The organism is Pseudomonas sp. (genome assembly GCF_050739775.1).
GTDB lineage: Bacteria > Pseudomonadota > Gammaproteobacteria > Pseudomonadales > Pseudomonadaceae > Aquipseudomonas.
The window spans coordinates 1-56,081 of record NZ_JBOICA010000034.1 but is presented as its reverse complement, the minus strand read 5'-3'; the positions used below and the strand labels follow the sequence as shown (position 1 = coordinate 56,081).

The window sequence follows — 56,081 nt, the reverse complement described above, 5'->3', positions numbered from 1 at the left end:
GCCCGGGGTGACGGTCCAGTTGCCGACGTCGATTTTATCGTCAATGTAGTAGGCACTGGCTTCGGTGCCACCGGTACGGTCCTGGAACACGTGGCCGTCAGAGGTCGGCGTCTGGGTCGGTACGTTGTTGATCAGTGCCAGGCGAGTCGACTGCTCATGCATCGCTTCCTTGAGATAGCGATAACCGATGCTGACTTCCTGAGTGGTCGGACCTGCGAAGAAGATCCTCGACAGGCGTGGCTCAATAGCAAAGACATGGTAACTACGCGGGAACGAAGACAAGGTCTTCTGGTCGCGGGCGGCAATAGTGCTGCCACGGAAACTGTCGGTGTAATAGGTCTGCACTTCGAACTGAGTGACGTCGTCGATCTGACGCAGGTACTTGAATGACACATCCTTGCGCCGACCACTGAAGTTGTCATAGTCACGGTCGGACTGGTACGGGTCATCGTCAAACTGCGCCTGGGTCAGGCCTCCGGGCATATCGGCCTTGCCATCGTAGTAATGGAAGTTCAACCAGAACTCGTCGCGGTCAGTGACCGCCCAGTGAGTCTTGAGCAACACGTCATCGATGTCGTTGCCGTTGTTGCTGCTGCGATAGCCGTTACCATTGACCCCGGAATACAGCAGCGCCGCGCCCAGACCGTTGTCGGCAGTACCGCCGAGAAAGGCCGACTCGATATGCTTCCAGCCACCATGGCGGGAGGTTTCCAGGGTGGTGGACAGCTCGCCGGTGGTCTTTTCGGGAATCGCCCGGGTCACGAAGTTGATCACCCCACCGACGTTCTGCGGGCCATAACGCACCGAGCCAGCACCGCGGACCACATCGATACTGTCAAGGTTGCCTGAGGAGATCGGCGCCATCGACAACTGCGGCTGACCATAAGGCGCGAAGGCCGCCGGGATGCCATCAATCAGCACAGTGGAGCGCGGCGACAAGCGCGAAGTCAAACCGCGTACACCAACGTTCAGGGCGATATCACTGCCGCCGGTACCGTTGGAATCCTGCACCTGCACACCCGGAATGCCACGCAGCACATCTCGCACGTTCATCGCGCCCTGCTCGATCATCGCCTCGCGACGTACCACGGTGCGGGCGCCAGGATGGTTCTGGACCACGGTTTCTTCAGCGTTGCCGAGCCAGTCACCGACGACCTTGACGTCGGTCGGTGCTAGTTCAAGGCTGCCAGTGGTCAGGCTGCCAGCACTCTGCGCGGGCTTGATCACCACGGTGCCCTGGGAAATCTCGTAGGTCAGCCCGCTACCTTGCAGCAGTGTCTGCAGGGCCTGTTCCGGCGCCAGGCTGCCGGACACTGCCGGAGCCTGCTTGCCAGCCACCAGTTCCGGACTGAAGAACAGTTGCAGCGAAGTCTGCTGTCCCAGTTGGCTCAAAGCCGAAGCCAGCGGTTGGGCCTGGATCTGAACAGTGGTCGCAGCCTGATCGGCATAGCTGCTGGCGATACCACCACTGACAGCAATGGCCAGCGCCAGTGGCAGTAAACGGGAGCGGGTGGCAGAACGCTGGGAAAACTTGTTGTTGTTCACGTCGTCGAGGAATCCTGAGGGCCGGATAAAAGTGCCATCTGCATGCAAATGGAAATGCTTGGCAGTTGCAGTTGGCCAGGAAGACGAACAACTGAAAAAAAACCTGAATTTATTTTGAAATTATTTCGCTGGAGCCATCGGCATGAGTCTTGATGGCCACCGGCAGAATGCTCGGCAGGGCCCGCAACAAGGCATCGGTATCATCGCTGCTAAAGGTGCTGCTCAGGCGTAACGCCGCGACGTTGCCCGCCGCCACACGCAAAGGTTGGGCACGATAACGCGAGACTTCCTCGACCACTTCGCTCAACGGCGCATCATTGAACACCAGCTTGCCCTTGCGCCAGGCAGTCAGCGCCGCGGCGTCCACCACATAAGGCGTGGCGACTTTGCCCTGGGCATCGATCTGCGAGCCAAGCCCAGCACTGAGTAACGCTTGGCTGTCGCCACTGCCTTGAACCCTGACCGAGCCTTGCTCCACCACCACCCGGGTCCGGGCCGGATCCAGGCGCACGTCAAAACGGGTGCCGGTGACCGTGACCGTACCGTTGTCGGTACTCACGACAAAAGGTCGTGCCGTGTCATGGGCGACACTGAACATGACCTCCCCCGCCGACAATTCGATTCGCCGTTGCCCGGCGCTGAAATCGACTTTTACCTGTGTACGGCCATTGAGCTCCAACTGCGAACCGTCCGGTAGCTCGAGTTGACGTCGTTCCCCCAGGTCCGTCTGCAACTGGTCCTGATAGTTGAGCTGATGCTGTTGCCAGCCGAACCAGCCGAGCCCCACTGCCGCGGCCGCAACACCAGCGGCCAGCGCCTGCCGGATGAAGCGCCGACGCGGCAACTGGCGTACTGGATCTGCCTGGCACAAGGCCTCAAGACGCCCACGCGGCAACGCATCGGCTGCGCCCCAGAGCTGGTCGAGCAGCTCGTACTCGTACTGATGCTGTGCGTGCTGCGCCAGCCAGGCTTCGAACTGCGCCTGCAGGTTTGCGGCCAACGCCCCGTCACGGGTGCAGGCAAACCACTGGGCCGCCTGCTCGCGCACGGTCTCGTTGCCACAAAGGCACGCGTGCTGATTCATGAAAACATTCGCCTGACTCATCTCGTCGACACATCCAGGTGCTCACGCAGATGCCGGAGCGTGCGGATCATATACTTTTCGACCATGTTCTTGGTCAAGCCCATCCGTTCGGCGATTTCCGCCTGGGTCAGTCCCTCGAGCTTCTGCCAGATGAACACCCGCCGACAGTTGAGCGGCAACTGCGCCAAGGCGCGCTCGACACTGTCAGCCAGCTCGATGGCATGCATGTAAGCCTCCGGGTCGTCACTGGTGTCGCTTACCGGATCAAAGACGTCCTGCTCGACTGCCTGGCGGCGGTCTTCGCGGCGGTAACCATCCACCGCAATATTGCGCGCTGTCTGGTGCAGGTAAGCGCGCGGCTGCTCGACCCCGGCCTGGTCATTTTCCAGAACCCGAACAAAAGCATCATGCGCCAGATCCTCGGCCTGCTGGCGATTGCGCAACTTGCGCGTCCAGGTGCCGATCAGCTCTTGGTAGTGGTCGAGAAAGCCTTTGTGTCGCGACACGATGCGGGGATCTTCGCCAAGCGGTGAGGAATGACGCGAATAGTAATGTTTCTTATTAAGTGCGGCAATCGAAGATCACGACAGGCGACGAAGCGTGATCCGGGTAAAAAAAGTGCATGGCTGACAGCGCCCACCAAGGCCCCTGAATGCGAAAAAAAAATTGAACGGCAGTGACGCTTTCCCCTGAAACTCCAGCGCCTTCTACAGGAGGACAATTGCGTATTATCAGGCGCTTTCGTCGCTAACTTCGCCGATCAAACAGCGCGCGGCCAAACTAGTCGAATAGCTGAAAGATCCCTGGGCATTTCGGTATTTTTAACGCTTTTGTCATCAAATTGAACATCTACTGTTTACCTGGGTCGGTTAAAAAGTGGCTGTGCAAGACGGGGCGACAGACGTGTGCGAAATCGCGACATTTTTTGTTGATCTTGAGCCCCCCAAGTCCTAAAGTTCGCGCCGAACGTCCATGCTGGAAACGATCCATCCGGCTCAAGTACTGACGACGAGACAGCAAGGTCACCCGTAGCTCGCTTTGATCACGCACGGTTGACCTTTTTGCTTTCGGCGACATGCCTTGGGAAGTAGGCGAACCAAAGTGGGGATACGGAGGGCGTTCAGTTGCAGCCACTTTTTCATTCAGTTTGCCCATGGAGTCCCTAAGCATGTCGATTCAGGTCGAAGACTACTTCGCGCGCGATACCTTTCAGAAAATGAAGGCCTTCGCCGACAAGCAAGAAACCCCGTTCGTACTCATCGATACCCAGATGATCAGCCAGGCCTACGATGACCTGCGCGCCGGTTTCGAATTCGCCAAGGTCTACTACGCGGTCAAGGCCAACCCGGCCGTGGAAATCATCGACCTGCTCAAGGAAAAAGGCTCGAGCTTCGATATCGCCTCGATCTATGAGCTGGACAAGGTGATGAGCCGTGGCGTCAGCGCCGATCGCATCAGCTATGGCAACACCATCAAGAAATCCAAGGACATCCGCTACTTCTATGAGAAGGGCGTGCGTCTGTATGCCACCGACTCCGAAGCCGACCTGCGCAACATTGCCAAGGCCGCTCCGGGCTCGAAGGTTTACGTACGAATCCTCACCGAAGGCTCGACCACCGCTGACTGGCCGCTGTCGCGCAAGTTCGGCTGCCAGACCGACATGGCCATGGACCTGCTGATCCTCGCCCGCGACCTGGGCCTGGTGCCCTACGGCGTATCCTTCCACGTCGGTTCGCAACAGCGTGACATCAGTGTCTGGGACGCAGCGATCGCCAAGGTCAAAGTGATCTTCGAGCGCCTGAAAGAAGAAGACGGCATCGAGCTCAAGCTGATCAACATGGGTGGCGGCTTCCCGGCCAACTACATCACCCGCACCAACAGCCTGGAAACCTACGCCGAAGAAATCATCCGTTTCCTCAAGGAAGACTTCGGTGACGACCTGCCGGAAATCATCCTCGAACCCGGCCGCTCGCTGATCGCCAACGCCGGCATCCTGGTCAGTGAAGTGGTGCTGGTGGCGCGCAAGTCGCGTACTGCTGTCGAGCGGTGGGTCTACACCGACGTCGGCAAGTTCTCCGGTCTGATCGAAACCATGGACGAGTCGATCAAATTCCCGATCTGGACCGAGAAGAAAGGCGAGATGGAAGAAGTGGTGATTGCAGGCCCGACCTGCGACAGCGCCGACATCATGTACGAGCACTACAAGTACGGCCTGCCGCTGAACCTGGCCATCGGTGACCGCCTGTACTGGCTGTCGACCGGCGCTTACACCACCAGCTACAGCGCGGTGGAATTCAACGGCTTCCCGCCGCTGAAAGCCTACTACCTGTAAGTGCTGTATCGGGCTGCTGAGCAGCCCATTGCGGGGCCAGTCTGTTGCTCAAGGAGCACAATGGCCCCGCACTGCATTCAGCGTCCCACTTCGAGCCTGAGCAGCCTTGGCCGGACTGTGTTCAAGCATCTGGGCAAACTGTTCGCTGTCTACTTCCTGCCGATTGCGCAACGCGAAGGCCATGGCTCAGACCTCGACCCAACGGCGCAGCAGATTGTGATAGGTACCGGTCAGCTGGATCAGCGCCGGGTGCTCGGGCATGTCTGCGGTCAGTTGCTGGATGGCGTTGTCCATCTCGAACAGCAAAGCGCGCTGGCTATCTTCGCGCACCAGGCTCTGGGTCCAGAAGAACGCTGCATAACGTGCGCCGCGGGTAACCGGGTTGACCTTGTGCAGGCTAGTGCCCGGGTAGAGCACCAGGTCCCCTGCCGCCAGCTTCACCTGTTGCACGCCGTAGGTGTCCTGAATCACCAGCTCACCGCCGTCGTAGTCCTCGGGGTTGCTCAGGAACAGGGTCGAGGACAGATCGGTACGCACCCGCTCATGGCTGCCACGAGGCTGGCGCAGGGCGTTATCAATGTGAAAGCCGAAATTGCCACCTTCGCGATAGCAGTTGATCAGAGGTGGAAAGACCTTGTGCGGCAGCGCCGCCGACATGAACTGCGGGTGCTGCCACAGCCGCTCGATCAGCGCTGTGCCGATCTCCTTGGTCAACGGATGGCCTTCGGGCAGTTGCAGGTTGTGCTTGGCCTTGGCCGACTGGTAGCCGGCGGTGATCTTGCCATCGGCCCAATCAGTCTGCTCCAGTGCCTCACGGATACGCATGACTTCCTCTGAGGAGAACAATCCGGAGATGTGTAGCAGCATGGCGCAGGTACCTGAGAACAGAAAGAGTGCCAATGATATTGATTCCCATTGACTCACTACAAGCCCTTTCGGGTGGAGCGATGTCCCAGCACGAAAATCGCTAGTTATAGCCTGTGAAGATTGTAATATTCGTGTAAATAGCAATTCATCTCAATTGCTACTCGTATTTGTTTACATTACATTTCGCTATCTGGAAACCAACCACCAGCTTCCACCTCTGAGTGCGCTGACTGGCAGGCCCCGCTCATTTCGGTGAACGGGGCTTTTGTGTATCAAGGCATAATGCACGACGCATTCGCATTTGCGGTAAGACAAGGTGATCGATGTGGTGAAGAAATCGCTGTTTCAGTTGCACTGGTTCTTTGGCATCACGGCCGGCCTGGTGCTGGCCTTGATGGGCATTACCGGGGCGATCTGGTCGTTCCAGGATGAACTGTTGCAGCTGTTCAACCCCGACGTGCTTGAAGTCGAAGTGCGCCAGGAGGGTGTGTTGCCAATGCCCGAACTGGTAAAACGGATCGAGGCCGAGCAGGGTGACAAGGTTGCCATGCTCTGGGTCCAGGCCCAAAGCGACAAGGCGGCGCGAGTCTTCTTCACCCCTCCTCCCGGCGAACGCCGGGGCCTGATGCGCTATGCCGATCCCTACACCGGCAAGCTGCAGGGCGACGTCGCCGGTCAGGGCTTTTTTGACCTGATGCTGCAATTGCACCGCTTTCTGGCCATGGGCGACAGCGGTCGACAGATCACTGGCGCCTGCACACTGATGCTGATTTTCTTCTGCCTCTCCGGCCTGTACTTACGCTGGCCGCGCCAGGCACTGAACTGGCGTGTCTGGCTAACCCTGGACTGGGCCAAGAAGGGTCGTGCTTTCAACTGGGACCTGCATGCGGTAGCCGGCACCTGGTGCCTGCTGTTCTATCTGTTGTTCGCCCTGACCGGCCTGTTCTGGTCCTATGAGTGGTACCGCGAAGGCCTGAACACACTGCTGGCTGATGGCCCGGCCGCTGGCGAGCAACACAAACGTAACGAAGGCCGCGGGCGCCCAGGTGGTGCTGTGGACAAGGAGGCCAAGCCGCTGGTGGTCGACTACGACGCCATCTGGACCAACCTGCAAGCCGCCGCCGGCCCGCGCATGACCAGCTACAACCTGCGGCTGCCGCCTGCCGGTGGGCAACCGGCGACCCTCTTCTACCTGCTCGAAGGCGCCGAGCACGAACGTGCCCTCAACACCCTCACCATCGATCCGGCCAACGGCCAGGTGAAGAAGCATGATCGCTACGCCGACAAGTCGTTCAAGGCGCAGCTGCTGGCCAGCGTCTATGCCCTGCACGTGGGCAGCTACTTTGGCCTGACCGGGCGCATCCTGGTAACCATCGCCAGTCTGAGCATGCCGCTGTTCTTCATCACCGGTTGGCTGCTCTACCTCGATCGCCGGCGCAAGAAGCGCCAGGTGCGGGCAGCACGTAGCACCCTGGCACCCTCGAACGCGCAGGGCAACAGCTGGCTCGTGGGCTTTGCCAGCCAGAGCGGTTTCGCCGAACAGCTGGCCTGGCAGAGTGCCGGACAACTGCAGGCAGCCGGCTTGCCGGTACAGGTACGGCCACTGGCCGAATTGACCGAAAACGATCTGAACCAGGCTGAGCGCGCACTGTTCGTGGTCAGTACCTTTGGCGATGGCGAGGCTCCGGACAGTGCCCGTGGCTTCGAACGCAAAGTGCTCGGCCAACCCTGGGCCCTGGGCAACCTGAACTACGCCCTGCTCGCTCTGGGTGACCGGCAATATCCACATTTCTGTGGCTTTGCCAGACGCCTGCAGGCCTGGCTTGGCGAGCGCGGCGCCACCAGCGCGTTCACCCCAGTGGAAGTCGACAGCGCTGACCCGGCAGCGTTGCAACACTGGCAGCAGCAACTGGCACAGTTGACCGGCAGCAAGCCACCGGTCGCCTGGCAAGCGCCTGCATTCACCAACTGGACCTTGGCTCAGCGTCAATTGCTGAACCCTGGCAGCCAGGGCTCAGCCGTCTATCTGCTCGGGCTCAAGCCGCAGCAGCCGACGCAGTGGCAAGCGGGTGATCTGGTGGAGATCCTGCCGCGCAACAATCCCCGGAACCTTGAACAGTTCCTGCGCGGGCTGGGCCTTGATGGCGAATCACAGGTGCAGGTCGACGGTCTGCAAGAGAGCCTGCTCCAGGCCCTGGCCAGCCGTCAGTTGCCCAACAGCCGCGAACACCTGGTTGGCCTGCACGCCCAGGCCTTGGTCGATGCGCTGATTCCCCTGGCTGCACGAGAATACTCGATAGCCTCGATTGCCAGCGATGGCCTGCTGGAGCTGATCGTACGCCAGGAGCGACACCCCGATGGTAGCCTTGGGCTTGGCTCCGGCTGGCTGACCGAATATCTGCCTGTGGATAACAATGTCAGCCTGCGCTTGCGCAACAACAGCAGCTTCCATTTGCCAGCGCCAGCAACCCCGATGATCCTGATCGGCAACGGCACCGGGCTTGCCGGGCTGCGCAGTCTGCTCAAGGCCAGGATCACAGCAGGCGAACAGCGCAACTGGTTGCTGTTCGGCGAGCGCAACCAGGCTCACGACTTCCTCTGTGCACAAGAGCTGCAAGGCTGGCTGCGCAACGGCGAACTGGCACGCGTTGACCTGGCGTTCTCACGCGATCAGGCGCACAAGGTCTACGTGCAGGATCGCTTGCGTGAACAAGCGGCTGAGCTACGTCGCTGGCTGGATGAGGGGGCCTCGATCTACATCTGTGGCAGCCTGCAAGGCATGGCCAGCGGTGTGGATGAGGTATTGAACGAGGTGCTCGGGGCCACCGAGGTTGAACGACTGATCGAGCTTGGGCGCTATCGGAGGGATGTGTACTGATTATCGCGGGGCAAGCCCGCGATTGCGGTCAATGCAGATCGAAAGTGTCAGCATCCAGATTAGCCGGGAAGCGCGTGCGGTAGGCCGCCAGGTCCGCCGCACTCAAGACCACCGTGAATACACCATCGGCCTCTCCCGCACTGAGCAGGCTCTCACCCTGAAAATCCAGCACCTGGCTGTCGCCGGAGTACGCAAAGCCCTTGCCGTCAGTGCCGACCCGATTCACCGCCGCCACGTAACACAGGTTCTCGATACCGCGTGCAGGCAACAAACGGTTCCAGTGCTGACGACGCGCCGCAGGCCAGTTGGCGGTATATAGCAACAGGTCGGTGTCCTGGGCATCGCGACTCCACACGGGGAAGCGCAGGTCGTAGCAAATCAGCGTGCGCACCCGCCAGCCCTTGACCTCGAACTGCACCTGGCGCTCGCCGGGGGTGTAGTGCTTGTGCTCGCCGGCCATGCGGAACAAGTGGCGCTTGTCATAGAACAGGATCTCACCGTCCGGGCGCGCCCACAGCAGGCGGTTGCGGTGACTGCCATCGGCGGCCTGGATAATCACACTGCCAGTGACCACAGCATCGAGCTTCTTCGCTTGGCTCTTGAGCCACTTGTAAGTCGGGCCATTCTCCGGCTCGGCCAAGCTCTCCGAATCCATTGAGAAGCCGGTGGTGAACATCTCCGGCAGGATTATCAGGTCGGCGCCACGGGCCTGCTCCAACAAGCTTTCAAAATGCTCATAGTTGGCCAGGCGGTCCTGCCAGGCCAGCGTTGTCTGTATCAGGGCGACTTTCAGGTTAGGCAGGGCACTCAGATCGCGCATAACTTCTCCGCTGCCTGACGCAGCGTCTCCTCGCGTTTGGCAAAACACAGGCGCACCAGGCGCTGCTCGGGAATGGGTTGCTGGTAGAACACCGAAACCGGGATGGTCGCTACACCGTGTTCACGGGTGAGCCAAAGGGACATCTCGACGTCGTTCAGGTCCGGGCGAATGGCTGAATAGTCGACCAGCTGGAAATAGGTACCGGGGCTGCGGGTGAACTGGAAACGTGAAGGTGCAAGCAGGTCGCAGAACAGGTCGCGCTTGGCCTGGTAGAACGCCGGGAGCTCTTCGACGTGTTCAGGGTGCTCAGCCATGAAATCGGCCAGGGCCCATTGCAGTGGGGTCACACCACAGAAGTTGACGTACTGATGGACCTTGCGCAATTCGCTGCTCAGGGCCGGCGGCGCGACCACATAACCGGTCTTCCAGCCCGTGACGTGATAGGTCTTGCCGAACGAGCTGATGACAAAGGCACGCTGGTACAGCGCTTCAACCGCCAGCACACTGGCGTGCTGCACACCGTCGAACACCAGATGTTCATAGACCTCGTCACTGATCAGGTAGATATCACGATCGGCGATCAACAGTGCCAGCTTGTCCAGATCATCACGGCTGAACAGCGCACCACTGGGGTTGTGCGGCGAGTTGAGGATGATCATCCGCGTACGCGGGCTCAGAGCATCGGTGAGCTTCTGCCAGTCGATGGCAAATTGACCGTCGGTGAGCTGGACATGCACGCAGCGTCCACCGGCCAGTTCAACCGAAGGCTCGTAACTGTCGTAGCACGGGTCGAAGACAATGACTTCATCACCACCACGAATAACCGCATGGATAGCACAGAAGATCGCTTCGGTGGCACCTGGGGTAATGGTGATCTCAGTATCAGCATCGACACTGACGCCATAGCTACGGGCGATTTTGCTCGCTACTTGCTGGCGCAACGCGGGTAAACCGGTCATCGGGCAATACTGGTTGTGTCCGGCACTGACATGCCGGCCTACCGCATCAAGCAGGGCCTGTGGGCCATTGAAATCGGGAAAACCCTGGGACAGGTTCAAGGCGCCGGTTTGCACGGCGAGCTGGGACATGGTGGTAAAGATGGTCGTGCCGACGTTCGGCAACTTGCTACTGATCATGAAGCCCTCTTTCCTGCTGAACAATCCGGCGGTCAGAGACCGAGCATAGCGGATTGAGTGGTCAGGAAAAAGGTGATGTAGGAGCCGGCGTTGCCGGCGATGCAAGGCATAGCCTTGCCAATAGCCCATCGCCGGCAAGGCCGGCTCCTACAGTTTCACAGGCCAGCAGAGTTAGCGCTTGTCCTTGCGCTTCTTCTCGGCTTTCTTGTGGTGCGACATCAAGCGGCGCTTCTTGTTGACCTGGCGGTCGGTCAAGGCGTTCTTGTTGCCTTCGTACGGGTTTTCGCCACCCTTGTACTCGATGCGAATCGGTGTACCGACCAGCTTGAGCACGCGGCGATAGGTGTTTTCCAGGTAGCGCGAGTAGGACTTGGGTACCTTCTCGACCTGGTTACCGTGGATCACGATGATCGGTGGGTTGGCGCCACCCAGGTGGGCGTAGCGCAGCTTGATCCGGCGACCGTTGACCATCGGCGGCTGGTGATCGCTGATCGCGTCTTCGAGGATCTGGGTCAGGCGGCTGGTCGGCCAGCGAGTGACCGCCGACTTGAAGGAGTTCTGCACCGACTGGTACAGGTTGCCCACGCCAGTGCCGTGCAACGCCGAAATGAAGTGGATGTCAGCGAAGTCGACGAAGAACAGCCGGCGTTCCAGCTCGGTCTTCACATAGTCACGCTCACCCGGCTGCATGCCATCCCACTTGTTCAGGGCGATGACGATGGCGCGACCGGCTTCCAGGGCAAAACCCAGCAGGTTCAGGTCATGGTCGACCACGCCTTCGCGGGCATCCATGACGAAGATGACCACGTTGGCGTCCTTGATCGCCTGCAGGGTCTTGACCACCGAGAACTTTTCAACTTCCTCGTGGATCTTGCCGCGCTTGCGCACGCCCGCCGTGTCGATCAGGGTGTACTTCTCTTCGTTACGCTCGAAGGGAATGTAGATACTGTCGCGGGTGGTACCTGGCTGGTCATAGACGATGACCCGGTCTTCACCCAGCATACGGTTGACCAGCGTCGACTTACCAACGTTTGGCCGGCCGATGATGGCGATCTTGATCCCGTCTTTTTCGCTAGGACCCGGAATGCGAACCGCTTCTTCGCCTTCGGCGACGTCGGTATCGATCTCTTCTACATTGTCCCGCGGGAAGTCGCTGAGCACGGCCTCCAGCAGGTTGTTGACGCCACGGCCCTGGGCGCCGGCCACACCAATGGCGTTACCCATGCCCAACGGCGAGAACTCGGCGATGGCGATCTGCGGATCGATGTTGTCGATCTTGTTCGCGACCAGGAAGGAACGCTTGTTGCGCTTGCGCAGGTGCTCGGAAATCATCTGGTCGGCGGCGGTCAGGCCCGCACGGGCGTCAACCAGGAACAGCACCACATCGGCTTCTTCGATGGCCAGCAGCGACTGCTCGGCCATTTTTTCGTCCATGCCGTGCTCGTCACCGGAAATACCACCGGTGTCGACCAGGATGTACGAACGGCCTTGCCAGCTCGCTTCACCGTACTGGCGGTCTCGGGTCAGCCCGGACAGGTCGCCGACGATAGCGTCGCGGGTCCTGGTCAGGCGGTTGAACATGGTGGATTTACCGACGTTCGGTCGGCCCACCAGGGCAATTACGGGAACCATGCGGCTCTCCACTTCATAAATTCGGAAAATACAAAGGCCGCTGCACTGCAGCGGCCGGAGTTCGAGCGGCACCCGAAGTGCCGCAGCCCGAGGCCTGCATGGCCTCAAGCATAGCCTCAGCGGATGGTCAGCGCCTCGAGCTTGCCGCTGTTGCCGTACACATAGATGGTGTCACCCACCACCAGCGGACGGGCGCGCAGGCCATCGCTGTCAATACGCTCACGACCGACGAAGCGGCCATCGACCTGGCTGAGCAGGTGCAGGTAGCCTTCCAGGTCACCTACCGCCACATAGCTGGAAAACACTTCCGGCGCCGACAGTTGGCGGCGCGCCAGCGAATCGTTGCTCCACAGGGCACTCGATGAGCGCTCGTCGATACCTTCCACGGTGCCCGAAGCCAGGCTCACATAGACGTTACCGAAGCCTTGGGCCACACCGGTGTAGCTGGAAGCATCGCGCTGCCACATCACCCGGCCGCTCTCCAGGTCCAGGCCGGCAACCCGACCCTGGTAGCTGGTCACGTAAAGGGTACCGCCAGACAACAGCAGACCACCGTCGATATCGACAACACGGTCAAGCTCCGAGCGACCTTGCGGGATAGCCACACGCTGCTCCCACACCGGCACACCGTTACGGGTATCCAGAGCGACGACCTTACCAGTCGACAGACCCGCAATGGCCAGATGGTTGGTCACGATCGGCGCACCGGTACCACGCAGGGTCAGTACCGCCGGGGTGCTTTCGTAGATCCAGCGGCGATCACCGGTGCTGGCATCCAGGCCGATCACACGGTCGTCCTGGGTCTGTACCACCACCACGTCACCGTTGCTGGAAGGCGGCGCCAGTACTTCACTGGTGACGCGCGAACGCCAGCGTTCTTCACCGCTGCTGGCATCCAGGGCGATCACTTCGCCTTTGAGCGTACCGAGCATGACCATGCCATACCCCACGCCGACAGCGCCGGAAACAGGCAATTCAAGATCCTTTTTCCAGGCCACGTCGCCGTTGTTGCGATCCATGGCCATCACCACGCCGGTGACATCGGCGGCGTAGATGCGATCATTCTCGATCGCCGGGACCAGCATGTTGAAGGATTCGCCCTGACCGTCACCGATCGAACGGCTCCATTGCTTCTTCAGGACCACCTCTTCGGTGAACTTGGTCAGCTCGGCCGGCGGCAATTCCTTTTTGCTGTTGCTGCTGCAACCCGCGGCCAGAATGGCCAGGGTCAGCACTGCTGCATGTTTCCAACCGATCACGTCACGCATCCCCTTTGGCCAGGTCGTCGAGCTTGAGTTGCAAGCCACCGATCGCGGCGTCATCAGACAGCGCGGCCTTGGCCTTTTCGTAAGCGCTATGAGCATCAGCCGCACGACCCAGCTGTACCAGCAGGTCGCCCTTGAGCTCTTCTCGGCTGGCCAGGAACGCTTTGTCGGCATCGCCGTCCAGCAGTTTCAGCGCCTCTTCCACCTTGCTCTGGGCGGCCAGGACACGGGCCAGACGCTGGCGGGCGATCTCGCCCAAGGTCGCGTCAGCCGGTTTGTCCACAACCGACTTGAGCTCGGCGGCGGCGTCATCCAGCTTGCCGGCCTCGACCGCGACCTTGGCCACGAACAGGCTGCCGTACTGGGCGTAGGCGGAACCGCCAAACTCGTTCTTGAGTTTGCCGGACAGCTCGGCGACCTTGGCCGCATCCGGCTCGCCGCTTGGCGTCAGGGTGGTTTCCAGCAGGGCCTGATAAAGGTTCGAGGCGCCTTGCGACTGGTTGCCCTGGTACTTCTGGAAGGCTTGCCAGCCAAACACTATCACCAGTGCCAGCAGACCGCCGGTTACCAGTGGCTTGCCATTACGCTGCCACCAGTCCTTGAATGCCGCCAGCTGTTCATCATCGGTACTCGACACCCCAATACTCCTTTTCACCAAATCGGCTGTTGACCCGCTTCACGCCTGCGCGAGGGAAGCTTCCAGGTGCTCTGCCAGAGCATCCCAGGCAATGTTTTGTTGTTCGCCCTGGCCACGCAGGGGTTTGAAACCTACCACTTGTTGCGCCAGTTCGTCGTCCCCCAGGATCAAGGCATACAGCGCAGCGCTCTTGTCGGCCTTCTTGAACTGACTCTTGAAGCTGCCAGCACCGGCATTGACCTGCAGACGCAGGTTCGGCAGGCGATCACGCAGACGCTCGGTCAGCGCCAGGCCTGCCAGCTCTGCCTGCTCACCGAAGGCGCACAGATAGACATCGACCTGACGGTTGATCGACTCCGGCACCTGCTCCAGGGTTTCCAGCAGCAGGATCAAACGTTCGATACCCATGGCAAAACCGACGCCCGGGGTTGGCTTGCCGCCCATCTGCTCGACCAGGCCGTCGTAACGACCACCGGCGCAGACAGTACCCTGGGAACCGAGCTTGTCGGTCACCCACTCGAACACGGTCTTGCTGTAGTAATCCAGGCCACGCACCAGCTTGGTATTGATCACGAACGGGATGCCGGCGGCATCCAGGCGAGCCTTGAGGCCATCGAAATGTACCCGCGACTCTTCGTCCAGGTAATCCTCAAGCTTCGGCGCGCCGACCAGCACCGCCTGGGTGTTGGCGTCCTTGCTGTCGAGGATGCGCAGCGGGTTGGTCTGCAAGCGACGCTGGCTGTCTTCGTCCAGCTGTTCCAGACGTGCCGAGAGAAACTCGACCAGCGCATCACGGTAGCGGGCACGGGCTTCGCTGGTGCCCAGGCTGTTGAGTTCAAGCTTGACCGCGTCACGGATGCCCAGCAGGCCCCACAGGCGCCAGGTGAGCACGATCAGCTCGGCGTCGATGTCCGGACCGTCGAGGTTGAAGACTTCAACACCGATCTGGTTGAACTGACGATAACGACCTTTCTGCGGGCGCTCGTGGCGGAACATCTGGCCGATGTACCAGAGTTTCTGCACTTGGCCACCGCCGCTGATGCCGTGTTCAAGCACGGCACGCACGCAGGCGGCGGTGCCTTCCGGACGCAGGGTCAGGGAGTCGCCGTTGCGGTCGGCGAAGGTGTACATCTCTTTTTCGACGATATCGGTCACTTCACCGATCGAGCGCTTGAACAGCTCGGTGAACTCGACGATCGGCGTGCGGATCTGACGATAGCCGTAGGTGTCCAGCAGGCCGGCCACGGTGCTCTCGAAATAGCGCCACAGCGGTGTCTGCTCGGGCAGGATGTCGTTCATGCCACGGATGGCTTGCAGCGATTTACTCACGAAAAATCCTTACGAATCTGGGTGTCAGCCACGGGCAATCAAAGCCGCGTCGGCTTCGGCCTTTTCGGCCGCTTTCTGGCGGATGAGTCTTTCCAGCTCATCGACCAGGTTGTCATTGGTCAGCTTCTGCGCAGGCTTGCCATCGATGTAGATCAGGTTCGGCGTACCGCCGGTCAGCCCTACATGGGCTTCCTTGGCTTCGCCCGGACCATTGACCACACAGCCGATTACGGCCACGTCCATTGGCACCAGCAAGTCTTCCAGGCGCCCTTCCAGTTCGTTCATGGTTTTGACCACATCGAAGTTCTGCCGCGAGCAGCTCGGGCAGGCAATGAAGTTGATACCACGCGAACGCAGGTGCAGGGACTTGAGGATGTCGTAACCGACCTTCACTTCCTCGACCGGATCTGCCGCCAGGGAGATGCGAATAGTATCGCCAATCCCTTCGGCAAGCAGCATACCGAGGCCGACCGCGGATTTCACTGTGCCCGAGCGCAGGCCACCGGCTTCGGTGATGCCCAGGTGCAGGGGCTGGATGATCTGCTTGGCCAGCAGGCGATAGGCTTCAACGGCCATGAACACGTCGGAGGCCTTGACGCTGACCTTGAAGTCCTGGAAATCCAGGCGATCGAGGTGCTCGACGTGACGCATGGCCGATTCGACCAACGCCGCCGGAGTCGGCTCGCCGTACTTTTTCTGCAGGTCCTTTTCCAGAGAACCGGCGTTAACGCCGATGCGGATCGGGATTCCGCGGTCACGGGCAGCATCGACGACCGCACGCACACGGTCTTCCCGACCGATATTGCCCGGGTTGATCCGCAGGCAGTCGACACCCAGCTCGGCCACACGCAACGCGATGCGGTAGTCGAAGTGGATATCAGCGACCAGCGGCACGCTGACCCGTTGCTTGATCCGCCCGAAGGCTTCGGCCGCATCCATGTCCGGTACCGAAACACGGACGATATCAACACCGGCATCAACCAGGCGATTGATCTGCGCTACGGTGGCGGCAACATCATTGGTGTCGGTGTTGGTCATGCTCTGGACGGCGATAGGGGCATCGCCGCCGACAGGTACATTACCCACCCAGATTTTTCGCGACTCGCGACGTTTGATCGGTGATTCGCCGTGCATGACTTATTGTCCCAACTTCAGGCGAGCAGTCTCGCCACTGGTGAACGGCGCAACGTCAACAGGCTGGCCGTTGTAGCTGACCTGCACGCCCCGGGCAAAGCCCAGGCGTACCGCAAACGGCGGTTTGCCGGTCAGGTCCAGGCTGTCGCCCTTGCGCTTGATGGCGCTGAACAGCACCTTGCCATTGCCGTCGGTGACCGAGGTCCAGCAATCGGCGGTGAATTGCATGTGCAACTGGCCACTGCCGACAGGCGCCGGGGTCGGGGCCACTGGCGCCGGTGTGGCGGCAGGTGCGGTCGCGACCACCACAGGGGTGGCAGGGGCTACAGGAACGGGCGCTGGCGCGGCAGCTACCGGGGCGACTGGCGCAACGGCGGGTGCGGCAGGGACAGCCGGGCTGCTGGCTGGCGCAGTCGCAGTCGCGGCCTCGGTCTGCTCGCTGGTTGCCGGGGCCTGCTCCAGATTCAGCGGGGTGCTTTGCGGTTGCTCGGCAGCGCTGACCGCTTGGTCTTCCGGCTCGTCCAGCGGATGAATCTGGGTGGTGCCGTCGGCGCTTTCGACCTCGACATGCTCCAGGGCCATGTTGACCAGGTCTTTGCTGCTCTGGCTGCCCTGGTCCTGCCACCAGAAGAAGCCGCCACCAATCACCACCACCAACAACAACAGGCTGACGACGCGCAAGATATTGTGCGACAGACGCACCGGTTCCTCGATGCGACCCAGCGCGTGCACGTCGCTGCCCTGGGCGTCGGTGCCGGTACACTGGTCGAAGGCTTGCACCAGGGCAGCCTGATCCATGTCCAGCAGCTTGGCATAGGCACGGATGTAGCCGCGGGCAAAGGTGTGCCCAGGCAGCTTGTCGAAGGCGCCGGCTTCAAGGTTGTTCAGGGAACTCACGGTCAGGTTGAGCTTGCGAGCCACTTCGGCCTGCGACCAGTCCCTGCTCTCACGGGCCTGACGCAGAGTTTCACCTGGATTCACGCGAGTCGCTGCTGCTACTTCGGGATGCGCCGCTTTCATCATTGCTCCGACAGGTATTGCTGATATTCCGGCGTACCGGGATAAAGTCGTTGTAATTGCAGGCCCAGATCGGCGGCCTTGTTCCGTTCTTCGAAGACATTGGCCAGGCGACTACCCAGCAATAAGCTGCGGGCACTGTGGTCGCTCAGCTGGCTGAAACGATCGTAGTAGTCGCGGGCCGGCACATAATGCCTGTCTTCGTAAGACAACTCAGCCATTTCCAACAACGCGCGTGGTTGCTGCTGGTTGAGTCGCAAAGCTTTTATCAGGTAATCCTGGGCCTGGTCGCGCTGGCCAAGCCGCAAGGCGGTCAGGCCTAGGCTCTCGAACACCCGTGAACGCTCAGGATACAGGGTATCGGCCGCAGCTTGGGCAAACATCTGCTGCGCCTGTGTGTATTGCCCCTGAGCATAAAGGAAACTGCCGTAATTGTTACGCGTGCGCGTATCGTCCGGGCGACTGGCCAGGGCCTTGCGGTAGTGCCTCTGGGCCAGTTCCGGCTCGTCTTCGGCCTGATACACCAAAGCCAGGGCAGCGTTTGCAGCGCCATCCTGGCTATTGAGATCAAGCGCCTTTTTCAGTGGCCCTTTGGCCTGTTCGGTCAAACCTTGTTGCAAATAACCCAACCCCAACTGCACATAGGCCTGCCCGGCCTGCGCACGCCCCTCGCGGCTCGCCAGCGCGTCCGAACTCCCGCCGGACACGCAGCCTGCAAGCAGGGCGAGCGACAGGATCGACAGCGCGACGCGCAAGGTCATGGAGTTCCTCTCTTCAGTTGCGAACGGCGCTGTCTTGCATTTCACCGTCGGCGTTCAGCTGACGCACGGCAATATAGCGCTCGCTGCGGCGGGTACGGTCCATCACCTGACCTACCAGTTGGCCACAGGCCGCATCGATGTCTTCACCACGGGTGGTGCGCACCGTCACGTTGTAGCCGGCATGATGCAGGTGGTCCTGGAAACGACGGATGGCGTTATTGCTCGGCCGCTCATAACCGGAATGCGGGAACGGGTTGAACGGGATCAGGTTGATCTTGCACGGCACGCTCTTGAGCAGCTCGGCCATTTCCACGGCGTGTTCGAGCTTGTCGTTGACATCCTTGAGCAGGGTGTACTCGATGGTCAGTACGCGCTTCTCGCCCAGCTCGGACATGTAGCGCATGCACGATTCGAGCAGGACCTTGAGCGGGTATTTCTTGTTGATCGGCACCAGTTCGTTACGCAGCGCATCGTTAGGCGCATGCAGCGACAGGGCCAGGGAGACGTCGATGTGCTTGGCCAGCTCATCGATCATCGGCACCACGCCGGAGGTGGACAGGGTCACCCGGCGCTTGGAAATACCATAGCCGAGGTCGTCCATCATCAGGTGCATGGCGGCGACCACGTTGTCGAAGTTCAGCAACGGCTCACCCATGCCCATCATCACCACGTTGGTGATGGCGCGGTCGATGGTGGCGGGAATACTGCCGAACGACTTGTTGGCAATCCACACCTGGCCGATGACTTCAGCGGCGGTGAGGTTGCTATTGAATCCTTGCTTGCCGGTGGAGCAGAAACTGCAGTCCAGGGCGCAACCGGCCTGGGACGAGACACACAAGGTGCCACGCTTGCCCTGGGGGATGTACACGGTCTCGACGCAGCTGCCGGACGCCACGCGCACCACCCATTTACGGGTGCCGTCGCTGGAGATGTCCTCGCTGACCACTTCCGGACCGCGAATTTCGGCAACAGCCTTGAGCTTTTCGCGCAAGGCCTTGCCGACATTCGTCATGGCGTCGAAATCATCGACGCCAAAGTGGTGAATCCATTTCATTACCTGACCGGCACGGAAACGCTTCTCCCCGATAGAGTCGAAGAATTTTTCCATTTCCGGCTGGGTCAGCCCCAACAGGTTAGTTTTGCCAGTCGATGTCGTCATGGATTCACCCTCACCCGTAAGCTTTCGCTTAGCGAGTGGTTACCTCGGTAGCTGCGAAGAAGTACGAGATTTCGCGAGCAGCAGCGGCTTCGGAGTCCGAACCGTGAACGGCGTTGGCGTCGATGGACTCGGCGAAGTCAGCACGGATGGTGCCGGCAGCAGCTTCTTTAGGGTTGGTAGCGCCCATCAGCTCACGGTTCAGAGCGATAGCGTTTTCGCCTTCCAGAACCTGAACAACAACAGGACCGGAGATCATGAAGGCAACCAGGTCACCGAAGAAACCGCGCTCTTTGTGCTCGGCGTAGAAGCCTTCGGCTTCGGCTTTGGACAGTTGCTTGAGTTTCGAAGCAACGACGCGCAGGCCGGCTTTTTCGAAACGGGTGGTGATCTCACCGATCACGTTCTTGGCAACGGCGTCAGGCTTGATGATCGAGAAAGTACGTTGAACAGCCATGGAAAACTCCAGAAACAGTAAGTGAAGCGAAAAATTAAACCCGCGAATTATACGCGGGTTCCGGGGGATTGCCTAACCTGCCGAGCGCGCTCAGTCGGCTTCTTCGATCCAGGCCGCCTGGATGGCTTCGAGAACCTTCTCGCCGCCACGTTGCGGATCGTCGCTGAATTCCGGCAATGCCAGCACCCACTGGTGCAGATCGACGAAATTCACATAACGAGGATCGACTTCCGGCTTGCTTTCGGCAAGCTGGATTGCAATTTCAAGTACATCAACCCATTTCAGACTCATGATGGCTCCCTGAATCAGTGCGGCGCTTCGGCGGCCAAGTTGATCGTGTACTTCGGAATCTCGATGGTCAGGTCGTCCTCACCAACGAGCACCTGGCAAGCCAGGCGCGACTGGCGCTCCAGCCCCCAGGCCTTGTCGAGCATGTCTTCTTCGAGCTCGTCGGCTTCCTTGAGCGAATCGAAGCCTTCACGCACGATGCAATGGCAGGTGGTGCAAGCACACACGCCGCCACAGGCGCTTTCCATCTCGATGTGGTGTTCGTGGGCCAACTCCAGGATGTTGGTGCCCGGCGCCACCTCCACCACCAGCCCTTCCGGGCAGAACTTTTCGTGGGGCAGAAAAATCACCTGCGGCATCAGTTATTCCTCAATCTCATTCAGGTTGCGCCCGGCCAACGCGGCTTTTACCGTCGAATCAAGGCGACGGGCGGCAAAGGCATCGGTCACCTGCGACAGACGCCTGGTCTGCTGCTCGATGGCTGCGCCATCGGTGCCGTTGATCAAATCACGCAAGTCTTGCATCTGTTGTCCGATGGCCAGGCGCTCTTCGGCGTCCAGCAGGCGTTCGCCATCGGCATCCAGGGCGCCCTGCACGGCTTCGAGCAGACGCTCGGCGTCGACCTGGTGCTCACGCAACTGGCGCGCCACCTTGTCCAGGCCTGCATGCTCGAAGGAGTCCTTGAGCATACGGGCGATCTCGCCGTCGGTCAGGCCGTAGGACGGCTTGACCTGGATGCTTGATTCGACCCCCGAACCCAGCTCGCGCGCCGAAACGCTGAGCAGGCCGTCGGCATCGACCTGGAAGGTCACACGAATCTTCGCCGCACCGGCAACCATCGCCGGAATGCCACGCAGCTCGAAGCGCGCCAGCGAGCGACAGTCACTGATCAGCTCACGCTCGCCTTGCAGCACGTGGATCATCATGGCCGCCTGGCCATCTTTATAGGTGGTGAACTCCTGGGCACGGGCGACCGGGATGGTGGTATTGCGCGGAATCACCTTTTCCATCAACCCGCCCATGGTTTCAAGCCCCAGGGACAGCGGAATCACGTCGAGCAGCAGCAGTTCGCCACCATCGCGGCGATTGCCGGCCAGGGTATCGGCCTGGATTGCGGCCCCGATGGCGACCACCTGATCCGGGTCGATTTCGGTCAGCGGGGTACGGCCAAACAATGCACCGACGGCCTCGCGCACACGCGGCACACGGGTAGAACCACCGACCATGACCACTGCACCGACCTCTTCGAGCTCGATGCCGCTGTCACGCACAGCGCGACGGCAGGCCTTGAGACTTCGGGCAACCATTGGCTCGATCAGCGCATCAAAGGCACTGCGGGTCAGCTCGGCCTGCCAGTTGCCATAGGCGACCGACACCGAATCAGCATCAGTCAGGGCCTCCTTGGCCGCGCAGGCGGTTTGCAGCAGCTGCCGCTGGGCACCCGGATCAAGATCCGAGGACAAGTCGGCCTGCTCGACGATCCAACTGGCAATCGCATGGTCGAAGTCGTCGCCGCCCAAGGCGCTGTCGCCACCGGTGGCCAACACTTCAAAGACGCCGCCGGTCAGGCGCAGGATCGAGATATCAAAGGTACCGCCACCCAGGTCATAGATGGCCACCAGGCCTTCGGCATTCTGGTCCAGACCGTAGGCAACGGCCGCTGCGGTAGGCTCATTGAGCAGACGCAACACGTTCAGCCCGGCCAGACGCGCGGCATCTTTGGTGGCCTGACGCTGAGCGTCGTCGAAATAGGCAGGAACCGTGATGACCGCACCGACCAGCTCGCCACCCAGGGTCTCTTCCGCGCGTTGGCGCAGGACCTTGAGGATATCGGCCGAGACCTCTACCGGGCTTTTCGGGCCCTGGACAGTGTCAATGAACGGCATGTGCGATTCACCGCCGACAAAGCGGTACGGCAGTTGCTCGCCCAGCTGCTTGACGTCCGCCAGGCCACGGCCCATCAAGCGCTTGACCGACAGCACGGTATTGAGCGGGTCACTGGAAGCGGCATCACGCGCCACCTGACCGACATCAATGCGGTCGGCGTGGTAACGCACCGCCGAAGGCAGGATGACCCGGCCCTGGGCGTCAGGCAGGGGCTCGCTACGGCCGCTGCGCAGGGCTGCAACCAGGGAGTTGGTGGTACCAAGGTCAATACCCACCGCCAGGCGACGCTGGTGCGGCTGAGGGCTCTGACCGGGTTCGGCGATCTGCAGTAGGGCCATGCTTATCTGAATACCAGGGGCGCCGCCAAAGGCAGCGTCGGGTTAATCGTCGAGGCGCTCTTCCAACTGGCGCACTTCATAGGCGAGCTTGTCGAGAAACTGCATGCGGCGCATCAGGCGTTCGGCCTGTTCGCGCTGCGCAGGATCATTCCAGCAGGCGGCGAAGTCCTCGTTGAGCGCTTCCTGGGCGCCTTTCAAGCGGCGCTTGAAGGTGGCAACGCCATCGAGGTCGGCACTGTCCTGCAGGTCTTCGAGCTCTTCGCGCAATTGCATCTGCTGCAGCAGGAACTCGGGATCGTGGACGGTGACTTCCTGCGGCACTTCGGCGCCGCTGATAGCCAACAGGTAGCGGGCACGCCGGGGCGCGCTCTTGAGTGTCTGGTAGGCTTCGTTCAGCGCAGCCGAGCGCTCCAGCGCAATGCGCTGTTCACGTTCGGAAGCATCGGCGAAGCGATCCGGATGGACCTCGCGGGCCAGCTCGCGATAGCGAACGGCCAACTTGTCGAGGTCCAGGCGGAAGCCAGGTTGCAGGTCAAACAAGGCGAAATGACAAGGAATACCCACGCGCAGCCTCAGACGTTGAAGCTTTCGCCGCAGCCACACTCACCGCGAACGTTGGGGTTGTTGAACTTGAAGCCTTCGTTCAACCCTTCCTTGACGAAATCCAGCTCGGTACCGTCGAGGTAGGCCAAGCTTTTCGGATCGATGATGACCTTCTCGCCATGGCTTTCGAAGACCTGGTCTTCGTCGTCCGGCTGGTCGACGAACTCCAGCACATAGGCCAGGCCCGAGCAACCGGTGGTACGCACGCCAAGGCGAATACCAACACCCTTGCCGCGTCCTTCAAGAGAGCGCCGCACGTGGTTGGCGGCGGCTTCTGTCATGCTGATAGCCATCGAGACTCCTTACCTGCAACAGGCGAACTTAGAGCAAACCTTTCTTCTGCTTGTAATCGCGCACGGCCGCCTTGATGGCGTCCTCGGCGAGTACCGAGCAGTGGATTTTCACTGGCGGCAACGCCAGTTCTTCGGCCAGCTGGGTGTTCTTGATGGTTTCGGCTTCGTCCAGCGTCTTGCCCTTCATCCACTCAGTGGCCAGGGAGCTGGAGGCGATGGCCGAACCACAGCCGTAGGTCTTGAACTTGGCATCTTCGATGACGCCCTGCTCGTTGACCTTGATCTGCAGGCGCATTACGTCGCCGCACGCCGGGGCGCCGACCATGCCGGTGCCGACGTCCGGGTCCTCGGCATTCATCTTGCCGACGTTACGCGGGTTTTCGTAGTGGTCGATGACCTTTTCACTGTATGCCATGGTGCAATTCCTTCCTCATCAGAGAGCCGCTCTTGCCGGCGACTACTTAGTGCGCAGCCCACTCAATCTTGGAGATGTCGACGCCGTCTTTGAACATATCCCACAGCGGCGACAGTTCGCGCAGCTTGGTCACGGCCTCGCATACCTTCTGCGCGGCGTAGTCGATTTCTTCTTCGGTGGTGAAACGACCGAAGGTGAAGCGGATAGAGCTGTGTGCCAGTTCGTCGTTGCGGCCCAGGGCGCGCAGTACGTAGGACGGCTCAAGCGATGCCGAGGTACAGGCCGAACCGGAAGACACTGCCAGGTCCTTGAGGGCCATGATCAGCGACTCGCCTTCAACGTAGTTGAAGCTCAGGTTCAGGTTGTGCGGGATACGCGCGGTCATGCTGCCGTTGATGTACAGCTCTTCCAGGCCTTCGACCTGCTTGTAGAAGCGCTCGCTCAGGACCTTGATGCGCAGGTTCTCGCTGGCCATCTGCTCTTTGGCGATCGCAAAAGCTTCGCCCATGCCGACGATCTGGTGGGTAGCCAGGGTGCCCGAACGCATGCCGCGCTCGTGACCGCCGCCATGCATGGTCGCTTCCAGGCGCACGCGAGGCTTGCGGCTGACGTACAGCGCGCCGATACCTTTAGGGCCATAGGTCTTGTGAGCGGAGAACGACATCAGGTCGACTTTCAGCTTCTGCAGGTCGATTTCGACCTTGCCAGTCGACTGAGCGGCGTCGACGTGGAACATGACGCCGCGTGCGCGGGTCAACTCGCCGATGGCAGCGATGTCGTTGATGGTGCCGATTTCGTTGTTCACGTGCATGATCGACACCAGGATAGTGTCGTCACGCAGGGCTGCTTCAACCATGGCCGGGGTGATCAGGCCATCGGCGCCTGGCTCGATGTAGGTGACTTCGAAGCCTTCACGCTCCAGCTGACGAGTGCTGTCCAGAACAGCCTTGTGCTCGATCTTGGAGGTGATCAGGTGCTTGCCCTTGGTGCTGTAGAAGTGCGCGATACCCTTGATTGCCAGGTTGTCGGACTCGGTGGCACCGCTGGTCCAGACAATTTCCCGCGGGTCGGCATTAACCAGGTCGGCGACCTGGCGACGAGCGTTCTCGACCGCTTCTTCGGCTTTCCAGCCAAACACGTGGGAACGCGACGCCGGGTTACCGAAGTTTCCGTCGACCAGCAGGCAGTCGCTCATCTTCTGGGCAACGCGCGGGTCGACCGGTGTGGTCGCGGAGTAATCGAGGTAGATCGGCAACTTCATTGAATATCTCCTATCAGGCGGTCGCGCCGCGCGTCGAAACGGTCATTCGACGGCTGACGTCTCAATCTTGTCCAGCTGCGGTGCCCGGCCTGCAATACGACGCAGGTCCTGGCGCTGGGCGACTTCTTGCACCTCACGGCGGGTAACAAGGTCAGCCAGGCTGATGCCGCTGAGAAACTCGTGAATCTGCTGACTCAGGTCACACCACAAGTGGTGGGTCAGGCAGGTATCGCCGGCGTGGCAATCACCCAGGCCCTGGCAGCGTGTGGCGTCGACCGATTCATTGACCGCGTCGATGACCTGGGCGACCTGAATGCTCTCCATGCTTCGCGACAGCTGATAGCCGCCGCCAGGGCCGCGCACGCTGGAAACCAGGCTGCTGCGGCGCAGCTTTGCAAACAGCTGCTCCAGATAAGAGAGGGAGATGCCTTGGCGCTCGGAAATGTCGGCCAGAGACACCGGCCCATGCTGCGCGTGTAACGCCAGGTCGAGCATGGCAGTCACGGCGTATCGGCCTTTTGTAGTCAGTCGCATGGCTAGTAGGTACCACGGGGTTACGGGATGGGAGCGAGTATGCTATTCCCGAGCATTTAAGTCAACTATAAGACCTAGTGCTTTAGTCGGGTTTACCGCAAGACGGCGGCCGAATGATAGCAAACTAAGGGGCGCCTGCGCACGCCCTTCTGTCAATGTTTCGGCGCGTCGCTGCGGGCTTCGCTCTTGATCTCGGCGAAGTCCTCTTCACGTAGTGTCGGCAGGTCCTTGGCGCAGTAGTCACTGCCGAGATCCTTCAGCGCGCCGCACATGCCTTCCAGGCGGCCATCGACCGCCTGCAGATGGTCGAGCAGCCGACCAATGGCGCGGGCCACCGGGTCGGGCATGTCCTCGCTGACGCCATAAGCATCGAAACCGATCTTCTCGGCCATGGCCTTGCGCTTGGCTTCGACCTCGGCGTCGGTCTTGACAATGATCCGCCCAGGAATACCCACCGCGGTGGCGCCAGCCGGCACCGCCTTGGTGACCACAGCGTTAGAGCCGATCTTGGCCCCGGCACCAACAGTAAAAGGCCCCAGCACCTTGGCTCCGGCACCCACCACGACACCATCTTCCAGGGTCGGATGGCGCTTGCCCTTGTTCCAGCTGGTGCCGCCCAGGGTCACGCCCTGGTACAAGGTGACATCATCACCGATCTCGGCCGTTTCACCGATGACGATGCCCATGCCGTGGTCAATAAAGAAGCGCCGACCAACCTTGGCGCCAGGGTGGATCTCTATACCGGTCATCCAGCGCGCGAAGTTCGATACCAGCCGGGCCAGCCACTTCCAGTCACGCCTCCACAGCGCATGTGCCGCCCGATGCAGCCAGATCGCATGCATGCCCGGGTAGCAGGTCAGCACATCAAAGGCATTGCGCGCCGCCGGGTCACGATGGAAAACGCTGTGGATATCTTCACGCAGACGCTCGAACATTTACTGATCCTTGCGCTTATGCGGCTCGCCACGGGCCACTTTCTGGGTTTCCGTGAGGATGCCGCGCAAAATACTCATTTCCGAACGATTAACCGAGCTGCGCCCATACAGCCGACGCAAACGTGGCATCAGGTGCTTGGGCTTCTCCGGGTCGAGGAAACCGATGTCGACCAGGGTCTTTTCCAGGTGCTCGTAGAACAGTTCCATTTCATCCATGGTCGCCAGCTCGCTACTGCGCACTGACGTCACCTCGAACTTCTCCACCTTCGATGGTTGCCCTTCGGCGGCCAGCCAGGCCATGCGCACTTCGTAAGCCAGCACCTGCACCGCAGCACCGAGATTCAGCGAGCTGAAATCCGGGTTCGACGGGATATGCACGTGAAAGTGGCAGCGCTGCAGCTCTTCGTTGGTCAGACCGGCATACTCACGACCAAACACCAGGGCGATCTCTTCACCTTGGGCGGCGCGCTCGATGACCTTGCTGGCGCATTCACGCGGGTCGACCAGCGGCCAGGGGATGCGTCGCTCTCGAGCACTGGTGCCGAACACCAGATTGCAGCCGACCAACGCCTCTTCAAGAGTGGCGACCACTTGCGCCCCCACCAGCACATCATTGGCCCCCGACGCACGGGCATCAGCCTCGTGAGAAGGGAAATCCTGCGGGTCAACCAGCACCAGGCGCGACAAGCCCATGTTTTTCATGGCACGCGCAGCGCCGCCGATATTGCCGGGGTGGCTGGTATTGACCAGAACAACACGAATATTTTGCAGCAAGGCGAGCGCTCACAGACATGGAAAAGAGGGAGCAAATCTTACAGAACACACCGACTTTACGCTACGAAAGCAAATGTCACCCTTCTTCGCGCAAAGTTTTCTGCTAGAATGTTCGGCTTTCTTTAACGACCCAGGTGAAACGTCCATGCAGCCCATGCTGAATATCGCGCTGCGCGCCGCCCGCAGCGCCAGTGAATTGATTTTCCGCTCCATCGAGCGCCTGGATACCATCAAGGTTGATGAAAAAGACGCCAAGGATTACGTCTCGGAAGTCGATCGCGCCGCAGAGCAGAAAATCATCGACGCCCTGCGCAAGGCCTACCCGAACCACTCCATCTACGGCGAGGAAACCGGTCTGCATGCCGGCAGCGGCGAAGAAGGCAAGGACTACCTGTGGATCATCGACCCACTGGACGGCACCACCAACTTCCTGCGTGGCGTTCCGCACTTTGCTGTCAGCATTGCCTGCAAATACCGCGGCCGCCTTGAGCACGCCGTGGTACTGGACCCTGTCCGCCAGGAAGAATTCACCGCCAGCCGCGGCCGCGGCGCCCAACTGAACGGTCGTCGCCTGCGCGTCAGCCCTCGTACCAGCCTGGAAGGTGCACTGCTGGGCACCGGCTTCCCGTTCCGTGATAACCAGATGGCCGACCTGGACAACTACCTGGGCATGTTCCGCGCCCTGGTCGGCCAGACTGCCGGCATCCGTCGCGCCGGCGCTGCCAGCCTGGACCTGGCCTACGTGGCTGCCGGCCGCTTCGACGCCTTCTGGGAGTCGGGCCTGTCGGAATATGACATGGCTGCGGGCGCACTGCTGATCCAGGAAGCGGGCGGCCTGGTGAGCGACTTCACCGGTGGCCACGACTTCCTCGAGAAGGGCCATATCGTTGCTGGCAACACCAAGTGCTTCAAGGCCGTCTTGACCGCTATCCAGCCGCACCTGCCTGCCTCGATGAAACGCTAAGTCTCATCGAGCACAAAAAAGCACCCCTCGGGGTGCTTTTTTATTGCCTGCGGGTTACTGCCCTGGCTGTGCCTGGCTCAGCACCAGCTTGCCCTCTTTATCCAGCGGGATCTGCGCGCCCGGGTCACGATCCATACGGACCTGCCCAACCTTATCGCCAATCGAATACTTCACGTCATAGCCAACCACCTTCTCACTCAGGTCATTGACCGTGTTGCAGCGAGTCTGCGTGGTGGTGTAGCTATCACGCTCCTGCATGCCTTCCTGCACCTTGTTACCGGCATAACCACCACCGACCGCACCGGCCACCGTGGCAATCTTCTTGCCAGTACCGCCACCGATCTGGTTACCCAGCAGGCCACCCGCCACAGCACCCAGCACGGTACCGGCAATCTGATGCTGGTCCTTCACCGGCGCCTGGCGCGTAACAGTCACGTCCTTGCACACTTCTCGCGGCGTCTTGACGGTCTGCTTGACCGGTTGCACCGCCAGCACTTCAGCGTATTGCGGCCCACTCTTGACCAGGTTGTAGGTGGCTACAGCACCTCCGGCGGTCACACCGACAGCACCCAGAACCGCACCCACCAGCATCGACTTGTTCATGTGAACCTCCTGATCGTACCTGCAGGACAAAGCCTGCCTTCTCCCTGCCTTGGAGCATAAAAAAAGGCGCGAGTTCAATACTCGCGCCTTCTTCTACGACAAACAGCGTGGGAGAAACCCTTATGGAAGTTCGTCCACGCCCTCGGCCTTAGCAGGAGGAATCAGGTCTTCGCTGCTCAGGTTCAACCAGATCAGCACCACGTTGGCGATGTAGATCGACGAGTAAGTACCCGCCATGACCCCGATGAACAGTGCCAGCGAAAAGCCCCACAGGTTGTCGCCACCGAAGAACAACAGCGCAGCAATGGCCAACAGGGTCGATACCGACGTGGCGATGGTGCGCAGCAGGGTCTGTGTGGTCGAGATGTTGATGTTCTCGATCAGCGAAGCCTTGCGCAGCACCCGGAAGTTCTCACGCACCCGGTCGAACACGACGATGGTGTCGTTGAGCGAGTAACCGATGATCGCCAGTACCGCCGCCAGCACCGTCAGGTCGAAGGTGATCTGGAAGAACGACAGGATACCCATGGTCACGACCACGTCGTGCACCAGCGAAAGGATCGCACCCAAGGCGAACTTCCACTGAAAGCGGAATGCCAGGTAAATCATGATGCCGCCCAGGGCCAGCAACATACCCAGGCCACCCTGGTCGCGCAGCTCTTCACCAACCTGCGGACCCACGAATTCGACGCGTTTGACCACGGCCGGGTTGTCAGTGCTGACCTTCTGCAGCGCCTCGGAAACGCGGTTACCCAGCATCGGATCATCGCCCGGCATACGCACCAGCAGGTCGGTGGTAGCACCAAAGCTCTGCACCACGGCATCCTGGAAGCCAGCCTTGACCAGCTCTTCACGGACCTGGCCAAGGTTGGCCGGACGCTCGTAGGTCAGCTCGATAAGCGTACCGCCGGTGAAGTCCAGGCCAAAGTTGAGTCCTTTATAGAACCAACTGAACAGCGCCAGCACGGTAAGAAGCAGGGTGACGCCGAACGCAACGTTGCGCACACCCATGAAGTTAATGGTACGTAACATGGCAGCCCCTTAAACCCACAACTTCTTGAGATCACGCCCACCGCAGGTCAGGTTGACCATTGCGCGGGTAACCATGACGGCCGTGAACATCGAGGTGAAAATCCCGAGGGACATGGTAACCGCGAAACCTTTGACCGGACCGGTACCCATGGCGAAGAGAATGCCGCCGACCAGCAAGGTAGTCAGGTTGGCATCGACAATTGCTGTATAGGCACGGTTGAAGCCTTCGTGGATAGCGCGCTGTACCGACATGCCATTGGCCAGTTCCTCGCGGATCCGCGAGAAGATCAGCACGTTGGCGTCGACCGCCATACCCATGGTCAGAACGATACCGGCAATACCCGGCAGGGTCAGGGTTGCACCCAGCAGCGACATCAACGCCAGCAGCATGACCATGTTACCGGCCAGGGCGATGGTGGCGATCAGGCCAAAGAAACGATAGATGGCCATGATGAACAGCGAAACGAACAGCATGCCCCACAGCGATGCATCAATACCCTTGGTGATGTTGTCGGCGCCCAGGCTCGGGCCGATGGTGCGCTCTTCAGCGAAGTACATCGGCGCGGCCAGGCCACCGGCACGCAGCAGCAAGGCCAGTTCCGAGGATTCGCCCTGACCGGTCAGGCCGGTGATGCGGAACTGGCTACCCAGTGGCGACTGGATGGTCGCCAGGCTGATGATCTTCTTCTCTTCGGTGAAGGTCTGGATGGCGACGTCTTTCTCGACACCGCCGACCATCTGCTTTTCATAGCGCGTGGTTGGACGCTGTTCGATGAAAATCACCGCCATGCTACGACCGACGTTACTGCGGGTCGCACGGCTCATCAGTTCGCCACCATGACCATCCAGACGGATGTTCACCTGTGGGCGACCTTGCTCGTCGAAGCTGGCCTGGGCGTCGGTGACCTGGTCACCAGTGATGATCAGGCCACGCTCGACGGCTGCCGAACGGCCGCCTTCGCGGAACTCGAAGGTTTCGGTGGTGGCTTTGGAAGCACCCGGCTCAGCACCCAGACGGAACTCCAGGTTGGCGGTCTTGCCGAGGATACGCTTGGCTTCGGCGGTGTCCTGCACACCCGGCAGCTCGACCACGATGCGGTTGGCACCCTGGCGCTGGACCAGCGGCTCGGCCACGCCCAGCTCGTTGACCCGGTTACGGACCGTGGTCAGGTTCTGCTTGATCGAGTATTCACGGATTTCCGCGACCTTGGCCGGGGTAATCGCCAGACGCAGCACCGACAGGCCATTACGCTCGGTGGTGGTCAGCTCGAAATCATTGAAATTCTTGCGGATCAGGCTGCGGGCCTGTTCGCGGGAGGCATCATCGGAGAAGCCCAGCTGAATGCCACCCTCTTGTTGCGGCAGGCTGCGATAGCGCACGCGCTCTTTGCGCAGCAGGCTTTTGACTTCACCTTCGTAGACTTTCAGGCGGGCTGCCATGGCCTTGTCCATGTCCACTTCGAGCAGGAAGTGCACACCACCGGACAGGTCCAGACCCAGCTTCATCGGGCTTGCGCCCAGGTTGCGCAGCCATTGCGGGGTAGTCGGGGCCAGGTTCAGAGCTACTACATAGTCATCGCCCAGTGCCTTGCGCACTACATCCTTGGCTGGCAGTTGATCTTCCTGCTTGCTCAGGCGCACCAGCGCGCCCTTGCCCTTCTCGCCAAGGCTCGCGGCCTTGACCTGGATACCGGCCTCGACGAGCGCCTTGCTCGCGCGATCCAGATCCGCCTGAGTGACCTGCAGCGCCGTGCTGGCACCGCTGACCTGGACGGCCGGATCATCAGGGTAGAGATTGGGAGCGGAATAAATAAAACCGATCGCCAGTACCGCCAGGATCAGTACGTATTTCCACAGAGGGTATTTGTTCAGCATCACGCCGCCCGTTCAAGACGCGGGGCGCCTTGCGCGCCCCGTCGATTGGAAAAAAACTGAAACTTAGATCGCTTTGAGCGTGCCCTTTGGCAGGGTCGCGGCAACGGCGCCCTTCTGGAACTTCAGCTCAACGTTGTCGGACACTTCCAGCACCACGAAGTCATCGGCAACCTTGACGATCTTGCCGGCGATACCGCCGTTGGTGACAACTTCATCACCTTTTTGCAGGTTGCTCAGCAGGTTCTTCTGCTCTTTGGCGCGTTTGGCCTGTGGACGCCAGATCATCAGGTAGAAGATGACCAGGAAGCCAACCAGGAAAATCCACTCAAAACCGGTTCCGGCAGGACCGGCGGCAGGGGCAGCAGCGTCCGCGTAAGCGGCAGGGATCAAAAAGCTCATTTAGCACTCCAGTTGCAATCAGTACTTGTTAGGAATCGGCAGAACATCAGTCCAAGGGCGGCACAGGCAGCCCGCGCTTGGCGTAAAAGGCATCGACAAAGGCGGCCAATGTACCTTGTTGAATAGCCTCGCGTAAACCAGCCATCAAACGCTGGTAATGGCGCAAGTTATGGATCGTATTCAACATACTGCCCAACATTTCGCCGCACTTATCCAGGTGATGCAGATAAGCACGGGAGAAGTTCTGGCAGGTGTAGCAGTCACAGGTCGGATCCAGTGGCGAATCATCATGGCGATGGAACGCGTTACGGATTTTAAGCACGCCGGTATCGACAAACAGATGACCGTTGCGCGCGTTGCGCGTGGGCATCACGCAATCGAACATGTCGACGCCGCGGCGCACACCCTCAACGAGATCTTCCGGCTTGCCTACCCCCATAAGGTAACGAGGTTTGTCAGCCGGCATCTGGCCTGGCAGGTAATCCAGCACCTTGATCATTTCGTGCTTGGGTTCGCCCACCGACAGGCCGCCAATGGCCAGGCCATCGAAGCCGATCTTGTCCAGGCCTTCGAGCGAGCGCATGCGCAGGTCCTGGTGCATGCCACCCTGGACGATACCGAACAGCGCCGCGGTGTTGTCACCGTGGGCGTTCTTCGAACGCTGGGCCCAGCGCAGCGACAGCTCCATGGAAATACGTGCGACGTCTTCATCGGCTGGGTACGGGGTGCATTCGTCGAAGATCATCACCACGTCGGAGCCCAGGTCACGCTGCACCTGCATCGACTCTTCCGGGCCCATGAACACCTTGGAGCCATCGACCGGCGAGGCGAAGGTCACGCCTTCTTCCTTGATCTTGCGCATGGCACCCAGGCTGAACACCTGGAAGCCACCGGAATCGGTGAGGATCGGGCCCTGCCACTTCATGAAGTCGTGCAGGTCGCCGTGGGCCTTGATCACCTCGGTACCCGGGCGCAGCCACAGGTGGAAGGTGTTACCCAGGATCATCTGCGCACCGATGGCCTCGATGTCCCGCGGCAACATGCCCTTGACCGTGCCATAGGTGCCCACCGGCATGAACGCCGGGGTCTCGACCACACCACGGGGGAACGTCAGGCGGCCACGGCGGGCCTTGCCGTCGGTGGCCAGCAATTCGAAGGACATACGACAGGTGCGACTCATGCTTGATCCTCGGGGCCGCGCGGCGCCGGATTGCGGGTGATGAACATGGCATCACCGTAACTGAAGAAGCGGTACCCGTTCTTGACCGCCGCCGCGTAGGCAGCCATGGTCTCGGGGTAACCGGCGAAGGCCGAAACCAGCATCAGCAGCGTGGATTCAGGCAAATGGAAGTTGGTGACCAGGGCATCGACCACATGAAACGGCCGGCCCGGGAAGATAAAGATGTCGGTGTCGCCGCTAAATGCCTTGAGCACACCGTCCCGGGCAGCACTTTCCAGCGAACGCACGCTGGTGGTACCCACGGCGATCACCCGCCCACCACGGGCACGGCAGGCAGCCACGGCGTCGACCACGTCCTGGCCGACCTCCAGCCACTCTTTATGCATGTGGTGGTCTTCGATGCGCTCGACCCGCACGGGCTGGAAGGTACCAGCGCCGACGTGCAGGGTGACAAAGGCGGTTTCCACGCCCTTGGCAGCGATCTTGGCCATCAGCTCTTCATCGAAATGCAGCCCGGCAGTCGGTGCCGCAACGGCACCCGCACGTTCGGCATACACCGTCTGGTAGCGCTCGCGATCGGCGCCTTCATCCGGACGGTCGATATAAGGCGGCAGGGGCATATGCCCGACGCGGTCGAGCAGTGGCAGCACCTCTTCGGCAAAACGCAACTCGAACAGTGCGTCGTGACGGGCGACCATCTCGGCCTCGCCACCACCGTCGATGAGAATCTGCGCGCCGGGCTTGGGCGACTTGCTTGAGCGCACATGGGCCAGAACCCGATGGCTATCCAGCACCCGCTCAACCAGGATCTCCAGCTTGCCGCCGCTGGCTTTCTGGCCAAACAGACGTGCCGGAATCACCCGGGTATTGTTGAACACCATCAGATCGCCCGGGCGCAGATGCTCGAGCAGATCGGTGAACTGGCGATGAGCCAGCGCCCCGCTCGGCCCGTCCAGGGTCAATAGCCGGCTGCTGTGGCGCTGCGCCAGTGGATGGCGAGCGATCAGGGAATCAGGGAGCTCAAAGGAAAAATCAGCGACGCGCATGATGGTGTTCGGTTCGACAGGGCCGCAAAGTTTAGCCGAAAAGACGAAAATTGACCATGAAACCTGATTGACCAACGGTAGGCACCTCTCTATACTTCGCCGCCACAAGCCCTGATGGCGGAATTGGTAGACGCGGCGGATTCAAAATCCGTTTTCGAAAGGAGTGGGAGTTCGAGTCTCCCTCGGGGCACCAATTGATGTACATAGCCGTCCAACGACGGCTACGCAATACCCCTAGAGCCCGCTAACTGCGGGCTTTTTGGTCTCTGGGGGTCTATCCCCGTCCCTTGCCAGCCACGCTCCTTTTGGTACATTTTCCGCACAGATTCCAGTTCGAGGATTGGAGGTGTACAGATATGCCCCTTACAGCCTTGCAAATCAAAGCCTCCAAGCCGACTGACAAGCAATACACGCAGGGTGATAGTTCGGGTCTTGGCCTTCTGGTTCACCCCAACGGGAGCAAGTACTGGCATTTCCGGTACGCATATCGTGGCCGGTCGATGAAAATGTCCCTTGGTGTCTGGCCGCAGGTGTCGTTACAGGAAGCTCGTGAGAAAGCCGCCGAGTGCCGCTGACTGGTGAAGAACGACATCAACCCTGGCGCGAAGGCACTGGAAGACAAACACCAGAAACGCGAAGCCGGACTCAACACCTTCAAGCGGGCCGCCGAGTACTGGTATCAGTTCAAGGCTGACTCCGGCCGTAGCCGGGCGACGCTGAAGAAAATCCGTGATTACCTCGACAAAGATCTTTACCAGCGCTTGGATCGAAGCCGCTGGAAGAGATCACGCGGGCTGACTGTGCAAAATTGCAGGCCAGCATCGAGAAGCGTGGTGCGTTCAATGTGGCCGCTAAGACGCGCACCTGGCTCAAGCAGATTTTCAGTCAGGCGATTGCACGAGGATTGTATGAGAACAATCCCGCGTCCGAGCTTCACGCTATCGCGCTGGCCCCTCCCCCACCGCAGCACTATCCGCATCTACGCGAGAACGAGCTGCCAGAATTTCTTCAAGCGCTGAGTACGACCACTAGCCGCTTGCCTACGCGGATTGCTGCATGGATGGCGATCTTCACCGCAGCCCGCCTCGGCACGGTCCGCTACCGACAGTGGGTTACATGAGCGCTTCGCTGGCACAGCAGGATATCGGCCGGTTTTTGATGCGGCGCTACAACTGGCAACGACCGCATCAGTTCAACAGCGGGTTGGCGCCCGCCGTGGCTGAGGAAAAACTTAACGCAGTGTCCGGGATTAGTTGACCACTACATCCTGTCGGTTCGTCCAGTACCTAAAAGGCAATAAAGTATTGACTATCAAATACAAATATGAAAAATCCGTAGAAAACCTATTCAAAGATAATTTTGAGCAAGCCGCTCGCGACAAAAAATACATTTACGCATCGGCATCGCTAGACAGTCAAGATAGAGTGGTAGGAGCTGACTACTTATTCACCGATCATACTCAATATGCAATTATAGAGTTTAAGTATAGCGAGGGGATCTTCCGCTCGAAGTAAAAAAGAAGAAAAAACTTCAGCTTGGCGATGCTCTATATCAACAAAAAATATACGCCCCCCCTGCATGACAAATGTCACTTCGCAGCCTGGAGCGACAAATCAAACAAAATAACAACTGAGACTAATATTTACTTTAATGAGATTTCCAACAAAGAGTTTTTGGGGTGATAACTTTAAATATATTGAATTCCCAGACAAGTAAACAAGAAAATAACAAAACGACTTTATTGACTCGCTTATTGTTGGAAAAGAAGTCAGGGGCTTTGCAGATTTTAATCAGCACATAAAATGGCTATTAAATCTTGGAGGCAAAAGCAATGCCAATGGTTATTTGGAGCTACTAATCTCAAATCCGCTCGACAGACGAGCAGCTGGTCTAGAATTCACAAGCGTAGATAACATGCAAAAATGGGTCACAAACAATATAAAAAAGCCATCTCTGACGAAATCTAAAGATAATAGCCGAGGCGGATCTAGTGATTCAGGAGGGAGGTTTAGCTAACACGTTATCTCGGGTGGCTCCCCGAGTGGCACGCCTGAACCAAGCGTTAGGCAAGGCCACTAGCAATGGTGTTAAGGTTTGAGCTGGCAGTTTTTCTAGTGCTGTTTTGCCTGCGCCTGACACCCGTTGTGGCTAGGCTAGGTATTCGCTGCACAAGCAACTGGCATGCCCCTGCAACGGCATCATTAGTGGATGCTGGGAGGCTACAGTTTGTTGTCAATCTCTACTGAGAAGAGCGCACGCCAGAGTTTTCATGCCCATAGCGGGGCTCTCAGCAGGCAGTAACATAATGTCAAACACTGGCCGATGGCTGTGGGCAATGAGAGCGTATTTACCAGATAACCACCACAAAAGCGGGGCAACACCATGGGTGTCTACGACTACAAAAACCTCGGAACTGAAAGCTCCAAAGCATTGTTTGCCGATGCCATGGCAATTGCTATGTATTCCTACCACAATCTCGATAACGGCTTTGCTGCGGGTTATCAGCACTATGGTCTAGGCCTTGGCTTGCCGGCGACCGTGATCCAGACACTATTCGGCAGTACCAGCTCTCAGGGTTTGATTCCAGGAATTCCCTGGAATCCCGACTCGGAAAAGGCCGCCTTGATCGCGGTGCAAAAGGCCGGCTGGACACCTATCAGTGCCAGTGCTCTGGACTATGGCGGCAAGGTCGATGCGCGGGGCACTTTCTTTGGCGAAAAGCCGGGGTACACCACTGCCCAGATGGAGGTGCTAGGTAAGTACGACGCGGCCGGTAAACTCCTGGAAATCGGAATTGCCTTCCGGGGTACTTCAGGCCCGCGGGAAATCCTGATCAGCGACACCATTGGCGACTTTATCAATGATGCGCTGGCGGCCTTGAACTATGCAAAAAACTATTCGGGAGAAGCCTTTGGCACGTTACTCGGCAAGATCGCTGATTTCGCCAAAGCCCAAGGTCTGACGGGCCATAACATGGTGGTCAGTGGTCACAGCCTCGGTGGCCTGGCAGCTAACAGCATGGCAGATTTGAGCAACGATAGTTGGTCGGGGTTCTATAAGGATGCGAATTACGTGACCTTCGCTTCACCGACCCAAAGCCTTGGCGACAAGGTGCTGAACATCGGTTATGAAAATGACCCTGTGTTCCGCGCCATTGATGGCGTATCTATCTTGCCAACCTTAGGGCTACACGACAAACCCCATGAGGCCACTACCGACAACATCGTCAATTTCAATGACCACTATGCATCGATCTTAGGCAAGATGCTGCCGTTTTCCGTATTCAGTTTGCCGGCCTCAGTGGCACACCTACCCAGCGCCTACGGCGATGGCATGACACGTATTCTTGAGTCCAAGTTCTACGATCTGACCACCCGGGACTCTACGATTATCGTCGCCAACCTGTCGGATCCGAGCCGGGACAATACCTGGGTGCAGGACCTCAACCTCAACGCCGAGCCGCACAAGGGAAGCACCTTCATCATCGGCAGCGATGGAAACGACCTGATCCAGGGAGGCCGTGGCAATGATTATTTAGAAGGACGAGACGGCAACGACACCTTCCGCGACAGCGGCGGCTATAACATCATCCTCGGCGGCTCGGGCTACAACACCCTGGACTTACAGCAGTCGCTGAAAAACGTCGACGTCGCCAACGATGGCGCCGGCACCCTTTATATCCGCGACGGTTACGGCGGCATCACTATAACTCGCGACATTGGCGCGCTGGTGAGCGAGGAAAGCTACCTGTTTTTCTTCAACAAGGACGTTACCCATAGCGTCACCGACAAAGGCCTGCTGACGGGCAAGGACCTCACGGCCTATGCGTCATCGGTCAAGGGCGATACAGGCGACAATGTGCTCAAGGCCCATGCCGGCGGTGACTGGCTGTTTGGCCTGGACGGCAATGATCACCTAATCGGCGGCAAGGGCAACGATGTGTTCGTGGGCGGTGCCGGCAATGATCTGATGGAGTCGGGCGGAGGGGAAAACTCCTTCCTGTTCAGTGGGCACTTTGGTCAGGACCAGATCATCGGTTACCAGTCTACCGACAAGCTAGTGTTCATGGGCGTGGATGGGGTAGGCGAGCAGTACGATTACCATGCTCATGCAAAGGAGGTGGGCGATGATACGGTGCTCACCTTTGGCAGTGACTCGGTGACGTTGGTGGGAGTGGGGCTTAACAGCCTGTCAGCGGATGGGATTGTCATTACCTGATCAGACAGGAGATCGTTCCTGCGTCTGTGGGAACGATCATTCGTTTAGCCATACTCGACCAGGGATCGGAGGCGTGGGATGTTCGATCAGATGCTCAAGAGGTTGCACATCAGACTCAACGACCAAGGCTTGATCGACCTGCAAACCTGGATGATCGATTCAACAGCGGTTCGAGCAACCCGGGCCTCATCAGGTGCCGGTAAAAAAGGGGGCCTGATGACCCTGCCGATCACGCTCTAGGTCGCAGCCGTGACGGCCTGACAACCAAGATCCATATGCTCTGCGACGCCAACGGCACACCGTTGCGCTTCCTTCTTTCTGACGGTCAAGCCAGTGGTATCAGCTACGACTGGGGCCTGGCACCGTTTACCGCCGAACAACGGCGCGACATGCTGGAGCTGCTGGACGACCGCTACGGCCAGCACTCGACGCTGGCAACCAGCCAGATGCCGGTGGATAAATGGCACGAACTGATCGGCGAGGCTACTCATCGTTTCTGCTTCGGAGAGTCCTTATTCCGAAGAGAAACAGTAAGACGAGCCCCCTCGGAATCCTCGCAATGAGATGCCGGGCCATACAGGCGTTGTATCTGCTGGTCTTGGAACCAATCGCGGAGACCATCGCCGATCCGAACGCTCATGGGTTCAGGCCGGAGCGCTCAACTGCTGATGCCGCAGCACAATGCTTTGGTATGCTTCAACAACATGGACAGCTGTACGATAAAGCGTAATCATATGTGAGTGATATCGCATTTCCCTGTGCGACGCTCTTGAACATTGGCGGATTGCGATGGTGCTGTGGCCATGTAGGGCAAGGCCTATGGCTTACACTCAGGTAAACGATTTACCAAGAGGCAGGACGATGGAACTTAGCTTTTTTGCCACCCTCCCACTCCCTCACTCCGCATGGCCAAACCGCCTCGTGCACAATGCGGAGGATCATCCCGTGCAATACAAGGGGTTCTCTATCTCGCCATACAAGCTCGCATTCATACTCCCCGCTGCTTTTGGGCGAGGTATCAGGCACGTCCCGAGATAAGTTTTTCCAGCGATTGACACGTCCATTTAAAAAGATCAATTCGCGCCAGTACGGGCAGACCTGTGCGCTCGACTGCTGGCTGACGAATAGATTCCTAATGAGCAACGCGCCACAAATAACTATCGAGCAGACAAAACGATGAGTTTTAGCCACGACCTTCGTTTGTGAGCACAAAAATCGTGATGAGCGCAATGCCGCCCTTATGGACGGCTTCCGCACGTTTTTTTGTCGCAGCGGTTTCTTTATTACCCTTTGTTTTTCTACTCATGTGTCGGCAGAAGTTAAATCTGAAGCAAATCCCCTGGCTTAGAACCCTTGTTCTGGGTTCTTTCCAGACGGCGGGGGTAATGGCTTTTCTGAATATCGGTCTGACCTCGACTTCACCTTCTACGGCCGCCACTTTGATGGCGAGCAATCCTTTATTGGTTGTGGTGCTGGCCTGGTTGTTTCTTGGAGAACGCTCTTCGCCAGTGGCTCTCGGTGGCTTGCTACTGGCATTCATCGGCGTTGTCATTTGCATTGGCATCAGCCCAACAGGTTCAATGAGTGTGGGGTATGGCGAAGGCTTGGTGATACTGGCCTCAATTTGCTGGGCATGCTCAACCGTTCTTAACAAGAAATTTAACCTTGCGCTTTCCCCTTGGCTGGTAACGTTTTGGCAGATGTTGCTGGGCTCGATGATATTGGCCGTGATCGCAGTGCTTAGCCCACAACAATTAGCCCTCCCTACCACAGCGTATCACTGGGGCATGTTCTTATGGCTTGCCATCCCGGCATCGACCGGTGCCATGGGTCTCTGGTTCGCCGCACTGAAAATCGGTGGATCCGTACAAACCAGTGGTTTTCTGTTTCTCTGTCCACTTTTCGCCGCCTTGATTTCTTTTGGCTTAACCGGTCAGGTTCCCACCCGGCATGAGATAGCGGGTGGCGTACTCATAGGACTGGGGCTGTATGTGATGTCCCGCTGGCGTTACACCAGCGGGCAGTCTGTGGAACTATGAGTTGGGCCTGAAAGCGGACTTCTTCGAGGGTCGCCTGAACAGCAGCCTGGCCTACTTCGAAGTGCATGAAGACAACCGCTCCACGCCCGATGACGACTACAACAACCTGAAACCCACGCCGCCCAACTACGCCTTCAAAGGCACCCAGGCTGTGACCAAAGGCTATGAGCTGGAGATTTCCGGAGAGCTCAGCCCAGGCTGGCAAGTACAGGCCGGCTACACCCACAAGATCGTGCGCGATGACAACGACGTCAAAATCTCAACCTTCGAACCTGAAGACCAGGTCAGCCTGTATACCAGCTACAAACTCCACGGCAGCCTGGAAAACCTGAGCGTCGGCGGCGGGGTACGCTGGCAGAGCGTGGGCTGGCAATCGATCTACAACGCACCCTTGGGGCATTATGAAGACATCTCCCAGGAGTCTTACTGGCTGGTGGATCTGATGAGCCGATATCAGTTCAGCGAGCACCTCTCGGCAACGCTGAACATCAACAACCTCTTCGACAAGTCCTACTACACCAACGTCGGTTTCTATAACTCTGCAGCCTACGGTGAACCACGCAACTTCATGTTGAGTACACGCTGGGACTTTTGAGTTCGCACTTATCATCTTTATCGTCGCAGCGCTCGGGGTCATGCTGCCGACACGCCAGCACAGGCAGCCGGCGCGGGTCGGTTCCACGGTTCAGTGAGCCCTGCGCTCCAAGCGCAGGTTCAGACCTGAGGCAACTGGTGGGTCACGCAGTGAATGCCACCCCCTCCCGCTGCGATGGCATCGATGTTCAGCTGTACCACCTCACGATCCGGGTAAAGCTCAGTCAACAAATCAAAGGCTTTGGTATCGGCCGCCTTGTCGCCAAACTGCGGGGCAATCACCGCACCATTGATGACGAAGTAGTTGATGTAACCGGCAGCAAAGTCCGGGTTGTTCTTGCTGAACCGGCTGTTGCGCGGCTTCAACGGTGGCGACACCGTATGCACCTTGAGCTTGCGGCCATCGGCGTCTGTCGCGCTCTTGAGTATCTCCAGGTGAGCCAGTGTCACCTTGTGGTCGTAGGAGTCGGGGTCAGTGTCGAGGTTGGCGATGACCACGCCAGGTTTAACAAAACGCGCATAGAAATCGACGTGGGCATCAGTGATGTCCTTGTTCTTGATGCCGGGCAACCAGATGATCTTGCGCAGCCCCAGGCGCGCCTTCAGCTCTTCTTCAACTTCAGCCTTGCTCCAGTCGGGGTTGCGGTTGGCATTGATCCAACAGCTTTCCGTGATGATCCCGGTGCCGTGTCCATCCACTTCGATGCCGCCGCCCTCGCCCACCAGTTCGCTGCGCAGGTAGGTCGCCTTGGCATTTTTTGCCACCAACCTCGCCACACGGGCATCATTGGCGTGCTGTTGCTTATTGCCCCAACCGTTGAAGTTGAAATCGACCGCACCCAGGTCACCCGCTTCGGTGATGACGAAGTTGGCACCGATATCACGCATCCAGATGTCATCGAGCTCGGTCGTGACAAAGGTGGTGTTGTCGCTGCCACACAGCTCTTCAGCCAGGTCCCGCTCGCTGTCACGGCACAGCACGATAACGGGCTGGTAGCGGGCAATGGTGCGGGCGATCAACCCGATAGCCTCCTGCACGTCAGCGGTGAAGTCTTCCCAGATGGCTTCTTGCGCAGCAAAGGCCACGAAGGCGCATTTATGTTTTTCACTTTCATCAGGCATGAACCATTCATCACTGCCAGCAGCCAGCACCCGAGGAGCACTCAGGCCAAAGCCCATGGACGCGACCAAACCTAAGCCTGCGGTCGCTGAAACCTGTTTTATAAAATCACGACGCGTTGGCATCTGTTTGTCTCTCTATCAATTCGCTTTACAGTCATCAAGTACCGTGCAATCAATTGCCCGGCGCTGTCTTGAATTTGGTCCACACCCGCATCCGCGCGCGCATGTCGGACTGCGGGATATCCTTGCCGGTAACCAGGCGCTCGAAGACGACATCTGCCGGGTAAATGTCCGGGTTGTTACGCATCTGCGGGTCGACATCCGGGCGCGCCTTGGCGTTCGAGGTCGGGTAACCGGTGAAGTTGCTGATGGCCGCCATGTTCTGCGGGCGCATGACAAAGTTGATAAAGGTATAGGCGTACTCCGGGTGTTTGGCATCTACCGGAATCGCCATGTTGTCCATCCACACCGTGGTGCCTTCACGCGGGATGCGGTACTGGAAGCTGACCTTCTTGCCAGCCGAATCAGCCGTGCGCTGGGCCTGGGTCATGTCGCCACTGTAACCGAGTGACAGGCACAGGTTGCCGTTGACCAGGTCGGTCACCGGTTGCGACTGGAACTTGCGGATGTACGGCCTGATTTTGAGCAACAGTTCGCTGGCGGCGGCCAGGTCTTCGCGCTTGGCGCTGCGCGGTTCGCGGCCCAGGTAGTTGAGGACCACGGCCAGCACTTCGTCCGGTGAGTCAATTATCGAGATCCCGCAATCAGCAAACTTGGCGGCGAGTTCTGGCTTGAACAGCAGGTCCAGGCTGTCGACTGGCGCATCCGCCATACGCTGGCGGACCTGCTCGTCGTTGTAGGTCAGACCGATGGTGCCCCAGGTGTACGGCACCGTGGCCTTGCTGGCGTGAGGGTAATGGGTGCGCAGCTTCTGCAAGCCTGGCTCGACATCAGCCAGCGCCTCAAGCTTCGAAGGGTCCAGCGCCTGCAGGCTGCCGGCACGCATCAGCCGTTCGGCCACGGTGTCCCCCGGAAAGATCAAGTCATAACCACTACCGCCGGTCATCAGCTTGGCCTCCAGCACTTCACTGCCATCCATGACATCGTAGATCACCTTGATCCCGGTTTCGGCGGTAAACCTGGACAGGGTGTCCTCGGCAAAGTAATCGGCCCAGTTGTACAGGCGCAGGGTCTTTTCCTGCGCGTGCGCCGTGGTCAAGGTGGCCCCCAGCACAATGCCGAGGGTTAGCAGCAAACGCTTTTGGCTGATGTTCATGTCAAACCCCTTGAGTCTTCCAGCATACATTGACTTGACGGCCATCGAGACCCAGAAGCGCGGCGTACATCTCCGGGCGGCGATCACGGTAAATTCCCCAGGTCAGACGCTCCTCACGCATCGCCGCCAGGTCCAGCTGCTGCAGCAGAACACCAGGCGTTTCGCGGTCAGCTTCGACCAGCATCTTGCCTTTGTGATTGCAGATGAAGGACGAGCCGTAGAAGGTCATTTGCAGCTCGGGATCGGTGGTCGCCGCCTCGAGACCAACGCGATTGGCTGCCACCACCGGCAGGATGTTGGCTGCCGCGTGGCCGCGCATCGCCATCTGCCAGTGATCACGCGAATCAAGCTCGGCAGCGCCCGGCTCAGAGCCGATTGCGGTCGGAAACAGCAACACCTCGGCTCCCATCAGCGCCAGGCAGCGCGCAGTCTCAGGGAACCATTGGTCCCAGCAGATACCCAGCCCGAGGCGCCCGAAGGCTGTGTCCCAGACGCGAAAGCCGGTATCGCCAGGGCTGAAATACTCCTTCTCCTGATAACCGATAGCGTTGGGGATGTGGGTCTTGCGATACACCCCCAACAGACGGCCATCGGCATCGGCCACACTCAGCGAGTTGAAGTAGGCGTTTCCAGCCTTCTCGAACCAGCTCAACGGCAGCACCACACCCAACTCCCCAGCCAAAGCGGCAAAGCGCTTGAGCACCTGGCTGTGTTGATACTCCTCGGCCAGGGCCAAGTGTTTGTGATGCTGCTCAATGCAAAAGTACGGCGTGGCAAACAACTCCTGCAGCAGAATTACCTCGGCGCCCTGGGCAGCCGCTTCGCGCACCAGTTGCTCGGCCTGATCAAGGTTGTGCTGCAAATCCCAGGTGCAAGGCATCTGCGTGGTGGCAACGGTCAGCATACTCATGGCATCACCCCTTCACTGGCCAGGCCGGTTGCTGTTGGGTGATGCAATGCACGCCACCACCGCCATGTGCCAGATGATTGATCTGCACCGGTACCACTTCGCGCCCGGGGAATGCCTTGGCCAGCACCTCGGCCGCGACCTGGTCGGCTTCAATGCCATAGGCCGGCATGATGATGGCGCCATTGGCGATGTAGAAGTTGGTGTAAGAGGCACAGAACACTTCGGCATCGACATCCACCGCCTCGCTGGCTTCATACAGTTCGATCATTTCAAAGCGACGGCCCTGGGCATCGGTGGCCAGCTCCAGCGCCCGGCGATTTTCCCGCGCGACCTGGGCATACACCGAACTCTGGTCACGGGTTGCATCGACCAGCAATACGCCGGGACGGGCAAAGGCGCAGACGCCATCGACGTGGCCATCGGTCATGTCACCCGTGACATAGTCCGGATCACCCGGCAGCCAGATGGTCTTTTTCACGCCCAGGAAACGCGTGAAGATCGCTTCCATCTCTGCCTTGGTCATTCCCGGATTACGGTTGGGGTTGAGCAACACCGACTCGGTGGTGATCAGCGTGCCCTCGCCATCAACGTGGATGGCGCCGCCTTCGTTACTCAAGGCCGTACCAAAGCAGTCCAGGCCGAGCTGGTTGAGCACGCGCCGGGCCAGGCTTTCGTCGAGGTCATGCGCCGACTTGCCGCCCCAGGCGTTGAAACGCCAACTGACACCGGCCAGCCCTTGCTGCGGGTGGCAGATAAAGCTCGGACCGGAGTCGCGGCACCAGCTGTCATTGACCGCCAGTTCGATCAGCTCGATGTTCGCACCGCACAAAGCGCTGGCGCTGGCCCGGGCAGAAGGATCGACGACCATCTTGACCGGTTCGAAGCGGGCAATGGCATTGGCAACACGGGCAAAGTCCACCTGAACCTGCGCCAGGGTCACGCCCCAGCCGGACTCCCACAACTGCTGATTATGGGGCCAGACCATCCAGGTCGCTGCATGGTTCACCCACTCTGCGGGCATGAACCAACCACTGTTCAGATCGCCATTGCACTGCATGCTTCTCACCTTTCAGTTAAGTGATATTAATTACTGAAAACCGCTGCTGCGGTAAGAAACTCAATGCTATGGCTTCATAATTGCGCTAACAAACGATAGATTTAGCTGACAACTGATTAGTAGAACTTATCAATGCTCAAGCACTGGCCACCCTTGAACGCGCTGCGCGGCTTTGAAGCCGCCGCCCGCCTCGGTAGCTTCCACAAGGCTGCCGAAGAGCTACACCTGACCCAATCTGCGATCAGCCAGCAGATACGCAGCCTGGAAACGTTCCTGGAACAACCGCTGTTCTATCGCAGTGGCCGTAGCGTCAGCCTGACCGACGCCGGCTATGACCTGCAAAGCACCACCCAGGCGATGCTGCAGCAGCTGTCCGTAGGCATCCGGCGCCTGGAACAGTACCGCAAACCCAATCAGCTGGTGGTCAACACCACCCCGGCATTCGCCCGTCACTGGTTGCTGCCGCGCCTGGGGGATTTCCATCGCCAGCATCCCGAAGTTGATCTGTGGTTGTTCACCAGCTTTGATCCGCCGGACATGGCCACGCAAACCATCGACCTGAGCCTGCGCGATGACCTCAGTGCCCAGGCAGAATGCAGTCACCTGACCCTGTTTCGCGATCGTCTTTATCCGGCCTGCCATCCTGATTTGCTCAAGGTGCCCGCAGAACAGCGCACCACCTTACATGGCGAACGGGAAATGGACTGGAGTCATTGGGTGGTTGAGGGGGGTGAGCATGTAGGCCAGCGCAGCAACGGCCTGAACTTTTCCGACCCTGGCCTGCTGCTCGACGCGGCCTGCGCTGGCCATGGCATCGCGCTGGTCAGCCAGCTGCTTGCAACACAGGCGCGCACGCAGGGGCTATTGCAGCCGCTGTGTGCGCAAACGGTGCGTGGCCCTGACTGGAGTTGTCTGATACATCGGGACAGTGAGAAGAGCCCGTTGACGCGTAGTTTTAGTACTTGGTTGCAGGCCAGTCTGGCAGTTGATGGGGTCGAATGTTGACGGCGCCGCTTCGCGCTCGATCGCTGGCAATGCCAGCTCCTACAGGGTCGGATGTACGCCATTCATTGTAGGAGCCGGCGTTGCCGGCGATAGGTCGGCCCCCTCAGCTCAAGGATTACTCAAGACGGCCAAGGCGATTGTCGATGATGTGAGCCTGTAGGCGTCATCGCATCAACGCGCCTGCCAGTCAGCAACCATTCAGGCAGTGTAGGATTCCTCTCTCTGCCCCCTTGAGCGAGCCACCTTATGCAGTTGACCCATCGCCCCGTCCAGGCCCAGGACATCGCCATCATCTGCGGTTTCCCCCAGGGCCCCGACGAGCTGTTCTACATGTTCCCCAAGGCCCAGTTCCCGCTGACACCGGCGCAACTGAGCGACGCCATCGCTCAGCGTGCTGGTTCGACGGTGGTCGAGGGCGACGGCACGGTGCTGGCTTTTGCCAACTTCTACAAGGCCGAGCAAGGCGGTGTCTGTGCCCTCGGCAATGTGGTGGTGGCCCCCGCCGCCCGTGGCCATGGTGTGGCGCGGTATCTGGTGCAAAGCATGATTGAGCTGGCCCGCCGCCAGTTCGATGCCCGCGAAGTCTGGGTGTCCTGCTTCAACCGCAATACCGCTGGGTTGTTGCTGTATCCACAGCTGGGTTTTGTGCCCTTCGCTATCGAGGAGCGCCAAGGGCCGGGCAACACGCGGGTTGCGCTGGTGCAGATGAAGCAAGCACTGTAGTACATCCGCTAGGCCCGCACAAAACGTTGCCTGAGCAAGTCACTTAAGGCATCCACCAGCAGCACCAGCACCAGCATGGCGATGATCACCGTGCTGGCCTGGGCTTCCTGGAACAGGCTCAAGGTGGTGTAGAGCATCTGCCCCAGGCCACCCGCGCCGACAAAGCCGAGCACGCTGGCCATGCGGATGTTGTTTTCCCAGCGGTACAGGCTGTAAGCCAGCAATTGCGGCCAGAGGTTGGGCAAGGTGCCGAAGCAGAATGCAGTGACCTGGCTGCCACCCTGCAGGCGAATGGCCGCGGCCGGTTCCGGCGGGGCATTTTCCAGGGCTTCGGCAAACAGGCGGCCAAGCACACCCGAGGTGTGCAAGGCCAACGCCAGGGTACCGGCATTCGGACCCAGGCCCGCCGCCAGCACCGTCAGCGCCGCCCAGACCAACTCCGGTATCGCCCGCAGGGCATTGAGCAGTAAACGCGCAACACCTTGCAACGGCCAACCGAAACGCCCTGCTGCCGGCAAGGCCAACAACAGCCCGAGGATGACCGCGAGCAGCGTGCCCAGGCCGGACATGGCCAGGGTTTCCAGCGCGCCTTTGCCCACTGCGCGTAAATGTTCGGGGCTCAGGTCAGGGCTGAGGAAGCGCGCCGCATAGGCGCCCATCTGCCCCAGCCCGCCATTGCCGAGCAGCGCCTGCAAGTCGAGACTCAAATAAGCAAACGAAGCCACCACCGCTGCCAACAGGGTCATAATCAGCGAAGCGTTGATCAGCCGCCTCATGCCAGCCTCCCGCGCAACAAACGGCTGAGCTGATCTGCCAGCCACACCAGCACCAGGAAGGCCAGCAGCATGCTCGCCACTTCGGCGCCCGCGAACATACGCATCGATAAGTCGATCTGCTGCCCCAGCCCACCTGCGCCGACAAAGCCCATCACCACCGAAGCACGAATCGCGCATTCCCAACGATAGACGGTATAGGACACAAGCTCCGCCGCCGCATCCGGCAGAATGCCGTAGAAGAAGGCGCTCAGACGGCTACTGCCGGCCTGCAACAACGCGTGGGCCGGACGCTGGTTCACCGATTCGAAGATCTCCGCGTAGACCTTGCCGAGCATGCCACTGTAGGTGATGGCGATGGCCAGCACACCGGCAGTCGGGCCCAGGCCTACGGCGCGGACGAAAAGCAGCGCCCAGACGATTTCCGGCACGCTGCGCAGAAAGATCAGTAACCCGCGCACCGGCAGGCGCACGGTGCGCGACCAGAACCCCAGGCGACCGCCGCGTGAGGCCGCGCCGAGGGACAGCGCCCGGCTGGCCAACAGGCTGGCCGGAATCGCCAGGAGCAACGCCAGGCTCATGCCTGCCGTGGCCACCGCCAGCGTTTGCAGCGTGGCTTGCCATAACAGGGCAAGAAAATCAGGGGCATGTGCCGGTGGCCAGAAGGCACTGACGAAATTGCCCATCTCACGGCGATTGTCAGCCTGCAACAGAACACCGGGATCAAGCTCGCTCAAGTGGATGCCGGGCCACAGCAAGGCTATCGCCAGCAGGGTCAGCAGCAGCCTGGGCAGCGCTGCCGGATCGCGCTTATCGGCCGTCAGCATCGCGGAATCTGCAGGTTTAGCATCGGCAGCGGCACTTGTGGCGAGCCCAAGTGTTCGTTGGCATAGAGCGCATCAAGCATGTCGCTGGAAACCTCAGTCGCCGGGCGGTCGAACGCCACCCGCCCTTCGCGGATACCGATCACCCGGGGGAAATGCGCCAGCGCCAGCTCCACCGCATGCAAGCTGGCGACCAGGGTGATGCCGCGTTCGCTGGCATGTTGATTGAGAATCTTCAGACTATGTTCGGCCAGCACCGGGTCCATGGCCGAGACCGGCTCATCGGCGAGCAGAATCTCCGGCTGCTGGTACAAGGCCCGGGCGATACCGACTCGCTGCAATTGCCCACCGGACAGTTGCCCACACTGGGCAAAGACCTTGTCGGCCATGCCCAGCCCGGACAACACGGCACGTACGCCCGGTATATCCGAGGGGTGCAACAGGTTGAGCAGTCCGCGCAGGGTGCTCCATTGCCCCAGGCCCCCGGCCAGCACCGCGGTCACCACCCGCTGCCGGGGTGGCAGCGGCGGTGCCTGATGGATCAGACCGATCCGCGCACGCAGGCGCTGGCGCGCACGCGCTGACAGCCGCCACGGTGCTTCACCGAGTAATTCGATACTACCGGTGGTGGGCGCCATGGCGCTGGCGATCAGTTGCAGCAGGCTGGACTTGCCGGCGCCCGAAGGACCGATGATCGCCACCCGCTCGCCAACCTCAACCTGCAGGTCAATCGCGTGCAATGCCTGAACCTGAGCATGACGCAGACTCGTGCCGTTAAGCTGGATCGTCACTTGAGCAACTCAGCAGCGCGAGCAGCCTCCTCGATACCCTTGTAGTTGTCCGGGCTGGTTTCGATGAAGCGGCTGGCCGCCTGCAGATCGAGGATCGCCTTGTCGGCTGGTTTGGCCGGATCAAGGGCCAGGAAGGCCTGTTTGATTTTCTCTTTCAAGGCCGGGTCGAGGCTGCCGCGCACGGTCCAGTTGTAGTCGTAGTAGCTCGGAGTAGTGGCGAATACCTTGACCTTGCTGATGTCGACCTTGCCCGAGGCCACCAGCTTTTCCCAGACACTGGCGTTGAGCACACCCGCATCGACCTTGCCGGCCTGGACCCAGGCAGCGGTGGCGTCATGGGCACCGGAATAGGCGACGCGGCTGAAGTAGTTTTCAGGTTTGATGTTGTCGTCCTTGAGCATGAAGTAACGCGGCATCAGGCTACCGGAGGTGGACGAAATCGAGCCGAAGGCAAAGGTCTTGCCCTTAAGGTCGGCCAGGCTCTTGACCTCGGGGTTGGCGGTGATGAACTTGCTGGTGAACCTGGCGTCCTGCTCGCGCTGCACCAGTGGCGTCACGGTCGGGCTCTTCAGGTGCACTTGAACGAAGGTAAAGCCGCCCAGCCAGGCCATGTCCAGGCGGTCGGTGGCCAGCGCCTCGACCACTGCCGGGTAGTCGGACACCGGTACGAACTCGACCTTCATACCCAGCTTCTGCTCCAGGTATTCGCCAAGCGGCTTGAACTTGCGCAGCAGTTCGGTCGGTGCCTCGTCAGGGATGGCACTGACCCGCAGGGTATCGGCCGCTTGGGCCAGGTAAGACGAGCAAGACAGCACGAGGCCGGCGAACAGCGCCAAGGGACGTTTGAGCATGAGGGATTCTCCGGTTCAATAGCGGGGAAACAGCCAACATCAGGCTGGCTCCGGAATTATAAGAGGCATCAGCGCAAAGACCAGCTTTGCTACAATCGAGCCTCACGATTTTTCGAGGTGCGTATGAGCGAGCCGATTCGTCTGACCCAGTACAGCCACGGCGCCGGTTGCGGCTGCAAGATCTCTCCGAAGATGCTCGAGGTGATTCTCGCCGAAAGTGGCACCCAGGCACTGGACCCGAAACTCTGGGTCGGCAATGCCTCGCGCGATGACGCGGCAGTCTACGCCCTCGATGACGAGCGCGGCGTGGTTTCGACTACCGACTTCTTCATGCCGATTGTCGATGACCCTTACGACTTCGGCCGCATCGCCGCCACCAACGCCATCAGCGATATCTATGCCATGGGCGGCGACCCGCTGATGGCCATCGCCATTCTCGGCTGGCCGATCAATGTACTGGCCCCGGAAGTGGCCCGCGAAGTGATTCGCGGCGGTCGCGCTGTATGCGCCGAGGCCGGTATTCCTCTGGCCGGCGGTCACTCCATCGATGCCCCCGAGCCTATCTTCGGCCTGGCGGTGACCGGTGTCGTGCAAAAGCGCCACATGAAGCGCAACGACACTGCCACCCAGGGCTGCCGCCTGTACCTGACCAAGCCACTGGGCATCGGCATCCTCACCACTGCGGAGAAAAAATCCAAACTGCGCGGCCAGGACAAAGGACTGGCCCGCGACTGGATGTGCACCCTCAACACCCCCGGCAGCCGTTTCGGCAAGCTGGCGGGCGTCAAGGCGATGACCGACGTTACCGGCTTCGGCCTGCTCGGCCACCTGGTGGAACTGGCTGACGGTAGCAGCTTGAGTGCGCGCCTGAACTACAACGCCGTGCCGCGCCTGCCGAGCGTCGAGCACTACCTGGCCGAAGGCTGTGTGCCTGGCGGTACCCTGCGCAACTTCGACAGCTACGGCGAGAAGATCGCCCCGCTGAGCGACGAGCAGAAGCACCTGCTGTGCGACCCGCAAACCAGTGGCGGTCTGCTGATAGCCGTAGCACCTGAAGGTGAAGCGGAGTTTCTCGCTGTCGCCGCCGAGCTAGGCCTGAACCTGGCGCCGATCGGCGAGCTGGTCGAGCGACAGCGCCATGCGGTTGAGGTGCTGTAATGCGTGACAACAGCACCGACTACCGCCAGCTGTTCTTGAACGATACACCGATGATGGACATGCGCGCTCCGGTCGAATTTGCCAAGGGCGCCTTCCCCGGTGTGATCAACCTGCCGCTGATGAATGACCTGGAGCGCCAGAAGGTCGGTACCTGCTACAAGCAGCAGGGCCAACAGGCCGCCATTGCCCTCGGCCATCAACTGGTCAGCGGCCGGACCAAGGATGAGCGTATTACTGCCTGGGCCGCCTTCGCCCAGGCCAATCCCGAGGGTTATCTCTACTGTTTTCGCGGCGGCCTGCGCTCGCAGATCGTCCAGCAGTGGCTCAAGGATGAAGCCGGCATCCACTACCCCAAGGTAATCGGTGGCTACAAAGCCATGCGTAACTTCCTGTTTGAAACCACCCAGCAAGCGGTTGCCGAATGCGACTTTGTGCTGATCGGCGGCCTTACCGGCACAGGTAAAACCGAAGTGCTGCAGATGCTGGATAACGCGGTAGACCTGGAAGGTCACGCCAACCATCGTGGCTCCAGTTTCGGCAAACGTGCCACAGGCCAGCCTGCACAAATCGACTTCGAAAACCGCCTGGCCATCGACCTGCTGAAAAAGCGCGCTCGGGGTATCGAGCAGTTGGTACTGGAAGACGAAGGCCGTATCGTCGGCAGTTGCTCGCTACCGCTGGAGCTGTACCAGGGCATGCAGCATTACCCGCTGGTGTGGCTGGAAGACAGTTTCGACAACCGTGTCGAACGCATCCTCGGCGACTATGTGATCAACCTGTGTGCCGAGTTCGTTGCCCTGCACGGTGGCGAACCAGGTTTCAAGCTGTTCGCAGAGCGCCTGCAGCAGAGCATGGGCAACATTCTCAAGCGCCTGGGCGGTGAGCGCTACCAACGCCTGTCAGCCTTGTTGCAACAAGCCCTGGAGGAGCAGCAGCGCAGTGGCGCGGTCGACCTGCACCGCGCCTGGATCAGCGGCCTGCTCAGCGAATACTACGACCCGATGTATGCCTTCCATCGCGACAGCAAAGCCGAGCGCATCGAGTTTTCCGGCAATCGGGTCGAAGTGCGCGAATACCTGCGGGCACGCGCGGCCCGGCATCGATAACCCGGCTTATGCGGGCTCGATCAGCTTGAGCAGTTCATCTGCACGAGCCTTGGTCATGTCCAGCACACAGCCCGCACCATTGAGCTGATCGATGGTGCCGCCGGTGAGGCTGTAGTAGAGCTTGCAGTTGGCATCGCGGTATTTGATCCACAAACGTTGGGCATCGAGCAATTTGGTTTGCTGAGCCGGCTCAAGCGCAGCCTTGGCCTGCTTGTAAGCGCTGTTGAGGCGGGCGTCCTGACGCCCGATCTCGGCGCCGTTGCAGTTGTTCATGTCCAGGGTGGACTGGGCGCTTTGCATGCACTGGCTGTAGGCCGGCGAATCGTTTTCGGCAACGGCGAAGGGGGCAATGGCGGTCAGCAATGCGATGGTAAGCAGAGGATGTCTCATGAGTGGAACTCCTTGTAAAGGTGGCTGAGCATGCAGGGCGAAAGTCTCTCGCACAATAACCCCTCCTACCGGCCACACACTTGGGCCACTCGCTCGCGCAACCAGCGATGCCCCGCTTCGCCCTCCCGACGCGAGTGCCAGGCCTGCTGAAAACCGAATGCCTTGATCGCCAGCGGTGGCTCAAAACGGCGTAGACGCGGATCAAGCCTGCCGATGTCGAGGCTGCGCCGGGCAACAGTGAGGACCAGGTCGGTTCCGGCAATCACCTCCTGTGCCGCTGCCCAGTGCGGTAATGTCAGGGCGACGCGGCGACGGGCGCCAATGGCGCTGAGGGCCAGGTCGATCTCGTTGTCGATGCCGGGCCGTACCGCCACCAGCACATGCGGGCGCGCCAGCCAATCGGCCAGACCGAGCCCACCGCGAGGCGGCAAGCCGCTACGATCAGCAATACAGATAAAGCGCTCTTCGAACAGCGTTTCAACGCGCAATTCGGCGGCCAGTTCCGGAAACACCCCAAGCGCCAGGTCGGCCTCGCCATCGAACAAATGCCCCAGCATCGCCTCCCGGCTGCCCTGGATGACAACCAGATCAATCTCCGGCGCTTCATCACGCAACACCCGCATCAGCCCCGGTAATACCACCCGCGCACCATAATCCGACATGGCCAGGCGAAAACTGCGGCGCGCCTTGCGCGGATCGAAGCCGGGCTGGGCAAGCAAGCCGTCGAGCTGCTCCAGGGCCTGCTGCAGCGGCTCGATCAGGGCTAGGGCGCGGGCCGTGGCCTGCAGGCGTCCACCCCGGCGCACCAGCAACGGATCGGCAAACAGTTCACGCAGCTGCGCCAGGGCATGACTGACCGCTGGCTGGCTGCGGTGCAGGCGCATGGCGGCGCGTGATACATGCTGCTCGACCAGCAAGGCATGCAGGGTCAGCAACAGGTTCAGATCAATACGGCGCAGATCATCCATAAGACGAATAACTCCTGTGCAGCATTCGAATTTCCATTAACAAAATGGATAGCCAAGACTTTAGCAAGCCATCTTCAAGGAGTCTTGCCATGAGTCTGTCTTTCGCCCCCGCCGCCCTGCTGCCGCTGGTCATCGCCTTGCTGGCGGGTGCGGCGGTGCCCTTTCAGGCCGGCAGCAATGCCGCCCTGGGGCGTTTGCTCGGCCATCCGCTGTGGGCAACATTGGTGTCCCTGGGGGTGAGTGTGCTGATGGTGATTCCGGCCCTACTGGTGTTGCGCGCGCCGCTGCCGCAGGTCGGCGCCCTCGCCCAAGCGCCCTGGTGGGCCTGGCTGGGCGGCGTGGCCGGAGTCGCCTACATCACCGCGGCGCTGATGCTCACCCCGCGCCTGGGCGCTGCCGGCTTCATCGTCTGTGTGATTGCCGGTCAGGTGTTGTCATCCTTGCTGATCGATCAGTGGGGACTGATGGGCCTGGCGCAGCGGCCAGTGAACGGCCTGCGCCTGGCCGGGGTTGGCCTGATCGTGCTCGGCATGCTGGTGGTGCAATGGGGAACTTCGACGACGCGCTAGATGGTGTCAGGATCAATGGGCTGGATAGTCGGCTGCGGCTCCAGGGCGCGATTCAATTCAAACCTGAGGCTGGGCGCTTGAAGGGCAAAATGGATCACCAAACCCAGTATCACAATCAGTGCGCCGTCCAACCAGTGCCAGCCTGGAATCGGCACGCCCTGACGTGTCTGGCGACACCACCAGGCTTGCCCCAGGCAAAAGCCGGAGATCGCCAGCAACCAGAGATAAAACCCTGGCGCGAAGTGGGTAAGGTTGACGAAGTTGTAGCTGCGGTTGTCGGGCATTCGGTCGATCCCGACACTGCTCAATGCCAGGCCCAGGGCGCCCAATCCCAGCGCCAGCGATACCCAGCGCCAACGACGGTGCAACACAATCGCCAACCCCAACAAGGGATTGGCGAACCAGCCAAACATGCCGAACACCAGGCCCCAAGGACCATACAGCAACGCTTGCAACGCGTGCAGGCGCCCGTCCCCGGTCATGTACATGGCGTTGAAACACAGGCTCGCCAAAAACAGCAGCAGGGTGATTGAGACGTAGCGGTTAGCGATCATCAATGATCACAGCGATATGCGTGAGGGTGCGGCACGGGTAGAACGCCTGTCCTGTCCGAAGAGCCGCACAGTCTACCTCAAGGTTGCCAGACCTGGCATCACCGTCATCAGGCGACTTCAGCCCCTTCATCTGGCCAGATCGGCTCGTTGGCTTCCAGTGGTGGCAAGCCATAGGCCGCACGAGCGGCATCGCAACTCGGGTTGGGCTGACCATCGACCCAGGCCGCCTCGAATTCGCGGCAAGGGCTGGAGCGCTGTTCGTAAATGCTGCAGCTGACGCCTTTGCCGATCTCACCCTCAAGGCTGATGCAACGGCAGGGTTTGCTGTCGGTGCCGATCATCGCCACCCGGGTAGGGTTGATCTGTACCACCAGGTCGTCGGGCACCAAGCCTCCCGCCGATGTGCACTCACCCCAGAAAAATGACACACGGAAATACCCGCAGCAGGCGCCGCAGTTCAAACAAGGATTATGTTCGGACATGATGAGGAAACGGGGGGCAAGTTTATCGTTATTGGGAGAAAACCCGCCGCCATTCTATGCTTCGCCAAGGCTTTGGGAAGGGGGGAGATGTAGAAATATATTGCGTCTGACGGGCGGTTGGATGCGCCCTGGTGGAAATGATCGCGGGGCAAGCCCGCCCCCACAGAAATGGCACTGTGGGAGCGGGCTTGCCC

Annotated in this window: 55 protein-coding genes, 1 tRNA gene and 4 pseudogenes (1 of these 60 running past the window's edge); 17 read left to right on the top strand and 43 right to left on the bottom strand. The window is 59.9% G+C overall.

The window, feature by feature from the left end:
• The 3 genes from ACRESH_RS18215 to ACRESH_RS18205 form a co-directional block, all read right to left on the bottom strand.
• Positions 1-1,545: the 5' portion of a TonB-dependent siderophore receptor gene (locus ACRESH_RS18215; protein WP_431743281.1), read on the bottom strand. 903 nt of this gene lie to the left of the window's left edge; 1,545 of the gene's 2,448 nt are visible here — the first part of the coding sequence; its start codon is at positions 1,543-1,545; its stop codon lies off the left edge, out of view.
• A 109-nt stretch (positions 1,546-1,654) separates the two neighbouring features.
• On the bottom strand, positions 1,655-2,629 hold the full coding sequence (locus ACRESH_RS18210; protein ID WP_431743280.1) for a FecR family protein: 975 nt from the start codon (positions 2,627-2,629) through the stop codon (positions 1,655-1,657).
• Between the two features lie 17 nt (positions 2,630-2,646).
• Positions 2,647-3,135 carry an RNA polymerase sigma factor gene (locus ACRESH_RS18205; protein WP_431743279.1) on the bottom strand — a complete coding sequence of 163 codons (489 nt, stop codon included), beginning with the start codon at positions 3,133-3,135 and terminating at the stop codon, positions 2,647-2,649.
• 662 nt (positions 3,136-3,797) lie between these two features.
• Here ACRESH_RS18205 and ACRESH_RS18200 point away from each other — a divergent pair.
• The gene (locus ACRESH_RS18200) at positions 3,798-4,961 is read left to right on the top strand and encodes a type III PLP-dependent enzyme (protein ID WP_197875780.1); all 1,164 of its coding nucleotides are present in this window, start codon (positions 3,798-3,800) and stop codon (positions 4,959-4,961) included.
• Between the two features lie 186 nt (positions 4,962-5,147).
• Here the strand turns inward: ACRESH_RS18200 and ACRESH_RS18195 are convergent, their stop codons facing one another.
• Complete coding sequence (locus tag ACRESH_RS18195; protein ID WP_431743278.1) at positions 5,148-5,828, bottom strand: Fe2+-dependent dioxygenase; 681 nt, start codon at positions 5,826-5,828, stop codon at positions 5,148-5,150.
• 325 nt (positions 5,829-6,153) lie between these two features.
• On the opposite strand from ACRESH_RS18195, the gene ACRESH_RS18190 reads away from it, so the two are divergent.
• Complete coding sequence (locus ACRESH_RS18190) at positions 6,154-8,706, top strand: PepSY domain-containing protein (protein ID WP_431743277.1); 2,553 nt, start codon at positions 6,154-6,156, stop codon at positions 8,704-8,706.
• Positions 8,707-8,734: 28 nt separating this feature from the next.
• On the opposite strand, the gene ACRESH_RS18185 is transcribed toward ACRESH_RS18190, so the two are convergent.
• From ACRESH_RS18185 to trmJ, 21 genes are all read right to left on the bottom strand, one after another.
• Positions 8,735-9,526: an amidohydrolase gene (locus tag ACRESH_RS18185; RefSeq protein WP_431743276.1), complete on the bottom strand. Its 792-nt coding sequence runs from the start codon at positions 9,524-9,526 to the stop codon at positions 8,735-8,737.
• Positions 9,514-10,662 (bottom strand): pyridoxal phosphate-dependent aminotransferase, encoded by a 1,149-nt coding sequence (locus ACRESH_RS18180; protein ID WP_431743275.1) that lies wholly within the window; start codon positions 10,660-10,662, stop codon positions 9,514-9,516. Before ACRESH_RS18180 ends, ACRESH_RS18185 begins: the two co-directional genes overlap by 13 nt.
• Positions 10,663-10,833: 171 nt before the next feature.
• Entirely contained in the window at positions 10,834-12,294 is a 1,461-nt protein-coding gene (gene der / locus ACRESH_RS18175; protein WP_038614501.1) for a ribosome biogenesis GTPase Der, read from the bottom strand.
• Between the two features lie 116 nt (positions 12,295-12,410).
• The gene (gene bamB / locus ACRESH_RS18170; protein ID WP_431743283.1) at positions 12,411-13,553 is read right to left on the bottom strand and encodes an outer membrane protein assembly factor BamB; all 1,143 of its coding nucleotides are present in this window, start codon (positions 13,551-13,553) and stop codon (positions 12,411-12,413) included.
• Between the two features lies 1 nt (position 13,554).
• Positions 13,555-14,196, bottom strand: coding sequence for a YfgM family protein (locus ACRESH_RS18165; protein ID WP_431743274.1), 642 nt, complete (start codon positions 14,194-14,196; stop codon positions 13,555-13,557).
• Between the two features lie 39 nt (positions 14,197-14,235).
• Positions 14,236-15,525 carry a histidine--tRNA ligase gene (gene hisS, locus ACRESH_RS18160; protein WP_431743273.1) on the bottom strand — a complete coding sequence of 430 codons (1,290 nt, stop codon included), beginning with the start codon at positions 15,523-15,525 and terminating at the stop codon, positions 14,236-14,238.
• Positions 15,526-15,549: 24 nt separating this feature from the next.
• Positions 15,550-16,659: a flavodoxin-dependent (E)-4-hydroxy-3-methylbut-2-enyl-diphosphate synthase gene (ispG, locus tag ACRESH_RS18155; protein ID WP_431743272.1), complete on the bottom strand. Its 1,110-nt coding sequence runs from the start codon at positions 16,657-16,659 to the stop codon at positions 15,550-15,552.
• Positions 16,660-16,662: 3 nt separating this feature from the next.
• Positions 16,663-17,679, bottom strand: coding sequence for a RodZ domain-containing protein (locus ACRESH_RS18150; RefSeq protein WP_431743271.1), 1,017 nt, complete (start codon positions 17,677-17,679; stop codon positions 16,663-16,665).
• Positions 17,679-18,437: a type IV pilus biogenesis/stability protein PilW gene (pilW, locus tag ACRESH_RS18145; protein WP_431743270.1), complete on the bottom strand. Its 759-nt coding sequence runs from the start codon at positions 18,435-18,437 to the stop codon at positions 17,679-17,681. The genes ACRESH_RS18150 and pilW overlap by 1 nt, the downstream gene beginning before the upstream one ends.
• 13 nt (positions 18,438-18,450) lie before the next feature.
• A complete protein-coding gene (gene rlmN, locus ACRESH_RS18140; protein ID WP_431743269.1) occupies positions 18,451-19,596 on the bottom strand; it encodes a 23S rRNA (adenine(2503)-C(2))-methyltransferase RlmN in 1,146 nt (381 codons plus the stop codon).
• Between the two features lie 28 nt (positions 19,597-19,624).
• Positions 19,625-20,050: a nucleoside-diphosphate kinase gene (ndk, locus tag ACRESH_RS18135; RefSeq protein ID WP_007964426.1), complete on the bottom strand. Its 426-nt coding sequence runs from the start codon at positions 20,048-20,050 to the stop codon at positions 19,625-19,627.
• A 90-nt stretch (positions 20,051-20,140) separates the two neighbouring features.
• Positions 20,141-20,341, bottom strand: coding sequence for a Fe-S cluster assembly protein IscX (iscX, locus tag ACRESH_RS18130; protein WP_028942766.1), 201 nt, complete (start codon positions 20,339-20,341; stop codon positions 20,141-20,143).
• 14 nt (positions 20,342-20,355) lie between these two features.
• Complete coding sequence (gene fdx, locus ACRESH_RS18125) at positions 20,356-20,697, bottom strand: ISC system 2Fe-2S type ferredoxin (protein WP_431743268.1); 342 nt, start codon at positions 20,695-20,697, stop codon at positions 20,356-20,358.
• 3 nt (positions 20,698-20,700) lie between these two features.
• Positions 20,701-22,563: a Fe-S protein assembly chaperone HscA gene (hscA, locus tag ACRESH_RS18120; RefSeq protein WP_431743267.1), complete on the bottom strand. Its 1,863-nt coding sequence runs from the start codon at positions 22,561-22,563 to the stop codon at positions 20,701-20,703.
• 42 nt (positions 22,564-22,605) lie between these two features.
• Positions 22,606-23,127, bottom strand: coding sequence for a co-chaperone HscB (hscB, locus tag ACRESH_RS18115; RefSeq protein ID WP_431743266.1), 522 nt, complete (start codon positions 23,125-23,127; stop codon positions 22,606-22,608).
• Positions 23,128-23,135: 8 nt separating this feature from the next.
• Entirely contained in the window at positions 23,136-23,459 is a 324-nt protein-coding gene (gene iscA, locus ACRESH_RS18110) for an iron-sulfur cluster assembly protein IscA (protein WP_431743265.1), read from the bottom strand.
• A 28-nt stretch (positions 23,460-23,487) separates the two neighbouring features.
• A complete protein-coding gene (gene iscU, locus ACRESH_RS18105; RefSeq protein WP_002552476.1) occupies positions 23,488-23,874 on the bottom strand; it encodes a Fe-S cluster assembly scaffold IscU in 387 nt (128 codons plus the stop codon).
• 46 nt (positions 23,875-23,920) lie between these two features.
• A complete protein-coding gene (locus ACRESH_RS18100) occupies positions 23,921-25,135 on the bottom strand; it encodes an IscS subfamily cysteine desulfurase (RefSeq protein ID WP_431743264.1) in 1,215 nt (404 codons plus the stop codon).
• A gap of 42 nt (positions 25,136-25,177) precedes the next feature.
• Entirely contained in the window at positions 25,178-25,669 is a 492-nt protein-coding gene (iscR, locus tag ACRESH_RS18095; RefSeq protein WP_038614519.1) for a Fe-S cluster assembly transcriptional regulator IscR, read from the bottom strand.
• 152 nt (positions 25,670-25,821) lie between these two features.
• Positions 25,822-26,604 carry a serine O-acetyltransferase gene (cysE, locus tag ACRESH_RS18090; protein WP_431743263.1) on the bottom strand — a complete coding sequence of 261 codons (783 nt, stop codon included), beginning with the start codon at positions 26,602-26,604 and terminating at the stop codon, positions 25,822-25,824.
• Positions 26,605-27,378: a tRNA (cytosine(32)/uridine(32)-2'-O)-methyltransferase TrmJ gene (gene trmJ, locus ACRESH_RS18085; protein WP_431743262.1), complete on the bottom strand. Its 774-nt coding sequence runs from the start codon at positions 27,376-27,378 to the stop codon at positions 26,605-26,607.
• A gap of 145 nt (positions 27,379-27,523) precedes the next feature.
• On the opposite strand from trmJ, the gene suhB reads away from it, so the two are divergent.
• Complete coding sequence (gene suhB, locus ACRESH_RS18080; protein ID WP_431743261.1) at positions 27,524-28,342, top strand: type III secretion system regulator SuhB; 819 nt, start codon at positions 27,524-27,526, stop codon at positions 28,340-28,342.
• 54 nt (positions 28,343-28,396) lie between these two features.
• Here suhB and ACRESH_RS18075 read toward each other — a convergent pair whose 3' ends face one another.
• The 6 genes from ACRESH_RS18075 to queA all read right to left on the bottom strand — a co-directional run bounded on the left by ACRESH_RS18075 (position 28,397) and on the right by queA (position 34,477).
• Complete coding sequence (locus tag ACRESH_RS18075; RefSeq protein ID WP_431743260.1) at positions 28,397-28,945, bottom strand: glycine zipper 2TM domain-containing protein; 549 nt, start codon at positions 28,943-28,945, stop codon at positions 28,397-28,399.
• A gap of 120 nt (positions 28,946-29,065) precedes the next feature.
• Positions 29,066-29,977 carry a protein translocase subunit SecF gene (secF, locus tag ACRESH_RS18070; protein WP_431743259.1) on the bottom strand — a complete coding sequence of 304 codons (912 nt, stop codon included), beginning with the start codon at positions 29,975-29,977 and terminating at the stop codon, positions 29,066-29,068.
• A gap of 9 nt (positions 29,978-29,986) precedes the next feature.
• A complete protein-coding gene (secD, locus tag ACRESH_RS18065; RefSeq protein WP_431743258.1) occupies positions 29,987-31,852 on the bottom strand; it encodes a protein translocase subunit SecD in 1,866 nt (621 codons plus the stop codon).
• A 63-nt stretch (positions 31,853-31,915) separates the two neighbouring features.
• Complete coding sequence (gene yajC, locus ACRESH_RS18060; protein ID WP_010223473.1) at positions 31,916-32,251, bottom strand: preprotein translocase subunit YajC; 336 nt, start codon at positions 32,249-32,251, stop codon at positions 31,916-31,918.
• A 46-nt stretch (positions 32,252-32,297) separates the two neighbouring features.
• Positions 32,298-33,413 carry a tRNA guanosine(34) transglycosylase Tgt gene (gene tgt, locus ACRESH_RS18055; protein ID WP_178082753.1) on the bottom strand — a complete coding sequence of 372 codons (1,116 nt, stop codon included), beginning with the start codon at positions 33,411-33,413 and terminating at the stop codon, positions 32,298-32,300.
• A gap of 14 nt (positions 33,414-33,427) precedes the next feature.
• Positions 33,428-34,477: a tRNA preQ1(34) S-adenosylmethionine ribosyltransferase-isomerase QueA gene (gene queA, locus ACRESH_RS18050; protein WP_431743257.1), complete on the bottom strand. Its 1,050-nt coding sequence runs from the start codon at positions 34,475-34,477 to the stop codon at positions 33,428-33,430.
• 108 nt (positions 34,478-34,585) lie between these two features.
• Here queA and ACRESH_RS18045 point away from each other — a divergent pair.
• From ACRESH_RS18045 to ACRESH_RS18005, 9 genes and pseudogenes are all read left to right on the top strand, one after another.
• Positions 34,586-34,670: transfer RNA gene (locus ACRESH_RS18045), tRNA-Leu, on the top strand.
• 163 nt (positions 34,671-34,833) lie between these two features.
• Positions 34,834-35,052, top strand: coding sequence for an Arm DNA-binding domain-containing protein (locus ACRESH_RS18040; RefSeq protein ID WP_431743256.1), 219 nt, complete (start codon positions 34,834-34,836; stop codon positions 35,050-35,052).
• Between the two features lie 233 nt (positions 35,053-35,285).
• On the top strand, positions 35,286-35,597 hold the full coding sequence (locus ACRESH_RS18035) for a phage integrase central domain-containing protein (RefSeq protein ID WP_431743255.1): 312 nt from the start codon (positions 35,286-35,288) through the stop codon (positions 35,595-35,597).
• Positions 35,576-35,734: pseudogene (locus ACRESH_RS18030) on the top strand (IS3 family transposase); the annotation flags it as partial. The gene ACRESH_RS18035 and the pseudogene ACRESH_RS18030, both read left to right, overlap by 22 nt.
• Before the next feature lie 1,125 nt (positions 35,735-36,859).
• A complete protein-coding gene (locus tag ACRESH_RS18025) occupies positions 36,860-38,695 on the top strand; it encodes a polyurethane esterase (protein ID WP_431743254.1) in 1,836 nt (611 codons plus the stop codon).
• Positions 38,696-38,755: 60 nt separating this feature from the next.
• Positions 38,756-39,042 (top strand): annotated as a pseudogene (locus ACRESH_RS18020) (IS5/IS1182 family transposase); the annotation flags it as partial.
• Positions 39,043-39,183, top strand: a pseudogene (locus ACRESH_RS18015) (ATP-binding protein); the annotation flags it as partial.
• 714 nt (positions 39,184-39,897) lie between these two features.
• Positions 39,898-40,734, top strand: a complete 837-nt coding sequence (locus ACRESH_RS18010; protein ID WP_431743253.1) for a DMT family transporter — start codon at positions 39,898-39,900, stop codon at positions 40,732-40,734.
• Positions 40,727-41,329: pseudogene (locus tag ACRESH_RS18005) on the top strand (TonB-dependent siderophore receptor); the annotation flags it as partial. The gene ACRESH_RS18010 and the pseudogene ACRESH_RS18005, both read left to right, overlap by 8 nt.
• A gap of 119 nt (positions 41,330-41,448) precedes the next feature.
• On the opposite strand, the gene ACRESH_RS18000 reads toward ACRESH_RS18005, so the two are convergent.
• Genes ACRESH_RS18000 through ACRESH_RS17985 form a run of 4 tightly spaced genes read right to left on the bottom strand, consistent with a single transcriptional unit; the run spans position 41,449 to position 45,693 of the window.
• Positions 41,449-42,573: an agmatine deiminase family protein gene (locus ACRESH_RS18000; protein WP_431743252.1), complete on the bottom strand. Its 1,125-nt coding sequence runs from the start codon at positions 42,571-42,573 to the stop codon at positions 41,449-41,451.
• A 49-nt stretch (positions 42,574-42,622) separates the two neighbouring features.
• The gene (locus tag ACRESH_RS17995) at positions 42,623-43,726 is read right to left on the bottom strand and encodes an extracellular solute-binding protein (protein WP_431743251.1); all 1,104 of its coding nucleotides are present in this window, start codon (positions 43,724-43,726) and stop codon (positions 42,623-42,625) included.
• 1 nt (position 43,727) lies between these two features.
• Entirely contained in the window at positions 43,728-44,636 is a 909-nt protein-coding gene (gene aguB, locus ACRESH_RS17990) for an N-carbamoylputrescine amidase (RefSeq protein WP_431743250.1), read from the bottom strand.
• Positions 44,637-44,640: 4 nt separating this feature from the next.
• Positions 44,641-45,693 (bottom strand): agmatine deiminase family protein, encoded by a 1,053-nt coding sequence (locus tag ACRESH_RS17985; RefSeq protein WP_431743249.1) that lies wholly within the window; start codon positions 45,691-45,693, stop codon positions 44,641-44,643.
• Between the two features lie 132 nt (positions 45,694-45,825).
• Here ACRESH_RS17985 and ACRESH_RS17980 point away from each other — a divergent pair, with 132 nt between their 5' ends.
• Both ACRESH_RS17980 and ACRESH_RS17975 read left to right on the top strand, forming a co-directional pair.
• The gene (locus tag ACRESH_RS17980) at positions 45,826-46,698 is read left to right on the top strand and encodes a LysR family transcriptional regulator (RefSeq protein WP_431743248.1); all 873 of its coding nucleotides are present in this window, start codon (positions 45,826-45,828) and stop codon (positions 46,696-46,698) included.
• A 246-nt stretch (positions 46,699-46,944) separates the two neighbouring features.
• Positions 46,945-47,421, top strand: coding sequence for an N-acetyltransferase family protein (locus ACRESH_RS17975; RefSeq protein WP_431743247.1), 477 nt, complete (start codon positions 46,945-46,947; stop codon positions 47,419-47,421).
• An 8-nt stretch (positions 47,422-47,429) separates the two neighbouring features.
• Here the strand turns inward: ACRESH_RS17975 and phnE are convergent, their stop codons facing one another.
• From phnE to ACRESH_RS17955, 4 genes are read right to left on the bottom strand one after another with little or no spacing between them, the layout of a single operon-like run.
• Positions 47,430-48,197: a phosphonate ABC transporter, permease protein PhnE gene (gene phnE, locus ACRESH_RS17970; RefSeq protein WP_431743246.1), complete on the bottom strand. Its 768-nt coding sequence runs from the start codon at positions 48,195-48,197 to the stop codon at positions 47,430-47,432.
• A complete protein-coding gene (locus tag ACRESH_RS17965; RefSeq protein ID WP_431743245.1) occupies positions 48,194-49,021 on the bottom strand; it encodes a PhnE/PtxC family ABC transporter permease in 828 nt (275 codons plus the stop codon). The genes phnE and ACRESH_RS17965 overlap by 4 nt, the downstream gene beginning before the upstream one ends.
• On the bottom strand, positions 49,015-49,809 hold the full coding sequence (locus ACRESH_RS17960) for a phosphonate ABC transporter ATP-binding protein (protein ID WP_431743244.1): 795 nt from the start codon (positions 49,807-49,809) through the stop codon (positions 49,015-49,017). Before ACRESH_RS17960 ends, ACRESH_RS17965 begins: the two co-directional genes overlap by 7 nt.
• Positions 49,806-50,660 (bottom strand): putative selenate ABC transporter substrate-binding protein, encoded by an 855-nt coding sequence (locus ACRESH_RS17955; RefSeq protein ID WP_431743243.1) that lies wholly within the window; start codon positions 50,658-50,660, stop codon positions 49,806-49,808. The genes ACRESH_RS17960 and ACRESH_RS17955 overlap by 4 nt, the downstream gene beginning before the upstream one ends.
• A gap of 123 nt (positions 50,661-50,783) precedes the next feature.
• Between ACRESH_RS17955 and selD the strand changes: the two genes are divergently transcribed.
• Together selD and mnmH are read left to right on the top strand one after the other, a co-directional pair.
• On the top strand, positions 50,784-51,818 hold the full coding sequence (gene selD / locus ACRESH_RS17950; protein WP_431743242.1) for a selenide, water dikinase SelD: 1,035 nt from the start codon (positions 50,784-50,786) through the stop codon (positions 51,816-51,818).
• Complete coding sequence (mnmH, locus tag ACRESH_RS17945; RefSeq protein ID WP_431743241.1) at positions 51,818-52,924, top strand: tRNA 2-selenouridine(34) synthase MnmH; 1,107 nt, start codon at positions 51,818-51,820, stop codon at positions 52,922-52,924. Before selD ends, mnmH begins: the two co-directional genes overlap by 1 nt.
• 6 nt (positions 52,925-52,930) lie before the next feature.
• On the opposite strand, the gene ACRESH_RS17940 is transcribed toward mnmH, so the two are convergent.
• A complete protein-coding gene (locus ACRESH_RS17940; RefSeq protein WP_431743240.1) occupies positions 52,931-53,314 on the bottom strand; it encodes a lysozyme inhibitor LprI family protein in 384 nt (127 codons plus the stop codon).
• Positions 53,315-53,379: 65 nt separating this feature from the next.
• Positions 53,380-54,282, bottom strand: coding sequence for a LysR family transcriptional regulator (locus tag ACRESH_RS17935; RefSeq protein ID WP_431743239.1), 903 nt, complete (start codon positions 54,280-54,282; stop codon positions 53,380-53,382).
• Positions 54,283-54,371: 89 nt separating this feature from the next.
• Here ACRESH_RS17935 and ACRESH_RS17930 point away from each other — a divergent pair, with 89 nt between their 5' ends.
• Positions 54,372-54,851: a DMT family transporter gene (locus ACRESH_RS17930; RefSeq protein ID WP_431743238.1), complete on the top strand. Its 480-nt coding sequence runs from the start codon at positions 54,372-54,374 to the stop codon at positions 54,849-54,851.
• Here the strand turns inward: ACRESH_RS17930 and ACRESH_RS17925 are convergent.
• Together ACRESH_RS17925 and ACRESH_RS17920 are read right to left on the bottom strand one after the other, a co-directional pair.
• A complete protein-coding gene (locus tag ACRESH_RS17925) occupies positions 54,848-55,405 on the bottom strand; it encodes a hypothetical protein (protein ID WP_431743237.1) in 558 nt (185 codons plus the stop codon). The genes ACRESH_RS17930 and ACRESH_RS17925 overlap by 4 nt on opposite strands.
• A gap of 107 nt (positions 55,406-55,512) precedes the next feature.
• A complete protein-coding gene (locus tag ACRESH_RS17920) occupies positions 55,513-55,887 on the bottom strand; it encodes a YkgJ family cysteine cluster protein (RefSeq protein WP_431743236.1) in 375 nt (124 codons plus the stop codon).
• Between the last annotated feature and the right edge of the window lie 194 nt (positions 55,888-56,081).

Bases quoted from the DNA above. Each gene is read 5' to 3' on its own strand.
- iscX (WP_028942766.1), bottom strand. From the start codon at position 20,341: ATGAGTCTGAAATGGGTTGATGTACTTGAAATTGCAATCCAGCTTGCC.
- ACRESH_RS17955 (WP_431743243.1), bottom strand. From the start codon at position 50,660: ATGCTCAAACGTCCCTTGGCGCTGTTCGCCGGCCTCGTGCTGTCTTGC.
- ACRESH_RS17985 (WP_431743249.1), bottom strand. From the start codon at position 45,693: ATGCAGTGCAATGGCGATCTGAACAGTGGTTGGTTCATGCCCGCAGAG.
- secD (WP_431743258.1), bottom strand. From the start codon at position 31,852: ATGCTGAACAAATACCCTCTGTGGAAATACGTACTGATCCTGGCGGTA.
- ACRESH_RS18180 (WP_431743275.1), bottom strand. From the start codon at position 10,662: ATGATCAGTAGCAAGTTGCCGAACGTCGGCACGACCATCTTTACCACC.
- iscU (WP_002552476.1), bottom strand. From the start codon at position 23,874: ATGGCATACAGTGAAAAGGTCATCGACCACTACGAAAACCCGCGTAAC.
- phnE (WP_431743246.1), bottom strand. From the start codon at position 48,197: ATGAGGCGGCTGATCAACGCTTCGCTGATTATGACCCTGTTGGCAGCG.
- hscA (WP_431743267.1), bottom strand. From the start codon at position 22,563: ATGGCCCTACTGCAGATCGCCGAACCCGGTCAGAGCCCTCAGCCGCAC.
- ACRESH_RS17925 (WP_431743237.1), bottom strand. From the start codon at position 55,405: ATGATCGCTAACCGCTACGTCTCAATCACCCTGCTGCTGTTTTTGGCG.
- der (WP_038614501.1), bottom strand. From the start codon at position 12,294: ATGGTTCCCGTAATTGCCCTGGTGGGCCGACCGAACGTCGGTAAATCC.
- ACRESH_RS18100 (WP_431743264.1), bottom strand. From the start codon at position 25,135: ATGAAGTTGCCGATCTACCTCGATTACTCCGCGACCACACCGGTCGAC.
- ACRESH_RS18195 (WP_431743278.1), bottom strand. From the start codon at position 5,828: ATGCTGCTACACATCTCCGGATTGTTCTCCTCAGAGGAAGTCATGCGT.
- ACRESH_RS17935 (WP_431743239.1), bottom strand. From the start codon at position 54,282: ATGGATGATCTGCGCCGTATTGATCTGAACCTGTTGCTGACCCTGCAT.
- rlmN (WP_431743269.1), bottom strand. From the start codon at position 19,596: ATGACGACATCGACTGGCAAAACTAACCTGTTGGGGCTGACCCAGCCG.
- ACRESH_RS17995 (WP_431743251.1), bottom strand. From the start codon at position 43,726: ATGAACATCAGCCAAAAGCGTTTGCTGCTAACCCTCGGCATTGTGCTG.
- selD (WP_431743242.1), top strand. From the start codon at position 50,784: ATGAGCGAGCCGATTCGTCTGACCCAGTACAGCCACGGCGCCGGTTGC.
- suhB (WP_431743261.1), top strand. From the start codon at position 27,524: ATGCAGCCCATGCTGAATATCGCGCTGCGCGCCGCCCGCAGCGCCAGT.
- pilW (WP_431743270.1), bottom strand. From the start codon at position 18,437: ATGACCTTGCGCGTCGCGCTGTCGATCCTGTCGCTCGCCCTGCTTGCA.
- ndk (WP_007964426.1), bottom strand. From the start codon at position 20,050: ATGGCTGTTCAACGTACTTTCTCGATCATCAAGCCTGACGCCGTTGCC.
- ACRESH_RS18210 (WP_431743280.1), bottom strand. From the start codon at position 2,629: ATGAATCAGCACGCGTGCCTTTGTGGCAACGAGACCGTGCGCGAGCAG.
- queA (WP_431743257.1), bottom strand. From the start codon at position 34,477: ATGCGCGTCGCTGATTTTTCCTTTGAGCTCCCTGATTCCCTGATCGCT.
- cysE (WP_431743263.1), bottom strand. From the start codon at position 26,604: ATGTTCGAGCGTCTGCGTGAAGATATCCACAGCGTTTTCCATCGTGAC.
- secF (WP_431743259.1), bottom strand. From the start codon at position 29,977: ATGTTACGTACCATTAACTTCATGGGTGTGCGCAACGTTGCGTTCGGC.
- ACRESH_RS17940 (WP_431743240.1), bottom strand. From the start codon at position 53,314: ATGAGACATCCTCTGCTTACCATCGCATTGCTGACCGCCATTGCCCCC.
- ACRESH_RS18040 (WP_431743256.1), top strand. From the start codon at position 34,834: ATGCCCCTTACAGCCTTGCAAATCAAAGCCTCCAAGCCGACTGACAAG.
- ACRESH_RS17920 (WP_431743236.1), bottom strand. From the start codon at position 55,887: ATGTCCGAACATAATCCTTGTTTGAACTGCGGCGCCTGCTGCGGGTAT.
- iscA (WP_431743265.1), bottom strand. From the start codon at position 23,459: ATGGCTATCAGCATGACAGAAGCCGCCGCCAACCACGTGCGGCGCTCT.
- tgt (WP_178082753.1), bottom strand. From the start codon at position 33,413: ATGTCCTTCGAATTGCTGGCCACCGACGGCAAGGCCCGCCGTGGCCGC.
- ACRESH_RS18185 (WP_431743276.1), bottom strand. From the start codon at position 9,526: ATGCGCGATCTGAGTGCCCTGCCTAACCTGAAAGTCGCCCTGATACAG.
- ACRESH_RS17930 (WP_431743238.1), top strand. From the start codon at position 54,372: ATGAGTCTGTCTTTCGCCCCCGCCGCCCTGCTGCCGCTGGTCATCGCC.
- ACRESH_RS18025 (WP_431743254.1), top strand. From the start codon at position 36,860: ATGGGTGTCTACGACTACAAAAACCTCGGAACTGAAAGCTCCAAAGCA.
- fdx (WP_431743268.1), bottom strand. From the start codon at position 20,697: ATGCCGCAGGTGATTTTTCTGCCCCACGAAAAGTTCTGCCCGGAAGGG.
- ACRESH_RS18200 (WP_197875780.1), top strand. From the start codon at position 3,798: ATGTCGATTCAGGTCGAAGACTACTTCGCGCGCGATACCTTTCAGAAA.
- aguB (WP_431743250.1), bottom strand. From the start codon at position 44,636: ATGAGTATGCTGACCGTTGCCACCACGCAGATGCCTTGCACCTGGGAT.
- mnmH (WP_431743241.1), top strand. From the start codon at position 51,818: ATGCGTGACAACAGCACCGACTACCGCCAGCTGTTCTTGAACGATACA.
- ispG (WP_431743272.1), bottom strand. From the start codon at position 16,659: ATGCACGGCGAATCACCGATCAAACGTCGCGAGTCGCGAAAAATCTGG.
- ACRESH_RS17980 (WP_431743248.1), top strand. From the start codon at position 45,826: ATGCTCAAGCACTGGCCACCCTTGAACGCGCTGCGCGGCTTTGAAGCC.
- ACRESH_RS17965 (WP_431743245.1), bottom strand. From the start codon at position 49,021: ATGCTGACGGCCGATAAGCGCGATCCGGCAGCGCTGCCCAGGCTGCTG.
- yajC (WP_010223473.1), bottom strand. From the start codon at position 32,251: ATGAGCTTTTTGATCCCTGCCGCTTACGCGGACGCTGCTGCCCCTGCC.
- ACRESH_RS17975 (WP_431743247.1), top strand. From the start codon at position 46,945: ATGCAGTTGACCCATCGCCCCGTCCAGGCCCAGGACATCGCCATCATC.
- ACRESH_RS18075 (WP_431743260.1), bottom strand. From the start codon at position 28,945: ATGAACAAGTCGATGCTGGTGGGTGCGGTTCTGGGTGCTGTCGGTGTG.
- iscR (WP_038614519.1), bottom strand. From the start codon at position 25,669: ATGCGACTGACTACAAAAGGCCGATACGCCGTGACTGCCATGCTCGAC.
- ACRESH_RS18150 (WP_431743271.1), bottom strand. From the start codon at position 17,679: ATGAAAGCGGCGCATCCCGAAGTAGCAGCAGCGACTCGCGTGAATCCA.
- ACRESH_RS18000 (WP_431743252.1), bottom strand. From the start codon at position 42,573: ATGCCAACGCGTCGTGATTTTATAAAACAGGTTTCAGCGACCGCAGGC.